Origin of the sequence: Streptomyces sp. NPDC018029 (assembly GCF_044327655.1) — a bacterium.
Lineage (GTDB): Bacteria > Actinomycetota > Actinomycetes > Streptomycetales > Streptomycetaceae > Streptomyces.
This window is the reverse complement of sequence record NZ_JBIRFV010000015.1, coordinates 112,274-168,973: the sequence shown is the minus strand read 5'-3', so window position 1 is coordinate 168,973 and position 56,700 is coordinate 112,274. Positions and strand designations below refer to the sequence as shown.

Genomic DNA, 56,700 nt, shown 5'->3' with positions numbered 1-56,700 from the left:
CTCTCCGTAGTGGTGTCCCGGCCTTCACGCGCGTGGCGCTCGGCGCCGCGGGAGGCGCACTGGCTCGGTGCCCTGCGCTCGCCCGGGCTCCTCGCGCTCCTCGGCGCGTTCCTGTTCATCGGCATGGCGCTCGGCTCCATCACCGTCGCCGGTGTCTCGTACGCGGACGTGCACGGCGGCGACGCGGTGTACGGCTGGATGATGGCGGCGCTCGGGCTCGGCGCGCTCGTCGGCGGTTCGGTGTACGGGGCGCGGCAGTGGGCCGGTGTGCCGGAGCGGAGGCTGAGTGTCCTGGTGGCGCTGTTGGCGGTCTGCTATTGGCCGTTGGTGCTGACGCCCGGGGCGGTGGCGATGACGGCGCTGACGGCGCTCGCCGGGGTGTTCCTCGCGCCGGCGCTCGCGTGTGCGTTCATCATCGTGGACCGGCATGCTCCGCGGGGCACGGTGACGGAGGCGTTCTCCTGGCTGGTGACGACGTTCACGGTCGGGGCGTCGTTGGGGACGGCCGCGGCGGGGCCGGTGGTGGAGTGGGGTGGTACGGCGTGGGGTTTCGCGGTGCCGGGGCTCGCCGGTGTGGCGGCGCTGATGGTTCTGCTGGCCACGGCGCGGGTACTGGTACCGGCCGTGGAATCCGGGGTTGTTGCGGGTTCATCGGAAAATGATCGAAACGGTGCTGCCGAACCCGGTTTCAGTGCCGGGCATCAGGCGTAATGTTCAGTCATGGACCGCCGCATTTTCGGGCTGGAGAACGAGTACGGCGTCACATGCACGTTCAGGGGACAGCGCCGCCTGTCCCCTGACGAGGTGGCGCGCTACCTCTTCCGCCGTGTTGTGTCATGGGGCCGCAGCAGCAACGTCTTTCTGCGGAACGGCGCCCGTCTGTATCTCGACGTGGGGTCACATCCGGAATACGCGACACCCGAATGTGACAACGTGACCGAGCTGGTCACCCACGACAAAGCGGGCGAGCGCATTCTGGAAGGCCTGCTCGTCGACGCCGAGCGCCGCCTGCACGAGGAGGGAATCGCGGGCGACGTCTACCTTTTCAAGAACAACACCGATTCGGCGGGAAACTCCTACGGCTGCCACGAGAACTATCTGGTGGCCCGTCACGGGGAGTTCTCCCGGCTCGCGGACATCCTCATCCCGTTCCTCGTCACCCGGCAGCTGCTGTGCGGCGCGGGCAAGGTGCTGCAGACTCCGCGCGGTGCCGTGTACTGCGTCAGTCAGCGGGCCGAGCACATTTGGGAAGGGGTGTCCTCCGCGACCACCCGGTCCCGGCCGATCATCAACACCCGCGACGAACCGCACGCGGACGCCGAGCGCTACCGCAGGCTCCACGTCATCGTCGGTGACTCGAACATGTCCGAGACGACCATGCTCCTCAAGGTCGGCGCCACCGACCTCGTGCTGCGCATGATCGAGGCGGGCACGGTGATGCGGGACCTCACCCTGGAGAACCCGATCAGGGCGATCCGTGAGGTCAGTCACGACATCACGGGGCGCCGCAAGGTGCGCCTGGCCAGTGGCCGTGAGGCCTCGGCTCTCGAAGTGCAGCGTGAGTACTACGAGAAGGCGGTGGACTTCGTCGACCGCCGCGGCATCCGCACCGGCACCGTCGAGCAGGTCCTGGAGCTGTGGGGCCGCACGCTGGACGCGATCGAGAGCGAGGACCTCGACCGCATCGGCACCGAGATCGACTGGGTCATGAAGTACAAGCTCATCGAGCGGTACCGCGCGAAGAACAACATGACCATGTCGCACCCGAGGGTCGCGCAGATAGACCTCGCGTACCACGACATCCACCGTCGTCGAGGGCTGTACTACCTCCTGGAGAAGAAGGGGCAAGCCGCCCGCATCTGCAACGACTTGAAGATCTTCGAGGGCAAGTCGGTGCCGCCGCAGACCACTCGCGCGCGGCTGCGCGGTGATTTCATCCGACGAGCCCAGGAGCAGCGCCGTGACTTCACGGTCGACTGGGTCCACCTCAAGCTCAACGACCAGGCACAGCGCACCGTGTTGTGCAAGGACCCCTTCCGGTCCGTGGACGACCGGGTGGAGAAGCTCATCGCCGGCATGTGAACTCCGGATCGCGAGGGACCCGAGGGAATCGAGTGACGTTGCGGGAACGCAACACGGGCGCCGTACGTTCCTCGTACGGCGCCCTTCTCACGCCGTAGAGTTGCGCGCACGCCAACCCACAAGATCGACCGATACGAGGCCCCCACCGTGCGCCGACGCTCACTTCTCCTTGCCGTCCCGGCCGGCCTGCTCACGCTGGCAGGTTGTGGTGACGACAAGGCCGACAAGGCCAAGTCCAAGCCCACCGACAGTCCGACGAACGCCACGTCGGCCCCGCCGACCGCGAAGATCGTGGACGGGCCGCTGCCCGAGATCACGAAGGGCGACAAGTTCGGCGAGAAGCCGACCGTCGCCAAGGGCAAGGGCCAGCCGTCCTCGGACCTCGCCGTCAAGACCCTGATCGAGGGCAAGGGCAAGAAGGTGGCCAAGGGCGACTATCTGCAGGCCAACTACCTCGGCCAGATCTGGGCGACGGCCAAGGTCTTCGACAACTCGTACGACCGCGGCAATCCCACGGTCTTCCCGATCGGCGTCGGCCAGGTCATCCCGGGCTGGGACCAGGCGCTCGTCGGCAAGAAGCTCGACAGCCGCGTGGAGATCGCCATCCCGCCGAAGATGGGGTACGGCAAGGAGGGCAACAAGCAGGCGGGCATCAAGGGCTCGGACACCCTGGTGTTCGTCGTCGACCTCGTCGGCACCTTCAACTCCAAGAGCTCGGTGGAGGGCAAGGAGGTCGCGCAGTCCAACAAGGACCTGCCCAAGGTCGGCACGAACACCGACGGCAAGGCCCCCTCGATCGACGTCCCGAAGACCGACGCCCCCAAGAAGCTCGTCGCTTCGTACGTCCTGGAGGGCGACGGCGACAAGGTCAAGGAGACCGACAGCCTCCTGTGCCAGTACAAGGGTGTGCTCTGGGCCGACGGCAAGGAGTTCGACTCCTCGTACAAGAGCGGTCAGCTCGCCCAGTTCCAGCTGGCGCAGGTCGTCAAGGGCTGGGCGCAGGGCCTGACGGGCAAGAAGGTCGGCAGCCGCGTCCTCATCGTGATCCCGCCGGAGCTGGGGTACGGCGACCAGCCGCCGCAGGGCAGCTCGATCAAGAAGGACTCCACGCTGGTCTTCTGCGTGGACATCCTCGCGAAGGCCTGAGCCCTCGGGGATGTAAGACTGTCCGAGCTGACCTTTCGTATCAAGCAGGAGCATTTTCGTGAGCATTGACAAGCCCGAGGTCGACTTCCCTGTCGGCGAGCCGCCGGCCGATCTGCAGATCAAGGACATCTGGGAGGGTGACGGGCCGGTCGCCAAGGCGGGCGACTTCGTCAAGGTCCACTACGTGGGCGTGGCCTTCAGCACGGGCGAGGAGTTCGACGCGAGCTGGAACCGCGGCAACCCGCTGGAGTTCCAGCTGGGCGCCGGCCAGGTCATCTCCGGCTGGGACCAGGGCGTGCAGGGCATGAAGGTCGGCGGCCGGCGCGAGCTGACCATCCCGGCCCACCTGGCGTACGGCGACCGCGGTGCCGGCGGCGGCCGCATCGCCCCGGGCGAGACGCTGATCTTCGTCTGCGACCTGGTCTCCGTCTGAGGACGTCCTTGACCTGATCCTTTCGCCGAGGGTCCATGCCTGTCCGGCATGGGCCCTCGGCTTTTGCCCCGACACCCCGGGGCGGTACGGTCATCGGTCGGAAGCACAATCTGAACAGCCGAGAAAGGGCGTCGATGGCCATTGCCAAGGCCGAGCGGCTGATGAATCTTGCGCTGTGCCTGCTCGGGACCCGGCGGCCGCTCAGCAAGCGCGAGCTTCGGGACTCCATCGAGGCGTACGTCGAGGCCTCAGGGGCGGGAGGCCGGGCGGCCGGATCCGACGACTCCTTCAACCGGATGTTCGAGCGCGACAAGGACGATCTGCGCGAGCTGGGCCTGGTCATCGAGACCGTGGAGAACCTCGAGGGCGAGGTCGGCTACCTCGCACGCCGCGACAGCAACCGCCTGCCGCCCATCACTCTCGACGCCGAGGAGGCCGCGGCCCTCGGCCTGGCCGCCAAGGTCTGGCAGCAGGCCAGGCTCGCCGGCGCCGCCAGCGGTGCCCTGCAGAAGCTGCGCGCCGCGGGCCTGCCCGAGGGCGTGGACCCGTACGGTGCGCACAGCGCCCTGGAGCCCAGGATCCCCGCGCACGAGGCGGCCTTCGAGCCGCTGATGCTCGCCTGCCGGGACCGCCGTCCCGTCGTCTTCGACTACCGCAAGGCCACCGCCGCCCGCCCCGAGCAGCGGCACGTGGAGCCCTGGGCGCTGGAGTGCTGGCGCGGCCACTGGTACCTCGCGGGCTGGGACCGCGACCGGGGTGCCGAGCGGGTCTTCCGGCTCTCCCGGATCACCGGAAAGGTGCGCGCCCGCGCGGGGAAGTACACGGCGGACGTCCCGGACGTCGTCACGGTCCGTGAGACTGTCGCAAGCTGGGCGGGGGAGACCGCCGACCGCACCGCTCTGATCCGGCTGCGCACGGACGCCGGCTACCCGCTGCGGGCCAAGGCCGTCGCCGTGCGGGAACTGGGCGACGGCTGGGCGGAGTTGGAGATTCCGTACGGCCACGGGCTGGATGCCTGGCTGGTGGAGTTCGGGCCCGACGTGGTGGTCCTGGAGCCCGCCGAGCTGCGGGCCGACGTCGTGGACCGGCTGCGCGCCGTGGCCAAGGGCTGAGGGGAACGGAAGACCAATGGCCTCGAACGCCATCGACCAGACGCGGCGGATGCTGTCGCTGGTGACCTATCTGCGCGAGCGCCCCGGCGCCCACGTCGGCGACGTCGCCCGCGCCTTCGGCATCACCACCGACGAGCTGATCTCCGACCTCGACGTGCTGCCGATGTGCGGGACCAGCTTCCGCGGCGGCGACCTCCTCGACATCGACACCGACGGCGACCGCATCTGGTGGCACAACCCCGACGACGTCGCGGCCCCGCTGCGGCTCGCCGCCGACGAGGCGACCGCCCTGCTCGTCGCCGCCCGCGCCGTGGCCACGCTGCCCGGCCTGCGCGAGAGCGACCGCCTCGCGCTGCTGCGCGCCACCGCGAAGCTGGAGACCGCGGCGGGCGAGGCGGCGGGCGCCAGCTCGCGCCTCTCGGTGACCTTCGAGTCCGAGGGCGGCGTCTTCGCCGACGTCGACCGGGCCATCTCCGAGCGCCGCAGGCTCTGGATCCGCTACTACTCACCCGCCCGCGACGAGGTCACCGAGCGCGAGATCGACCCGATCCGCCTGGTGAGCGTCGGCCACACCTATGTGGAGGCGTGGTGCAGGCGCTCCGAGGCGCGGCGCACCTTCCGCCTCGACCGCGTCGCCGAGATCAAGATCCTCGACGAGCCGTCCGCGCCGCCCGAGGTGGAGCTGCGCGACCTCTCCGAAGGCCTCGTGCAGCCCGCCGCCGAGGACCCGGAGGTCGTCGTCGAGGTGGGACCCGGCGGTCGCTGGGTCGCCGAGTACTACCCGCACGACAGCGCCGAGGAGCTGCCCGACGGCGGTCTGCGGATCACGCTGCGCACCCCCGAGCCCGCCTCGCTGCGCCGGCTCGCGCTGCGGCTCGGCAGGGACGGCCGGATCGTCTCCCCGGCGCAGCTCGCGGAGAGCGCACGGCAGGCGGCACGGGAAGCCCTCGAGGCGTACGACAGGGATGTCGAGACGTACGACAAGGGCGTCGAGACGTACGAGAGGGACGTCGCGGCGTACGAGAGGGACCACGACAGTCAGGAGCAAGGGCGTTGAGCACACCGACGATGTCCGGGCTGCCCGGGGTGCCGGCGCAGCCGCGGCCCGCCCCCGTCTTCTTCACGGCCGCCTGCCCGGACTGCCGCGCACGCTTCGAGCTCTCCGCCGGGGCGCTGCGGCTCGCGATCGGCGCCAGCCGCCGCACCACCTTCTACTCCTTCACCTGCCCCGAGTGCGGGGCCGCGGTGCGCAAGCCCGCGGGGGAGCGCATCGTCGAACTCCTCACCCGCGGCGGGGTGCGGACGCTGCGTCTGCACTCGACCGTCTAGGCTCGGCGCATGTTCTGGGCGATGCTCGCGATCGCGGCGGGCTTCTTGGGCCTCGCCGTCCTCGGCGTACTGGCGGTCAGGGTCTTCGTGGAGGCGCAGCGCCTCGCGCGTCAGGTGACCGAGACCACAGGGAAGATCAACCGGGCCGCGGAGGACCTGGAGAAGGCCGCGGCCCGTGTGGCCGATGCGGGACGAGGGGTTCTTTAGGGTTCGCGACCTGTCAACTCCCCGAGAGGGGCGGGTACGCTGCGGACACGGCCCGGGATCGAGGCGGGGGCCGCACTCGGAGTATGCGCGGGGATTGCCGAGCGTTTACCCCGGGGGGTTACGATCGCTGTCAGCGCGGGAGATCGGATGTATGTCCGGTCTGCCGGGCAACCAGACTCCTGTCGCCTCGGTGAAGAAGGTATACAGCTATGGGTAGGCTCGGCCCCACCGAGATCATTCTCATCCTCGTCATCATCGTCCTGCTGTTCGGAGCCAAGAAGCTGCCCGACATGGCGCGCTCCCTCGGCAAGTCGGCCCGCATCCTCAAGAGCGAGGCCAAGGCCATGAAGTCCGAGGGCAAGGACGACACCGCCGCCCCGGCCGACCCGCCGAGCGACCCCGCCCTCCAGAAGCGCACGATCCAGGCTGCCCCCGGCGACGTGACCAGCTCGCGCCCGGTCACCGAGCCGACCGACCGCACGACGCAGCGCTGATCCAAGGCCGGCGACGACGGCCGGCCTGCCGCACGAGATGAGGACGTGGGTTGCTCAAGTCTGCCCGCAAGAAGGAGAAGGACCCCGAGGGGCGGATGTCCCTCGCGGAGCACCTGCGCGAGCTCCGCAACCGGCTCGCGAAGGGGCTCCTCGCCATCACGGTCGTATCGATCGTGGCGGCTTTCTACAGCCAGGACCTGATGGAGTTCCTGGCTGATCCGGTGCCGCGCTGCAAGCCGGGCATGGACCCGACGGGCGGCCACTGCGCGAAGGTGACGTTCAACGACCTGCTGTCGCCCTTCACCACCACGGTGAAGGTCAGCCTCATGGTCGGCATCATCGTGTCGAGCCCGGTCTGGCTGTACCAGCTGTGGGCGTTCGTCGCGCCCGGCCTGCACAAGCACGAGCGGAAGTACACCTACTGGTTCGTCTCCGCCGCCGTGCCGCTCTTCTTCGGGGGCGCCTGGCTGGCGTACACGATCATGCCGGTCAGCATGCGGGTCCTGATCAGCATCACGCCCGACCAGGCCGAGAACCTCCTCGCGATGGACAAGATCCTCGACTTCACCGTCAGGATGGTCCTCGTCTTCGGCATCTCCTTCGAGCTGCCGCTGCTCCTGGTGATGCTCAACATGACGGGGATGGTGACCGGCCGCCGCATGCTCACGTGGTGGCGCGGCGTGGTCATGGGCGTCTTCATCTTCGGCGCCGTGGCGACCCCGACCACCGACCCCGTCGGCATGATCGCGCTCGCGGGACCGATCGTCGTCCTCTACTTCATGGCCGTCGGCATCTCGTTCCTGAACGACGCGCGCCGCCGTCGCAACGACCCGGACGCCGAGCTCGACGACGACGAGGCCTCCGACATCGACCTCACGCCAGAGGCCGTCGGCGAGGTCGAATCGGTGCGGTCGCCGCAGGCGCTGCCGGAGCAGGCGGGCACCGGCCGGGCCGATCATCGTGTGAACGGTTTCGACGACGTGACCTGACCTTGTAGGGTCCGGCCGTGACCAGCGAGATCACCCTCTTCGTCAATCCCACCGCGGGCCGCGGCCGGGGCGCCCACGCGGCGCAGCCGGCCGCTTCCGCGTTGCGGGCCCGCGGCTTCTCCGTGCGAACGGTCATCGGTGAGGACGCCCCCGACGCGCTGCGGCGGGCCCGCGAGGCGGTCGACGGCGGCACGGGGGCGCTGATAGCCGTCGGCGGCGACGGCATGGCGAGCCTCGCGCTCCAAGCCGTCGCCGGGACGCGCACCCCGCTCGGGGTGATCGCGGTCGGGACCGGCAACGACTTCGCGCGGGCCCTCGGCCTCCCGGTGCGCGACCCCGCCGCCGCGGGGGAGACCGTGGCCGAGGCGCTCAAGGGGGCGCGCACCCGCGACGTCGACCTGGGCAGGGCCGGCGGGACCTGGTTCGGGACGGTGCTCGCCTCGGGCTTCGACTCGCGCGTCAACGACCGGGGCAACCGGATGCGGTGGCCCACGGGGCGCTTCAAGTACGACCTCGCGATGGTCGCCGAGCTGGCCGCCCTCAAGCCGATCCCGTACCGCGTCACCCTGGACGGCGGGGACGTCCACGAGGTGGAGGCCACGCTGGTCGCGGTCGGCAACGGACCGTCGTACGGCGGCGGCATGCGGATCTGCGCCGGCGCCGACATGGGCGACGGTCTCTTCGACGTCACGGTGGTGGGGGCCTGCAGCCGTACGACGCTGCTCAAGGTCTTCCCGCGGGTCTACAAGGGCACGCACCTCGACCATCCGAAGGTCACCGTGCACCGCGCGGCCAGGGTCGAGCTCGCCGCGCCCGGTGTCACCGGTTACGCGGACGGGGAGCCGCTGGGCGCGCTGCCGCTGACCGCGGAGTGCGTGCCGGGGGCGGTGCGGGTCCTGGCCCCGTGAGCCGACGATAATGATCGTCCGTTGTCAGTGGTGGCCGGTAGTCTCGAAAGCACGATGACAGAGGACCTCTCACCGGCCGAGCGGTATGCGGCGGCGCGCAAGCGCGCTGCCGAGCAGGCCACCGCGCTCGCGTCCTTCCGCGAGATGTACGAATTCGGCCTCGACCCCTTCCAGATCGAGGCCTGCCAGGCGCTGGAGGCGGGCAAGGGCGTGCTCGTGGCCGCCCCCACGGGCTCGGGCAAGACGATCGTCGGCGAGTTCGCCGTGCACCTCGCGCTCCGCCAGGGCAAGAAGTGCTTCTACACCACGCCCATCAAGGCGCTCTCCAACCAGAAGTACGCCGACCTCTCCAAGAGATACGGCGCGGACAAGGTCGGCCTGCTCACCGGCGACAACAGCGTCAACAGCGACGCCCCGGTGGTCGTCATGACCACCGAAGTCCTGCGGAACATGCTGTATTCGGGCTCGCAGTCGCTGCTGAACCTCGGCTATGTGGTCATGGACGAGGTGCACTACCTCTCGGACCGCTTCCGTGGCGCCGTCTGGGAGGAAGTGATCATCCACCTCCAGGAGTCGGTGACGCTGGTCTCCCTGTCGGCCACCGTGTCGAACGCGGAGGAGTTCGGCGACTGGCTCGACACCGTCCGCGGCGACACCGAAGTGATCGTCTCCGAGCACCGGCCCGTGCCGCTCTTCCAGCACGTGCTGGCCGGGCGCCGGATGTACGACCTCTTCGAGGAGGGCGAGGGCCACAAGAAGGCGGTCAATCCGGACCTCACACGCATGGCGCGCATGGAGGCCAGCCGCTCGTACAACCCGCGCGACCGCCGCAAGGGCAAGATGATCCGCGAGGCCGACCGCGAGCGGGAGCGCCGCCAGCGGTCGCGGATCTGGACGCCGGGCCGCCCCGAGGTCATCGAGCGGCTCGACGCCGAGGGCCTGCTGCCCGCGATCACGTTCATCTTCAGCCGCGCGGCCTGCGAGGCCGCGGTGCAGCAGTGTCTGTACGCGGGCCTCCGGCTGAACGACGACGAGGCGCGGATGACGGTCCGCGAGATCGTCGAGGAGCGCACGGCCTCCATTCCGAACGAGGACCTCCACGTCCTCGGCTACTACGAATGGCTGGAGGGGCTGGAGCGCGGCATCGCGGCGCACCACGCGGGCATGCTGCCCACCTTCAAGGAGGTCGTCGAGGAGCTGTTCGTGCGCGGCCTCGTCAAGGCCGTCTTCGCCACCGAGACCCTCGCGCTCGGCATCAACATGCCCGCGCGCAGCGTGGTCCTGGAGAAGCTCGTCAAGTGGAACGGCGAGCAGCACGCCGACATCACCCCGGGCGAGTACACACAGCTGACCGGTCGTGCCGGGCGCCGCGGCATCGACGTGGAGGGCCACGCGGTGGTGCTCTGGCAGCGCGCCATGAGCCCCGAGCACCTGGCGGGCCTCGCGGGCACCCGCACGTATCCGCTCCGCTCCAGCTTCAAGCCGTCGTACAACATGGCGGTGAACCTGGTCGAGCAGTTCGGGCGGCACCGCTCGCGCGAGCTCCTGGAGACGTCCTTCGCGCAGTTCCAGGCCGACAAGTCGGTCGTCGGGATCTCCCGTCAGGTGCAGAAGAACGAAGAGGGCCTGGAGGGCTACAAAGCCTCCATGACCTGCCACCTGGGCGACTTCGAGGAGTACGCGCGGCTGCGCCGCCAGCTGAAGGACCGCGAGACGGAGCTCGCCAAGCAGGGCGCCGCCCAGCGCAGGGCCGCTGCCGCCGCCGCGCTGGAGAAGCTGAAGCCGGGGGACGTCATCCACGTCCCCACGGGGAAGTACGCGGGCCTCGCGCTCGTCCTCGACCCGGGCCTGCCCGCCGGGCGGGCCAACGGCCACCGCGGCTTCGACCACGTGGACGGGCCGCGCCCGCTGGTGCTCACCGCCGAGCGGCAGGTCAAGCGGCTCGCGTCGATGGACTTCCCGGTGCCCGTCGAGGCCCTGGAGCGCATGCGCATCCCCAAGTCGTTCAACGCCCGCTCGCCGCAGTCCCGCCGCGACCTGGCGTCCGCGCTGCGCACCAAGGCCGGGCACATCGTCCCCGACCGGCACCGCAAGGGGCGCGCGGCGGCCGCGGACGACCAGGAGATCGCACGGCTGCGCACCGAGCTGCGCGCCCACCCCTGCCACGGCTGCGACGAGCGCGAGGACCACGCCCGCTGGGCCGAGCGGTACCACCGCCTCAAGCGCGACACCGCGCAGCTGGAGCGCCGCATCGAGGGGCGGACGAACACCATCGCCCGCACCTTCGACCGCATCGTCGCGCTCCTCACCGAGCTCGACTACCTCCGCGGTGACGAGGTCACCGAGCACGGCAAGCGGCTCGCCCGGTTGTACGGCGAGCTGGACCTGCTGGCCAGCGAATGCCTGCGCGCCCGCGTGTGGGAGGGGCTGAACCCGGCGGAACTGGCCGCGTGCGTCTCGGCGTTGGTGTACGAGTCGCGGGTCGGTGACGACGCGCTCGCGCCCAAGCTGCCGTCCGGGGCGGCGAAGGCGGCGCTGGGCGAGATGGTGCGGATCTGGGGCCGCCTGGACGGTCTTGAGGAGGAGTTCAAGATCAGTCAGGCCGAGGGTGTGGGGCAGCGCGAGCCCGACCTCGGTTTCGCCTGGGCGGCGTACATGTGGGCGAACGACAAGGGCCTCGACGAGGTGCTGCGCGAGGCCGAGATGCCGGCCGGTGACTTCGTGCGCTGGTGCAAGCAGGTCATCGACGTCCTCGGCCAGATCTCCGCGGCGGCGCCGCGCGAGGGCAGCACGGTCGCGAGGAACGCCCGCAAGGCCGTCGACCAGCTCCTGCGCGGTGTCGTGGCGTACAGCTCGGTGGGCTGAGACAGCGGCATCGGCTGAACACGGGCGCGTTCCTCGACCGACCGGTCGTCGGACGCGCCCGTTCCGTATGCCCTTCCGACGTTACTCCATGTGTTCGAAGGGTTGCGAGGCGTGCAAAAGGGGAGAGTGTATGCCCCTCGGCGAGCCCTTTGCAGGGGGTTGCCGAATATGACTCGGCGATGATTTCGGCGGACTAAGCTCGCCCGGAGCGCGGCGAGTTGAAACGAGTTGCGATACATTCGCGCGCTTGTTCCCAAATCTTCCGTTAGTTCGTTTCGTCATCCCCGAAAACATGTTCCGTCATCGTCCGAAGACGTCATATCCCCCAAGACGAGTGTTCAGAGGGCATACATGGTGAGTGTTCAATCGCCTCCCGGTGGCCGAGAAGTCCCTTACGCGCGCGTGTTGTTGTTGCCCGCCATGCTGATGGCGGCGGCGACCGGAGCCGCCGTCGCCTCGGTGGCGGCGCCGGCCAGGCCCGCCGTCGGCTGGTGCGGCGCCGTCGCGACCCTCATGGTCGTCGCGGTCGGCGCCGAGGCGGTACGCCGCGGCCGGACCGTCCGGAGGCAGCGCACGCAGTACGCACAGCGACTCGCCAACCTCGAACGGCGCATCGCATCCCACGACGACGAGACCGTCCGCCTCGGCCGGGAGATCCTGCCCGACGCCGTCTGGCGGCTCCGGCAGGGCGAAGCGCCCGCGGAAGTGATCCGCAACGTCGTCGACAAGAGCGAGGCCTACCGCGAACTCCCCGACTCGCAGCGGGACTTGCTCCGCTCCGTCCTCGACACCCTGGACCACGAGGAAGCGATGCGCGAGTCCGCGCAGCGCGCCTTCGTGAACATCGCCCGGCGCGTCCAGTCGATCGTCCACCAGCAGGCCGCCGAACTGCGCGAGATGGAGGAGTTCCACGGCCGCAACCCCGAGGTCTTCGACGACCTCCTGCGCATCGACCACGGCACCGCCCTGATCGGCCGGCTCGCCGACTCCATCGCGGTGCTCGGCGGTGCCCGCCCCGGCCGCCAGTGGCCCAAGCCCGTACCGCTGTTCAGCGTGCTGCGCGGCGCGATGTCCCGGATCCTCGACTACCCGCGCGTCGAACTGCACTCCATCGCCGACGTCGCCATCCACGGCACGTCCGTCGAGCCCCTCATCCACGCCTGTGCCGAACTCCTCGACAACGCCACCCGGTACTCGCCCCCGCAGACCAAGGTGCACGTCACCGCCGTCGAGGTGCAGACCGGCATCGCCGTCGAGATCGAGGACGGCGGCGTCAGCCTCAGCGAAGAGGCGCGGGCCCGGGCCGAGCGCATGCTGGCCCAGGCACAGGCCGGCATCGACCTCAACGACCTCGGTGAGACGCCCCGCCTCGGCATGGCCGTCGTCGGCCGCCTCTCGCAGATGTACAACCTCCAGGTCTCCCTGCGGCAGTCCGCGTACGGCGGGGTCCGCGCGGTGCTCATCGTGCCGCGCGAGATGATGACCACCGGGCCCGCGCCCGGCCTCGCCCACGGCATCGGCGCCTCCGCCGTGCCGCGCGTGGACAACGCCGGACGGACCATCGAGGAGCCCGCCCGCAACATCCGCCGCAAGAAGCCGCGCGTCGTCACCGCGGGCCCGCCGCTGCGCTCCCCGCTCACCGCGACCGCGACCGTGGAGGACGACGTCCCCGAGGTCACCGAGTGGACCTCCGGCGGCCTGCCGCAGCGCCGCAGCCGCGTCAAGATCTCCCTCAAGGAGCGGTACGCCCAGGAGGCCGAGGCCCAGCGGATCGCCGAGGCCCACGCCGCCGCCACCGCGCCGCCCCCGCCCGCGCCCAAGCGGGACGAGCCCGAACCGGGCCTGTGGATCGAGGCGTTCATGAAGGGCGTCAAGGGAGAGAACCAGCAGGACGGCTCCGACCCGGTGCCCCCGCAGAACAACCACGGCAGCGCCGACGAGAGGGACTGGCAGTGATCCAGCAACGCGCCAACTTCGACTGGATGCTGAAGGAACTCGCCGACGGGGTGCCGCAGACCCGGCAGATCGTGGTGCTCTCCGCCGACGGCCTGCGCATCGCGCGCTACGGCGGCGACCCCGACGCGGCCGACCGCATCGCCGCGGCCTGCGCGGGGCTGCAGTCCCTCGCCGCCGCCGTCGCCACCGAGATCCCGCACAGCGACGGCGGCATGAAGATGGTCATCATCGAGATCAACGGCGGCTACTTCTACCTGATGGCAGCGGGCGCGGGCGCCTACCTCGCCGTGCTCGCCGACGAGACCGTCGACGCGGGCCTCATCGGCACCCGCATGCGCGACCTCGTCGTCCGCATCGGGGCACACCTGACGAGTCCGCCCAGGCGTGACGGGCAGGCCGTATGACTCCTCCGCAAGACTCCTCCCACGGCTCGGAGCGGGGCGCGGACCCGCCGGACCACGGCACGCCCCCGCAGCGGGAGCGCCGCGGCCCCGAGAACCCGGAGCGGCTGTACATCCTCACCGGCGAGGACTCCGAGCGGGCCCCGCTCGACCTCGTCACCCTGATCGTCGCGCAGGGCGAGGCGTCGCCCATGGCCCAGCCGGAGCACTCCGCGATCCTGCGGCTGTGCGCGACCCCGCTGTCCGTCGCCGAGCTCTCGGCCTACATGGCGCTGCCGTTCAGCGTCGTGACCGTCGTCCTGACGGAGTTACTGGCGACCGACCTCGTCCAGGCGCGCGCTCCCATCGTCCGCTCCGCGCTCCCCGACCGATCCCTCCTCGAAGCGGTGATGCATGGACTTCAGAAACTCTGAGACCACCGACACGATCTCCGGCCCGCGCAGCGAGGACGTCCTGCCGCACACCGCCACGGCCGCCGTGAAGGTCGTGATCGTGGGCGGCTTCGGGGTCGGCAAGACGACGATGGTCGGCTCGGTCAGCGAGATCCGCCCGCTGACCACCGAGGAGACCATGACCCAGGCGGGCATCGGGGTTGACGACAACTACGGCTCCGAGTCCAAGACGGCCACCACCGTGGCGATGGACTTCGGGCGCATCAGCATCTCCGAGGAGCTCGTCCTCTACCTCTTCGGCACCCCCGGCCAGGAACGCTTCTGGTTCCTGTGGAACGGCCTCTTCGAAGGCGCGCTCGGCGCGGTCGTGCTCATCGACACCCGCCGCCTCGAAGTCAGCTTCGACGTGATCGGCCGTCTGGAGGAGCGCGGCGTGCCGTTCGTCGTGGCCGTCAACGACTTCCCGGACGCGCCCGTCCACCCGGTCGAGACGCTCCGCAGGGCGCTCGACCTGGAACCGGCCGTGCCGATCATGGCGTGCGACGCCCGCCGCAGGGAGTCGAGCCGGGACGTCCTGATGACCCTGATGCGCTATCTCCACTCCCTGACGGTGACCCGCGTCTGACCGCGCCCGCACCCCGTATCCAGCAACCCGGAACCCTTCAGCGAAACCCGGAGCGACGACCGTGACGACTCCTGCCTCCCCCTCCTGGCCCGGCACCGACGACCCGACCGCCGGGCCGCCCGTCGGCTGTCCCGCCCACGGCCTCGGCCCCGGCGGCCTGCGCAGGCTGTACGGCCCCGAGGCGGACGCCGACCTCGCGGGCCTGTACGAGAAGCTGCGCGCCGAGCACGGCGCGGTGGCGCCCGTGCTGATCCACAACGACGTGCCGATGTGGGCGGTGCTCGGCCACAGCGAGAACCTCCACATGGTGCGGACCCCCTCGCAGTACACGCGTGACTCGCGCCGCTGGCGAGCGGTGCAGGACGGCTCGGCGGGGCTCGACCACCCGCTCGCGCCCGTCTTCACCTGGCAGCCGATGTGCAGCTTCGTCGAGGGCGACGAGCACCAGCGGCTGCGCGGCGCGGTCACCGGCGCCATGTCGGGCATCGACCACCGCGGCATCCGCCGCTACATCAACCGCTACACCAACCACCTCCTCAACGACTTCTGCCAGGACGGCCGCGCCGACCTCGTCAGCCGGTTCGCCGAGCACCTGCCGATGATGGTGATGTGCCACGTCCTCGGCATGCCCGAGGAGTACAACGAGCGCATGGTGCAGTCCGCCCGCGACATGATCAAGGGCACCGACACCGCCATCGCCAGCAACGCGTACGTGATGGAGGTCCTGATGGGGCTCGTGGCGCGGCGCCGCGCCAACCCCGAGGAGGACTTCACCAGCAACCTCATCGCGCATCCCGCGCAGCTCACCGACGACGAGGTCGGCGCCCACCTGCGCCTGGTGCTCATCGCCGCGTACGAGGCCACCGCCAACCTCATCGCGAACGTCCTGCGGATGGTCCTCACCGACCCGCGCTTCCGCGCCCAGCTCAGCGGCGGCCAGATGACGGTCCCCGAGGCGGTCGAGCAGTCCCTGTGGGACGAGCCGCCGTTCAGCGCGATGATCGGTTACTTCGCCAAGCAGGACACCCAGCTCGGCGGGCAGCGGATCCGGGCGGGTGACGGCCTGATCATGGGCATCGCGCCGGGCAACGTCGATCCGGTCGTACGGCCCGATCTCGCCGCCAACATGCAGGGCAACCGCTCGCACCTCGCGTTCGGCGGCGGGCCGCACGAATGCCCGGGCCAGGACATCGGCCGCGCCATCGCGGACACGGGTGTCGACGCGCTCCTGATGCGGCTGCCGGACGTCGAACTGGACATCGACGAGAGCGAGTTGCGGTGGACGTCGACGATCATGTCCCGGCATCTGGTGGAGCTGCCGGTCAAGTTCGCGCCGCGGCCCCCGCAGGACGTGACCGCCCGCCCCTCGGCGCAGGTGCCGACGCCGCGCAGGGACTGGCAGGTGTCGTCCCCGCCGCCGCGCAGGCCGGAGACCGCCGCCCCGGTCGCACAGTCGGCGGCCGCCGCCCAGGCCGCGAGCCCCGAAGCCGCCCGGCCCAAGGGCGCCTGGCAGCGCTTCCTCACCTGGTGGCGCGGCTACTGACGGCTGCTACCGCGCCCAGGTGTCGTACGCGGCCCAGGAGCCCAGTGTCCGCCCGCTGACGAAGCGGTGCGCGACGCCCGTGACCGGATCCGTGAACTCCAGGACGCGCGCCAGGAGTTGCAGGGGCCGCCGGAAGTCGTCCGGCGGCACGGGTCCGGCCACCACGGGATAGACCGGGTCGCCGAGGATCGGCAGGCCCAACGCGTTCATGTGGACGCGGAGTTGGTGGGTGCGGCCGGTGTGCGGGGTGAGGCGGTAGCGGCCGAGACCGGCGCGGTGCTCGACGAGCTCGATCCGGCTCTCGCTGTTCGGCGGCGCGCCCGCCACCTCGTACGCCGCGATGATCCCGCGCTCCTTGACGATGTGGCTGCGTACGGTCCGCGGGAGCGGCACGTCCGGGTCGTACGGGGCCACGGCCTCGTACTCCTTCTGCACGCGGCGCTCGCTGAACAGCGTCTGGTACGCGCCGCGTTCCTCGGGCCGCACGGTGAACAGGAGCAGTCCGGCGGTCAGCCGGTCCAGGCGGTGCGCGGCGCCGAGCGTCGGGATGCCGAGTTCCTTGCGCAGCCGGGCGAGGGCGGTCTGGGTGACGTGGCTGCCGCGCGGCATCGTCGCGAGGAAGTGCGGCTTGTCGACGACGACGATGTGCTCGTCGCGGTGGACGACGTCGAGGGCGAACGGCACGGGGACCTCCGGGCGGAGGTCCCGGTGGAACCAGACGAAGGCTCCCGGCGCGTAGGGCGCGTCGGCGGGCACCGGTGTGCCGTCCGCGCCGACGATCCTGCCGTCCCGCAGCATCGCGTCGACGACACCCGGCCCGGCCGCGAGCCGCTCCACCAGGTGGTCGCGCACGGTGGGCCACGCTCCGTCGGCCGGCAGTCTGACCCGGGTGGGGTCGACGCCGTCGCGCTGGGGGAGCGGGGCGGGCGGGATGCGGGGCTTGCGTGTCATCAGGGGGTCAGCGTACGGGGCGGCGCACCGGGGGAGGACGGCGCAGGTCACGGGGCGGGCGGTGGTGACGGGGTGCGTTCGTGGGGCTGTGGGGGCGGATGGTGTGCGGGGCGCGCGGGTGCGGGACCCGGGGGCTCATGTGCGCCCCGGAAATCCACTGCCGCCACCTGGGCCCCGCTGGCACGATGCGCCCATGCCTTTCAAGATCTCCGACATCGTCGCGGCCGGCACGCTCGCCCGCCGTCCGCAGCCGACGCTTCCCGTCGCGGGGGGCGGCCTGGTCGTCCGTCCCTGGGAGACGGAGGACGCGCCCGCCGTGTACGAGGCGTTCCAGGACCCGGTGATGCAGCGCTGGCACGCGCGCGTGGCCGACTCCGAGAGCGAGGTGCGGGGTTGGATAGAGGGCTGGCGCAGGGCCTGGGCGGACGAGCGCGACGCGTACTGGGCGGTCGCCGACGCCGACACCGGCGAGGTCGTCGGCCGGGTCGCCCTGCGGTGCATCGTCCTCGGCGACGGCCAGGCGGAGGTCGCGTACTGGACGATGCCGTCGGCACGCGGCCGCGGCGTCGCCCCCCGCGCCGTCGCCACGCTCACGGACTGGGCCTTCGACGAAGTGGGCCTGCACCGCCTGGAGCTGACCCATTCGACGGCCAACGAGGCGTCCTGCCGCGTGGCCCTGAAGACGGGCTTCACACCGGAGGGCACGAAGCGGAGTGCGCTGCTCCACGAGGACGGCTGGCACGACATGCATCTGCACGCCCGTATCAGGGATGACGGGCCCGTCGCCTTGGTGTGACGTGGGTCAGGCTTGGTGTGACGCGGGTCAGGCCGCCCGCTCCTGCTCCGCCTCCACCTGGGCGTTCCACTCGCGCTTGGAGGCCTGCCAGCCGTCTTCGTTGTGGCCGAGGCGCCAGTAGCCGGAGATGGAGAGTCGCTCACGCGGCACCTCGCGTTCCACGCGGAGGTAGCGGCGCAGCTCCTTCACGAAGCCTGCCTCGCCGTGGACGAAGGCGTGGAGGTCGCCGTCGGGGAACTCCAGTGCGCGGACGGCCTCGACCAGGAGCCGGCCGACCGGGCGGTCGCCGCGGTGCAGCCAGACGATCTCCGCGTCCGTCGCGATCTTCTGCTCCTCCGCGGGGCCCTCGACCTCGATGAAGATGCGGGCGACGGCTCCCGGGGGCAGCGCCTCGGCCGCGGCGGCGATGGCGGGCAGGGCGCTCTCGTCGCCGGCGAGGAGGTGCCAGTCGGCGGCCGCGTCAGGGGCGTACCCGCCGCCGGGGCCGAGGAAGCGGACCGTGGCGCCCGGCTCGACGTCGCGCGCCCACGGTCCCGCGAGGCCCTCGTCGCCGTGGATGACGAAGTCGAGGGCCAGCTCGCGGGTCTCGGCGTCCCACCAGCGCACCGTGTACGTCCGCGTCACCGGCCACTGCTCGCGCGGGAACTCCTCGCGGATGCGCTGCATGTCGAAGGGTTCCGGGTAGGTGACGCCTTCGGCGTCGAAGAGCAGCTTCACGTAGTGGTCGGTGCACTCGCCCGCCGTGAACTCGGCGAGGCCCTCGCCGCCGAGGACCACGCGCTGCATGTGCGGGGACAGCCGTTCCGTGCGCACGACCTGTGCGACGTGGGCCTTCGGTGCTTTGCGTGCCGGACGTTCTGCCATGGCGACGGCCTCCCCTGATCCACAATACTTAGGTTTACCTAAGCTAACACCTCAGGTGTGCAGGGTGGAGAGAAGCCGCGTCAGCGAGCCGCCGAGGCCCCAGCGGGCCGCCAGCTCGTCCAGGGCGGCGGGGTCGCGCGGTTCACGGGGGAGCGCGAGGTCCACCTCCGGCAGGGGGACGTCGTGTGCCACCCGCACGACCTTCGGCGCGACCGCCACATATGCGCGGGACTCGTCGAGCCGCTTGCGCTGCGACGGCGTGAGCTTCGACTTCGGGTCGTCGACGGCGGCCATGATCCCGGCCAGGTCGCCGAACGCGTCCAGGAGCTTGGCCGCCGTCTTCTCGCCGATGCCGGGCACGCCGGGCAGCCCGTCGCTCGGGTCGCCGCGCAGCAGCGCCAGGTCCACATAGCCGGGACCGTCCACGCCGTACTTCTCGCGGAGCCACGCCTCGTCCGTCGTCTGGAGGGTGCCGACGCCCTTCAGGGGATAGAGGACGCGGATGCCGCGCTCGTCGTCCACCAGCTGATAGAGGTCGCGGTCGCCGGTGACGATGTCCACGGGGCCGGTGGCGCGGGCCGCGAAGGTGCCGATCACGTCGTCCGCCTCGTACGCCTCGACGCCGACGCGGGCGATGCCGAGCGCGTCGAGGACGGCCTCGATGACCGGCACCTGCGGGGCGAGGGTGTCGGGGGTCTCCTCGGCGTCCGGGCCCTGCGGGACCTCCTCGGCGACGCGGTGCGCCTTGTACGAGGGGATGAGCTCGACGCGCCAGTGCGGGCGCCAGTCCGCGTCCATGCACGCGACCAGGTCGTCCGGCCGGTGGTCCTGGACGAGGCGGGTGATGAAGTCGAGCAGTCCGCGCACGGCGTTGACCGGGGTGCCGTCCGGCGCCTTCACGGACTCCGGGACGCCGAAATAGGCCCGGAAGTAGAGGGACGCCGTGTCGAGGAGCATGAGCCGTCGAGTTCGCTGAGTCACATCGCGCATCATGCCGCACGGCACCGACAGCGCGACCGCGCAGCGTACGGAGCCCCCGGCCGCGCCGTCGCGACGAGACGGCCGCGTTGCGCATCGCGCCCTGCCGTGCCGAGAACGCAACGGATGTGAACTGGATCACTCCTTGGTTTGCTTCGCGTAAGTGGGGGCAGGGGCGCACCCGGAGCGAACCCGGTCGCGTATTCAACTTTTCGATCGGTAAGCGGGCAGATGTCGCATCGCTCCACGGCCCGCCGGCGGGGGAGGCGGGCCGTCTTGGTTCAACCCGAGAGGTGTATGTGTCCAGGCTGCAGGCCGAGCACTTGTACAAAGTGTTCGGCAGACGACCCGATGACGCGGTGGAGAAAATCCGCCACGGAGCCGACCGAGAGGAGCTGCGCGCCGACGGCACCACCGCTGCCGTGATCGACGCCTCCTTCGAGGTCGAGCCGGGCCAGATCTTCGTCGTCATGGGTCTCTCGGGATCCGGCAAGTCCACGTTGCTGCGCATGCTCAACGGACTGTCGGAGCCGACGGCCGGTCACGTCCGCTTCGACGGTCAGGACCTGACCGAACTGAGCGCCCGCCAGATGCGGGAGGTGCGCTCCAAGAAGATCAGCATGGTCTTCCAGCACTTCGCGCTCTTCCCGCACCGCAGCGTTCTGGAGAACGCCGGCTACGGCCTCGAGGTGCAGGGCGTCCCGCGCGCCGAGCGCGAGAAGCGCGCCACCGAGGCGCTGGAGCTCGCGGGCCTCAAGGGCTGGGAGAAGTCCTGGCCCGACGAGCTGTCCGGCGGCATGCAGCAGCGCGTGGGCCTCGCCCGCGCGCTCGCCACCGACGCCGACCTGCTCCTCATGGACGAGTCGTTCAGCGCGCTCGACCCGCTGATCCGCCGCGACATGCAGGACCAGCTCCTGGTGCTCCAGAAGCGGCTGAAGAAGACCATCGTCTTCATCACCCACGACCTCAACGAGGCCATGCGCCTGGGCGACCAGATCGCCGTCATGCGCGACGGCCGCATCGTCCAGATCGGCACCGCCGAGGACATCCTCGTCACCCCGGCCAACGACTACGTCGCCGCGTTCACGCAGGACGTCGACCGTTCCCGCGTGCTCACGGCGGGCGCGATCATGGCCGACCCCGACGAGGACTTCGTGATGGCCGACGCCCCGGCGACGGTCACCGAGGACACCCCGATCATCGAACTCTTCACGCCCTGCTCCACCAGCGGTGTGGCGGTCGCCGTGACCGACGCCGACGGCAAGCTCGTCGGCGTCGTGCCGCGGGCACGGCTGCTGGCCGTACTCGGCGAGCCGATGGCCCCCGAGGACGAGCCGCAGGAGAGCAAGAAGGTGGTCAGCGGTGCCTAGGATTCCCTTCGGCGAGTGGGTCAACGACACCGTTGACTGGCTCCTCAGCCACATGTCCTGGCTGTTCGACTTCTTCAAGACCGTCTTCCAGGGCGCCTACGACGGCATAGCCGACGTGCTCCAGGCGCCCGAGCCGCTGCTGCTCGCGGGCATCTTCGCCGTCATCGCGTTCTGGCTGCGCGGCGTGGTCGCCGGTGTGCTGACCTTCGCCGGCTTCGCGTTCATCGTCTCGCTGGAGCTGTGGGACCACGCGATGATGACGCTGGCCCTGGTGCTCGTCTCGACGATCATCGCGCTCGTCATCTCGGTGCCCGTGGGCATCTGGGCGGCGCGCTCCAGCACGGTCAGCGGCATCGTCCGCCCGGTCCTCGACTTCATGCAGACGCTGCCGGCGATGATCTACCTCATCCCCGCCATCCTCTTCTTCGGGATGGGCGCCCCCGCGGGCATCGTCGCCACCCTGATCTTCGCCCTGGCCCCCGGCGTCCGCATGACGGAGCTGGGCATCCGCCAGGTCGACAAGGAACTGGTCGAGGCCGCCGACGCGTTCGGCACCACCCCGCGCAACATCCTGCTGCGCGTCCAGCTGCCCCTCGCCCTGCCCACGATCATGGCCGGCGTCAACCAGGTCATCATGCTGGGCCTGTCCATGGCCGCCATCGCGGGCATGGTCGGCACGGAGGGCCTCGGCGCAGACGTCAACGAATCCATCGGCCAGCTCAACGTGGGCCTCGGCTCCGAGGCGGGCATCGCCATCGTCATCCTGGCGATCTACCTGGACCGGATGACCGGCGCCCTCGGCACCCAGGTCTCCCCGCTGGGCCGGCGCGCCGTCGCGAAGCTGCGGGCCGCGCAGGGCCTGAACATCTGGACCTACCGTCCGCAGGCCGCCGTCGCGGTCGTCGGCGTGGTCGTCCTCGCCCTCATCGCGGGCGGCATGGGCATCTTCGGCGGCTCGAAGTCCGAGGACACCGCCACGGACGCGAAGAACGTCGGCCAGGGCAAGAAGCTCAACATCGGCTACATCCCCTGGGACGAGGGCGTCGCCTCCACCTTCCTCTGGAAGGAGATCCTGGAGCAGCGCGGCTTCAAGCCGCAGACCAAGCAGCTGGAGGCGGGCCCGCTCTACACCTCCCTGGCGCAGGGCAGCATCGACTTCCAGACCGACGCGTGGCTGCCGACGACGCACGCCGCGTACTGGAAGAAGTACGGCGGCAAGCTGGAGGACATGGGCTCGTGGTTCGGCCCGACCTCGCTGGAGCTCTCCGTGCCCTCGTACGTGAAGGGCGTCGACTCGCTCGAGGACCTCAAGGGCAAGAGCGGCAAGTTCAAGGGCAAGATCGTCGGCATCGAGCCGAGCGCCGGCATGATGGGGCTCCTCAAGGACAAGGTCCTCAAGGAGTACGGCCTCGACAAGGAGTACAAGGTCGTCGACGGCTCCACGCCGGCGATGCTGGCCGAGCTGAAGCGCGCGTACGCCAAGAAGGAACCGATCGTCACCACGCTCTGGTCGCCGCACTGGGCGTACAGCGACTTCGACCTGAAGAAGCTCAAGGACCCGAAGGGCGCCTGGGGCAAGGGCGACGGCGTGCACTCGCTGGCGCGCAAGGGCTTCTCCGACGAGAACCCGCTGGTCGCCAAGTGGCTCAAGGACTTCAAGATGAGCGAGAAGCAGCTCACGGGTCTTGAGGCGGAGATCAACAAGGCGGGCAAGGGCAAGCAGCAGGAAGCCGTCCGTGCCTGGCTGAAGAAGAACCCCGGCGTCGTCGACAAGCTCGCCCCGCTGCCGGACGACTCCACGCCCGCCGAGGCGAAGCGTCCGCTGAACGCCGCGTACTTCGCGTGGGACGAGAACATCGCCGTCACCAATCTGTGGAAGCGCGTCCTGGAGAAGCGCGGCTACAAGATGAAGCTGACGCCGGCCGACGTCGGCCCGGTCTACACCGCCCTCGCCCAGGGCGACCTCGACCTGGACCTCGACGCCTGGCTGCCCACGGCCCAGAAGCAGTACTGGGACAAGAACAAGGCGAACCTCAAGGACCTCGGCTCCTGGTACAGCCCGACGTCGCTGGAGATCGCCGTCCCGTCCTACGTCAAGGACGTGAAGTCGCTCGAGGACCTCAAGGGCAAGGGCGACAAGTTCAAGGGCAAGATCATCGGCATCGAGCCCGGCACGGGTGTGATGACGGCGCTCAAGGACAAGGTGCTCCCCGGCTACGGCCTCGACAAGGAGTACAAGATCGTCCCCGGGTCTACGCCGGCGATGCTCTCCGAGCTGAAGTCGGCCTACGCCAAGAAGGAGCCGGTGGCGGTCCTGCTCTGGTCGCCGCACTGGGCGTACAACGAGTACAAGCTCACCAAGCTGAAGGACCCCAAGGGCGGCTTCGGCAAGGGCGACACGATCCGCACGATCTCCAGCAAGAAGTTCCCCGAGCAGTACCCGCAGCTCACGAAGTGGCTCAAGGACTTCAAGATGAGCGAGCAGCAGCTGGCCAGCCTGGAGAACGAGATCAACAAGGCGGGCAAGGGCAATGAGCCCAAGGCCGTCGACGCCTGGCTGAAGAAGAACCCCGGATTCGAGCAGAAGATGACGGCAGCGAAGTAGAGCCGGCACCTTTCCTCTCCCCGAGGGAACCTTTCCTCTCCCGGAAGGGGTGGGCCTCGCCTTGTGGCGAAGCCCACCCCTTCCGACGTTCCCCGGGGGCCGCCCACTCCATAACCTCGACTGGGCCCATCCCGAACACATACCTGAACGTGAGATCCCACCCGTGAGACCCCGCCCGTGACCGCGAGGCAGCCCAGGACGGCGCTCTTCCTCGCCGCCGCCGCACTGGCCCTGGCCACCGCCCTGCTCGTCGCGCAGCTCGCCCGGGCCGACGCCGCCCCCGCCTCCGCGGGCACCGCGCGCCTCGCCGCGCTCGCCGAGGACGTGACCGCCGCCGACGGGCACCGCTACGACGCGCGGGACCACACCGGCCGCACCATGGACGCCGCGCAGATCGAGCAGGACCCGGCAGGCGGTTACCTCGCCGTCTACCACACGCTCCTCGCCGACGGCCGCTTCCACGCAGCCGTCGCCACCTCCACCGACCTGCGCCACTGGCAGCGCCGCCACGACTTCGGGCCCGGCACGCACCAGGCCTCGCTCGCGCACGACGGCCGCGGGGGCTACGTCCTCGCGTACGAGAAGGACCCGCGCAACCACATCGCCGTCCGGGCGTACGAGAACCGCACGGCGCTGCTCGACGGACGTGCCGACCGGGCCTTCGACGCGCCGCTGACCCTCTCGCGCTGCGCCGAGGGAACCCCGAGCGTCACCGCCGTGCGCGGCGCCACGATCCACCTCACCGGGCACTACCGGGCGGGCTGCGACACCGACCGCCAGCTGCGCGCCACCCTCACCGGCTTCCGGCACTGGCACGCCGAGCCCGACCGGCGCCTGGACCGTGCCGTGCGCGTCTGGGGCAACGGCGGCAACATCGGCGACCGGGCGCCCGTGAAGCTCGGCGGGCAGCGCGTGGTGCTCATAGAGGGGCAGGGGCGGCGCGGTGACTTCGGCAGCTGGGGCACATACGCCTACGACCCCCCGAGTGGCCGCGCGGACCGCCTGCACATCCGCACACACGGTGGCAGCCGCGCCTTCGCCAATCCGTCGGCGACCCTTCTCACCGATCCGCGGGGCCGTCCCGCCCTGCTCGTCAGCCTGTTCGTACCGGCTGAGGGTTCCGCGCCCGGCGAGGCCGGACAACTGCTCTACTGGCACCAGCTGTAGCTCCACCGGCAGAAGCTGCGGGGGTCGGTCCCGGCAACGGGGCGAAACCGTTTGGCGAACATGCGTAGGGTGCAGAAAACCCCTCAGGGTTGAGAGCGGCCCGATGCGCTGAAGGGAGCCGAGGCGATGGATGAGCACAAGGAGACCCTCCGGGTGGGCTCTGCCGTGCGGCGGCGCCGCCGCCAGCTGGAGCTCACCCTCGCCGTCGTCGCCGAGCGCAGCGGGCTCTCCGTGCCGTTCCTCAGCCAGATCGAGAACGAGCGGGCCCGCCCCAGCTCGCGGTCCCTGCAGCGGGTCGCCGACGCGCTGTGCACCACCGACGTGGAGCTGCTTGCCGCCGCCGACCCGGCCCGCACCGTCGAGGTGGTGCGCGCCGACGACGCCACGGACCTGGAGGGCTCCACCCCCGAGGCGCGCGTACGGGAACTGGCGCGCGGCCACCACCAGCTGCACGCCCTGGAGTTCATCGGGGACCACGACGAGGGCCGCGAGTTCCAGCACCGCAACGACGAGCTGATGTACGTCGTCGAGGGCGCCGTGGAGATGGAGGCCGAAGGCCGTGCCTACCGCCTCGGACGCGGCGACACCCTGTTCCTCACGGGCGGGGTGCGGCACCGCTGGCGGGCCACCGTGCCGGACACCCGGGTCCTGGTGATCGCCGTGGGGGACCACATCGAAGCGGTGGACGACAGGGGGCGCTGACGTGCCGCTCGCGCGTGGCCCGCTGCGGGTCGTCTCGCTGGTGCCCTCGCTGACCGAGGCGGTCGCGGTCACCGTGCCGGGGGCGCTGGTCGGGGCGACCGACTGGTGCAGTCATCCGGCGGACCTCGACGTGCGGCGGGTGGGCGGCACGAAGAACCCCGACGTGCCCCGCATCGTCGCCCTCGCGCCCGACCTGGTCATCGCCAACGAAGAGGAGAACCGCGCCCCCGACCTGGCGGCTCTGCGGGCGGCCGGCGTCGAGGTCCTCGTGACGGAGGTGCGGACGCTGGACCAGGCCTTCCGGGAGCTGACACGCGTCCTCGCGGCGTGCGGGGCGGAGCGCCGGCCGCGGTGGCTGGCGGACGCGGAAGCGGCGTGGCAGGGGTGGGCGGCCCCCTCGGCCCGCCGCCGCGGGGCGGTCCCGATCTGGCGGCGGCCGTGGATGGTCCTGGGCCGCGACACGTTCGCGGGAGACGTGCTCGCGCGCATGGGCGTCGACAACGCGTACGCCGGGCACGCCGAGCGGTACCCCCGCGTCCCGATCGAGGAACTGCGGGAGGCCGGTCTGGACTTGGTCGTGCTCCCCGACGAGCCGTACCGCTTCACGAGCGACGACGGCCCCGAGGCGTTCCCGCCGGACACACCGGTCGCCCTGGTCAGCGGCCGCCATCTGACCTGGTACGGGCCGTCGCTCGCGGAGGCGCCCGCGGTGCTCGACGCGGCGCTGCGGGCGGCGCGTCCGGCGGGGGAGTTCTAGCGCAGGGCGATGAGCCCGGCGTCCGTCGGCCGGAACCCGCAGGCGTCGAAGTAGAAACCGCGCAGGTGCTCGTCGAAGTCGACGTGGAGCCACTCGCACCGGGCCGCGCGGGCGCCACGCGCCGCGGCTGCCAGGAGTTCGGTGCCGACGCCGCTGCCCCGCCGGTCCTTGGCGACCATCGTGTCGAGGACGAAGGCGTGGACTCCGCCGTCCCAGGCGACGTTGACGAACCCGACGAGCCTGCCCTCCTCGTGGGCCGAGACCCAGCCGAGGCTGTGGCGGTGGACCTGGGCGTACCAGCCGATGGGCAGCGGGGCGTGCTCGAACGCCTCCGCGTGCAGGGCGTTGACGGCCGCGTCGGTGAACTCCCCGCGCCACTCGTAGGTGATCGTCATGTCGGCATCGTAGGGCGGGGGAGCGCCGTGCCCCGCGGGGCTGCTCAGCGCGGGGCCGTGAGCAGTCTTCCGCCCGCGACGCCCCGCAGGGTGTGTGTCAGGGCCACGGCCCACGCGGCCAGCAGGAAGAGGAAGAGGCCGGTCGCGAGCCAGGCGAACGCGGTGAGGCCGGTGTGTTGCGCGAGGCCCTCCGCGCCGGTCACGCAGGTGCCGATGGGAAAGGTGAACGCCCACCAGGTCATGGCGAAGCCCATGCCGCGGCGGCGGGCGCGCACCACCATGGCCGCGGCGAGCGCCAGCCACAGCAGGGCGAAGCCCAGCACGGGGACGCCGTAGAGGACGGCGAAGGCGAGGAAGCCGCGGTCGAGGGGCGCGGGGACGACGTCCGGGGCGAAGTCGGCGAACTTGTTCGCGGCGGTCGTGGACTGGCCCAGCGGGCCGAGCACCAGGAACAGGGTGGGGGTGAGCGCCAGGGGCAGCGGGCCCGCGGTCACCAGGCGGGCGAAGATTGCCGGCAGCATCACCAGGGTGGCGAGCAGGCTCAGGCCGAACATCGCGAAGCAGGCGTACAGCATCGTCTGCCGGTCCTGGCCCGCGGGCAGGTGGGGTATGAGCAGCGGTCCGACGGCCGCCGACACCATGGGCGCCACCACGGGCAGCAGCCACACCGGTGAGGCCTGGTCGGCGGCGATGCGGTGCCGGGTCACCATCAGGCAGGGGATGGCGACGGCCGCCGCGAGCCCGATGGCGGTGCCCGCGGTGAACAGCACGGTGTCGAGCGCGACGGCCGCGCCCGTGCCGATCCAGTCCTCGCCGACGAGCAGGGCGCCGGCGCCGACCGCGAGCAGGGCCATCGACAGACAGCCGTAGAAGGGGGCCACGGCCGGGTCGAGCAGGTGGGCCCGGGCCTGGTCGCGGTGGTGGATCCAGTGCGCGGCGCGGGCGGTGAGCAGCACGGCCAGCATCACGCACGACAGCGCCCACACGATCGTGCAGCCCGTGCGCAGCCCCGTGAACTGGTACGGCAGTGTCGCGCCCGCGTTGGCGATGATGGCGGTGCCCATGACGGAGGCGTACCAGTTCGGGCCGAGGTGCCGGACCGCGAGGGCGCGGGTGCCGGGGGCCGTGGGGGAGACGGCGACGGGGTGAGCGGTGGTGACCATGGGTCCACCGTCGTCCGCGGGAGACGGTGCGAGCAGGGAGCACTCTTCTATGGGGGCATAAGCTGGCTTTATGAGTACGTCCCCTGCGTCGCCCGAGCCCGCCGCCGCTGCCTCCGTCCCCGCCGCCTCTGCTCCGGCCCCCGCCCACACCCCCGAGGCGTCCCTCGCGCACCGCGTTCCCGACCTCGGTGCGCTCCAGCTGCTGCTCGCCGTGGCGCGGCTCGGCAGTCTCGGGCGGGCCGCCCGGGAGCTCGGCATCACCCAGCCCGCGGCGAGCAGCCGGGTGCGCGCGATGGAGCGGCAGCTGGGTGTCGCCCTCGTCGACCGGTCGCCGCGCGGCTCGCGCCTCACCGACGCGGGCGCCCTGGTCACCGACTGGGCGGGCCGCATCGTGGAGGCGGCGGAGGCCTTCGACGCGGGGGCGCAGGCGCTGCGCGTGCGGCGGGACTCGCGGCTCCGGGTGGCGGCCAGCATGACGATCGCCGAGTACCTGCTGCCGGGCTGGCTGATCGCCCTGCGGACACAGCGGCCCGACACTGCGGTGTCCCTGCTCGCGGGGAACTCCGCCGCCGTCGCCTCCCGGCTGCTGGCCGGCGAGGCGGACCTCGGCTTCGTCGAGGGGCTCACCGTGCCGGGCGGCCTCGACGAGGTCGTGATCGCGCACGACCGCCTGGTCGTCGTGACGGCGCCGGGACACCCGTGGGCGCGGCGCAGGAAGCCGCTCGCGGCGGCGGAGCTGGCGGCGACGCCGCTGATCCTGCGCGAGGAGGGTTCGGGCACCCGGCAGGTCCTCGACGCGGCGCTCGGCGGCCTCGCCCGCCCCCTGATCGAACTGTCGTCCACGACGGCGGTGAAGGCCGCGGCGGTGAGCGGTGCGGGTCCCTCGGTCCTGAGCGAGCTCGCGGTGGGCGAGGAGCTGGCGGCGCGGCGTCTGGTGGAGATCCCCCTGGCCGAGGTCCAGTTGCGCAGGGATCTGCGGGCGGTCTGGCCGACGGGGCATCGCCCGGCGGGGCCGGGGAGGGATCTGCTGGCGCTGACGCGGAGTGGGGCGGGGAGCGGAGGACGGCGGTCTTGAGCTGCGGGGCAGGACCTCGATCGACAGTGGGTGCAAACAAAGTGTTCACAACGAACCGTTGACTGCGATGTGTGTGTCGGCCCATGATGGGCGCATGTCGCATCCCGAACAGCCCGAGACCGTCGACCCGTTCACGCCGCCGCACCCCGAGCAGGCCCGCGCTCAGCGCGTGTACGCGTCGCTGATGCGCGTCGCGGAGCGGCACGCCGCCGACGACGTACAGCGCAGGCGCCAGGTCCACCCCGCCGTCCTCGGCCCGCACGAAGCCGTGCGGCTCGTCTCGTTCCTGCTCAGCGGCGCCGCGCAGCCCGTCGAGGGCGAGCCCGAGGTGGACCACGCCGACATCACCGCGGCCCTCACCCTCCTGCCGCTGGTCCGCGGCGAACTGGACGAGCTGGAGACCGGCCTCCTCCAGATGGCGCGGGGGCGCGGCATGACCTGGCCCGAGATCGCCTTCGGGCTCGGGCTCGGCACCCCGCAGGCCGCCCGGCAGCGGTATGAGCGGCTGGTGTCCCGGACGGCGGGCGAGGCGGAGTAGCTCCCGGCGGGCCCGGGCGGCCGGCGGAGTAACCTCCGGCGGGCCTGGGTGGCACCTGGCGGGCCCGGTGGAAGGGGTGGCATCGGCGGCCGGGAAATTCCCTGGCGGCCGAGCCGGGGCCCCGCCCACCATGGGTGGCATGAACCCCACCGCACCCCCGGCGACCGGCGTCCGCACCCCCTGGTGGCAGCTCCCCCCGCACGTGCGGGACGGGCTGGCGGACGCGCTCGGCGCGCCGGTGGTCGAGGCGGTGACGCAGCGCGGCGGGTTCTCGCCGGGCGCCGCCGCCCGGGTGCGGCTCGACGACGGACGGCGGGCGTTCGTGAAGGCCGTCAGCTCCGAGGCCAACCCGGGCAGCCCCGCGCTGCACCGCGCCGAGGCCAGGAACTCCGCCGCCCTGCCCGAGTCCGTGCCCGCGCCCCGGCTCCTCGCCTCCTACGACGACGGGACCTGGGTCGCGCTCGCCTTCGAGGACATCGACGGAAGGCAGCCCCATGTGCCGTGGCGCGCCGGGGAGTTCGGGCGCGTCCTGGAGGCGGTGGACGCCCTCTCGCGGGAGCTGACGCCCTCGCCCGTCGCCGCTCCCTCCGCCGGCGAAGCCGTGGCGGGCATGTTCCGGGGGTGGGAACGGCTCGTCGAGGAGGGCGCGGAGAGCGACGACAGGGTCGCCCCCTGGGCCCGCCGCCACCTGTCCGACCTGGCCGAACTCGCCGCGCCCGCGGCCGCGTCCGTCGCGGGCGACACCCTCGCCCACGCCGACCTGCGCGCCGACAACATGCTGTTCACGTCCGACGGCGGCCGCGTCGTCTTCGTCGACTGGCCGCACGCCGTGCGCGCGACGCCCTGGTTCGACCTGCTCGTCATGCTGCCGTGCGTGCGGGCGCAGGGCGGCCCCGACCCGGAGGAGGTGTTCACCGCCCAACGGGTGGGCCGGGACGCCGACCCGAAGGGGGTGACCGCGGCGCTCGCGGGCCTCGCCGGATACTTCGTACGCCACTCTCTGCGGCCCGACCCGCCCGGCCTGCCGACCCTGCGCGCCTTCCAGGCAGCCCAGGGCGCGGCGGCCCTTGAGTGGCTCAGGAAGCGGCTCGGACCAGCGCTGCCATGACGCGCGTGTCCTCGCCCGCCTCCGGGTGCCACTGCACGCCGAGCGCCCAGGCGGGGCCGGGGAGTTCGACGGCCTCGACGGTGCCGTCCTCGGCGTACGCGGAGATGACGAGATCCTTGCCGAGGCGGTCCACCGCCTGGTGGTGGTAGGTCGGCACGTCCGTGGACGCGTCCGGCACGATCGACTCGTACAGCGTGCCCGGGACCGGTTTCACCGTGTGCGTACTGAAGGTACCCGCCCGCTCCACGTGCCCGTCCAGGTGCTGGATCAGGGTCCCGCCGAGCGCCACGTTCATCAGCTGCATGCCGCGGCAGATGCCGAGCAGTGGCGTACGGGACGCCAACGCGGCCTCGATCAGGGCGAGTTCCCAGGCGTCCCGCTCCCGCGCGGGCGGCCCCGTGCGCTCCTCGCGCGCCGCGCCGTACCGCGCGGGCTCCACGTCAGGACCGCCCGCGACGACCACGCCGTCGAGCCGGGCGACGACGGAGCGCGCGTGCGCCGGGTCGTCCGGCGGCAGCATCGCGGTCATGCCGCCCGCCGCCCGCACGAGGCGCGGATAGCCGGCCGGCAGCACGGCCGCGGGCAGCTCCCAGACGCCCCAGCTCACCCTGGACTCCAGGTAGGTGCTGACCCCGATCAGCGGCCTGCCGCCGCTCACTGTGCTCTTCTCGCCGTTCTCGCGCACCGTTCTCCCGTATCTCTTCCGTACGTCTTTCCGCACGTCTTTTCCGTACGTTCTCTTCCGTACGTGCGATCAGTCGCGTTCCAACTCTGCCTCGGCCGCCGCGAGCGCCGCGAACTCTTCCTCCGGTGCGCGCGCCACCAGGTGCTTGCGGCTGTAGACGCCGAAGTAGGCGATGGCGACCACGTACACCGCGAGGGCGATGAGTGCCGCCGTCACGTCCACCAGGAACGTCGCGACCAGCGCGGCACACGCGAGGACCAGCGCGACGGACGACGTCAGGACGCCGCCGGGCGTGCGGTAGGGCCGTCGGAGCTCCGGCTCGCGGCGGCGCAGCACGATGTGGGAGAGCGACATCAGGGCGTACGAGATGGTCGCGCCGAAGACCGCGACGTTCAGCATGCGAGCGCCGTCACCGGTCGCCGCGGCGAGCCCGAAGCCGATCGCACCCGGCACGAGCAGGCCCAGGTAGGGGGCCTTGCGGCTGCTGGTCAGCGAGAGGAAGCGGGGGAGGTACCCGGCCCGGGAGAGCGCGAAGAGCTGGCGCGAGCCCGCGTAGATGAGGGAGAAGAAGGAGGCGATCAGGCCCGCGAGGCCCGCGTAGTTGATGACGCGGCTCAGGCCGGTCGCGTCGCCGTCCGGCTGCAGCGCCTCGACCAGGGGGTTGCCCGCGTCCTGGATCGCGTTCGCGCCGCGTGCCCCGGCTGAGGCGAAGAAGGTGAGCAGGGCGAGGGCGACGAGGATGGCCATCGACCAGCGGATCGCGCGTGGCAGCGTGCGCGCCGGGTCCTTGGTCTCCTCGGCGGCCAGCGGCACGCCCTCGACCCCGAGGAAGAACCACATGCCGAAGGGGAACGCCGCCCAGATGCCCAACAGACCCATGGGAAGCCACGAGTTGGAGCCGAAGGCGTCCGCCTCCACGGGAATGTCGTTCAGCTTCGACGCGTCGAAGTCCATGAAGGCGCCGACCGCGAAGACGAGCAGCGCCGCCACCGCGATGCCGGTGACGACGAAGCTGAAGCGCAGCGCCTCACCGACGCCCCACAGATGGATACCGATGAAGATGACGAAGCAGGCCAGATAGACGGGCCAGCCCGAGGTGAGGCCGAAGAGGCCCAGCGACTCCACGTAGTCACCGATGAAGATGGAGATCGCGGCCGGCGCCAGGATGTACTCGATCAGAATTGCCGTGCCGGTCAGGAAGCCGCCCCAGGGGCCGAGCGCGCGGCGTGCGAAGCCGTAGCCGCCGCCCGCGGTCGGCAGGACGGACGACAGTTCCGCCAGCGAGAAGACCATGCACGCGTACATCACGCCCATGAGCGCCATCGCGATCGCGAGGCCGCCGAAGCCGCCCTCCGCGAGGCCGAAGTTCCAGCCGGAGAAGTCGCCGGAGACGACATAGGCGACGCCGAGTCCGGTGAGCAGCAGCCAGCCCGCGCTGCCCCGGCGGAGCGTTCTGCGTTCCAGATAGTCGTCCGCCGGTTCGGGTGGGCTCGGCTTGCTGGACTCCACGGTCATGGCACGGCTCCCATGCGACGGCGCTGCGGCGGGTGACTCAGACGGGGGACTCAAAGGAACGGATCCATACCTTTGCCGTGCGGGGCACGAGAAAGCAAGCCCCTTGCGTTACGCGACGGTTAACCGCTCCTCACGCTCGTCACGTCAGGAAGCCCCGCAGCAGGGCCGCCGTTCCCGCGCAGTGTTCGCGCATCATCTCCCGCGCGCCGTCCGCGTCCCCGTCGAGCACCGCCTCGACGAGCGCGGTGTGCTGGCGCTGCGAGTGCTCCAGGTTCCGTACCAGCAGCGGGATGCAGTCCAGGAGGTCGTTGACGGTCGCGCGGACCGCCGCGTACTGCGCGGTGAGCGTCGGCGAGCCGCACAGCTCGGCGAGCGTGAGGTGGAGCAGCGTATCGAGCCTGCGGTACTCCGCGAGGGGCGCGTCGTGGGTCTGCGCGAGCGCCGTGCGCAGCCGGTCCGCCTGCTCGTCGGTGAGCCCGTGCGCCGCGCAGAGCCCGGCCGCGCCGACCTCCAGGACCTCGCGGAAGCGCAGCGCGTCCTCGACGTCCACGTCCTTGATGCGGCGGCGCAGCTCGTCCTCGCCCGGCGCCTCGGGGCGCGGCCGCACGAACGTGCCGCCGTACCGCCCGCGCCGCGACTCGACGAGTCCCTGGTCCTGCAGCACCTTCAGGACCTCGCGCAGCGTCACCCGGCTGATGCCGAGGCGGTCGGCCAGCTCCCGCTCCGACGGCAGCCGTTCGCCGCCGGGCACCAGGCCGAGGCGGACGACCTGGAGGACCTGTTCCAGGGCCTCCTCGAAGCCGTTGCCCGCCCGCACCGGACGCAGTACCGGTGTCAGCCGGTCGTCGTCCAGCGCCGCGGACGAGGTGCCCTCTTCCGTGTGCGACATGTCCGTACCCCCTTCCCAAGCAAAGGTTCTCGGCAATACCTTATGGCTCCCGGCTGACCCAAGGAGGCATTTCCCGTGGCAGACCGCACACCCCCGCTCGCCGTCGAGGAGCTGAAGGCCCTCGTCGCGAGCGGCGAGATCGACACGGTCGTCCTGGCCTTTCCCGATATGCAGGGGCGGCTCCAGGGCAAGCGGTTCGCCGCCCGCTTCTTCCTCGACGAGGTCCTCGAACACGGCACGGAGGGCTGCAACTACCTCCTCGCCGTCGACGCGGAGATGAACACCGTCGACGGCTATGCGATGTCGTCCTGGGACCGCGGCTACGGCGACTTCGCCATGCACCCCGACCTCTCCACCCTGCGCCGCGTCCCCTGGAACGAGGGCACCGCGATGCTTGTCGCGGACCTCGCCTGGAGCGACTCCTCGCCCGTCGTGGCCGCGCCCCGCCAGATCCTCCGCCGCCAGCTGGAGCGGCTCGCGGAGCTCGGCTACACCGCCCACGTCGGCACGGAGCTCGAATTCATCGTCTTCAAGGACACCTACGAGCAGGCGTGGGACGCCGGATACAAGGACCTCACGCCGGCCAACCAGTACAACATCGACTACTCGGTCCTCGGCACCGGCCGCATCGAGCCGCTCCTTCGCCGCATCCGCAACGACATGGCGGCCGCAGGACTCGTCGTCGAATCGGCCAAGGGCGAGTGCAACCCGGGCCAGCACGAGATCGTGTTCAAGTACGACGAGGCCCTCGTCACCTGCGACCAGCACGCCATCTACAAGACCGGCGCCAAGGAGATCGCGGCCCAGGAAGGTGTCTCCCTCACCTTCATGGCCAAGTTCAACGAGCGCGAGGGCAACTCCTGTCACATCCACCTCTCGCTCCAGGACGCCGACGGCAACAACGTCATGGCGGGCTCTCCCGACGACCCGGGAGGCATGTCGCCCGTCATGCGGCACTTCCTCGCGGGCCAGCTCGCGGCGCTCCGCGACTTCTCCCTCCTCTACGCGCCCAACATCAACTCCTACAAGCGGTTCCAGCCCGGCACCTTCGCGCCGACCGCCGCCGCCTGGGGACACGACAACCGCACCTGCGCGCTGCGCGTGGTCGGCCACGGCCGCTCGATGCGCTTCGAGAACCGCCTGCCCGGCGGCGACGTGAACCCGCACCTCGCGGTCGCCGGACTGATCGCCGCCGGTCTGTACGGCATGGAGCAGAAGCTCGAACTGCCGGACGAGTGCACCGGAAACGCCTACACCGGCGACTACGAACACGTCCCCACCACCCTGCGCGAGGCCGCCGAGCTCTGGGAGAACAGCCCCATCGCCAAGGCCGCCTTCGGCGACGAGGTGGTCGCGCACTACCGCAACATGGCGCGGGTCGAGCTGCAGGCCTTCGACTCCGCGGTGACCGACTGGGAGCTCCGCCGCTCCTTCGAACGCATGTGAGGCAGCCTTGCTCGACGTATCGAAACCCGACGCATCGAAATCCGACGCATCGAAACCCGATGTATCGACACTCGACGTACTGAACCCGGCGACGGAAGAGGTCGTCGCGACCGTCCCCGCCGCCACCGCGCAGGACGTCGACGCCGCCGTCACCCGCGCCGCGCGCGCCCAGGAACAGTGGGCCGCGGCCGCCCCCGCCGACCGGGCCAGGCTGCTCCGCCGCTTCGCCGCCCAGGTCGACGACCACCTCGAAGAGCTGGCCCGCCTGGAGGTCCGCGAAGCCGGTCACGTCATCGGCAACGCCCGCTGGGAGGCCGGCAACGTCCGCGACCTCCTCGACTTCTCCGCCGGGGGAGCCGAGCGGCTGAGCGGCCGGCAGATCCCCGTGCCCGGCGGCCTGAACGTCACCGTCCTCGAACCCCTCGGCGTCGTCGGCGTCATCGCCCCCTGGAACTTCCCGATGCCGATCGCCGCGTGGGGCACGGCGCCCGCCCTCGCGGCAGGCAACGCGGTGATCCTCAAACCGGCCGAGACGACCCCGCTCACCGCGCTCCGCCTCGCCGAACTCGCCCTGGCGGCCGGCCTGCCCGAAGGGCTCTTCCAGGTCCTGCCCGGCACCGGCGCGGAAGCGGGCAACGCGCTGGTCGAGCACCCCGGCGTCGCCAAGATCGTCTTCACCGGCTCCACCCGCGTCGGCAAGCAGATCATGGCCACCTGCGCCGACCGGGTGAAGCGGCTGACCCTGGAACTCGGCGGCAAGAGCCCGAACATCGTCTTCGCCGACGCCGACGTGGAAGCGGCGGCCCTCGCCACCCCCATGTCGTACCTGGACAACTCCGGTCAGGACTGCTGCGCCCGCACCCGCGTCCTCGTGCAGCGTTCGGTGTACGACCGCTTCCTGGACGTCGTGGCCCCCGCCGTCGAGTCCATCGTCGTGAGCGACCCGTCCGACGAGAAGACCCAGATGGGCCCGCTGATCTCCCGGACCCAGCTGGACCGGGTCCGCTCCTACGTCACCCCGGGCGACGGCATCCACGGCACGGCGCCCGAGGGGCCCGGCTTCTGGTTCCCGCCGACGCTGCTCACCGACGTCGACCCGGACGCGCCGGTGGCCACGGAGGAGGTCTTCGGGCCCGTCGCCGTCGTCATCCCCTTCGACGACGAGGCCGACGCGATCCGGCTCGCCAACGCCACCGACTACGGCCTGTCCGGCTCCATCTGGACGCGGGACGTCGGCCGGGCCCTGCGCGTCTCGGCGGCCGTCCGGGCAGGCAACCTGTCCGTCAACTCGCACTCCAGCGTGCGCTATTGGACCCCCTTCGGCGGTTACAAACAGTCCGGGCTCGGCCGCGAGCTCGGCCCGGACGCCCTGCACGCCTTCACGGAAACCAAGAACGTCTTCATCAGCACGGAGGCCTGACCCATGTCGAACACGTCAGAGAACATCTGCCGCCGCCTCGTCGGCCGCACCGCCGTCATCACCGGCGCCGGCAGCGGCATCGGTCTCGCCACCGTCCGCCGCCTCGCCGCCGAGGGCGCCCACGTCGTCTGCGGCGACATCGACGAGAGCGCGGGCAAGCAGGCCGCCGACGAGGTCGGCGGGACCTTCGTGAAGGTCGACGTCACCGACGCCGAGCAGGTCGAGGCGCTCTTCAAGACCGCCTACGACACGTACGGCTCCGTCGACATCGCCTTCAACAACGCGGGCATCTCGCCGCCCGACGACGACTCCATCCTGGACACCGGCCTCGAAGCCTGGAAGCGCGTCCAGGAGGTCAACCTCACCTCCGTCTACCTCTGCTGCAAGGCCGCCATCCCCTACATGCGGCGCCAGGGCAAGGGCTCGATCATCAACACCGCGTCGTTCGTGGCCCGGATGGGCGCGGCGACCTCGCAGATCTCGTACACCGCCTCCAAGGGCGGCGTCCTCGCCATGTCGCGCGAGCTGGGCGTGCAGTTCGCCCGCGAGGGCATCCGCGTCAACGCGCTCTGCCCGGGGCCGGTGAACACCCCGCTCCTCCAGGAACTCTTCGCCAAGGACCCCGAGCGCGCCGCGCGCCGCCTCGTGCACATCCCGGTGGGCCGCTTCGCCGAGGCCGAGGAGATGGCGGCCGCGGTGGCGTTCCTCGCCAGCGACGACGCCTCGTTCGTGAACGCCACCGACTTCCTCGTCGACGGCGGCCTCACCGGGGCCTACGTCACACCCCTGTAGCCGCACCTCGCAGTTCATACTCCGGCCACCACACCGTCAGCCGGGCGTCGCACGACGCCCGGCTGACCTGCGTAGACACGGGAGTGTGTACATGAACTTCAAGCGCCGCTGCACCGCCGCGGCCGCCGTGCTCGCCGTCGCGGGAACCGGCCTCATCGGCGTCCAGGCCACCGCGGAGGCAACCCAGGACGCCCCGCCGAAGAGGGCCGCGAAGTGCCCCACCCTCAGCGTCTCCGAGGGGTGGTACGGCGACAACAAGGCCAGACTCCAGCGCATGGTGGACAAGTACGGCAGCTGCGGCGACGGGCACGGCACCAAGCCGGTCGCCACCTTCGACTGGGACAACACCGTCATCAAGAACGACATCGGCGACGCCACCATGTACTGGCTGCTGCGCCACGGCAAGATACGCACGCCGAAGGACGGCGACTGGCACACCACCAGCCGCTACCTGACCCGCCCGGCCGTTGGGGCCCTGGCGAAGGCCTGCCCCGCCACCGGCACCACCCTGCCCACCCACCGGAACACCGCCTGCGCCGACGAGATCCTCTCCGTCTACGGCGAGGGCACCACCACCTCCGGCAAGGCGGCCTTCGCCGGCTTCGACCACCGCAGGATGGAACCGCAGTACGCCTGGCTCGCCCAGCTCACCCGTGGCTGGACCACCCGCCAGGTCAAGCGGTTCGCGGCCGCCGCGCGCGCGGAGAACCTCGCCGCGCCCATCGGCACCGAGCAGCGGGTCGGCACCGGCAAGGTCACCGGCTGGGTCCGCTACTACGATCAGCAGCGCGACCTGATCCGCACGCTCAAGAAGGCCGGGTTCGACGTCTACGTCGTCTCCGCGTCGCCCGAACCGGTCGCCGAGGTGTGGGGCAGGGGCGTGGGCATCGACGCACGGCACACCCTCGGCATCCGCAACGTCACCGCCCACGGCAAGCACACCGCCCACCTCAAGGGGTGCGGCACCGTGCGCGACGGCGACGACTCGATGATCACGTACATCGACGGCAAGCGCTGCTGGATCAACAAGGAGATCCTCGGCGTGCGCGGCGCCGCCGCCGAGAAGGTCCAACCGGCCGCGAAGCGCCAGGTGTTCGCGGCGGGCGACTCCGACACGGACGTCTCCTTCCTGCGCGACGCCACCGGCCTGCGGCTCGTCCTGAACCGCAACAAGAACGAAGTCATGTGCCGCGCCTACGACAACGGCGACGGCCGCTGGCTGGTCAACCCCATGTTCATCGAGCCCAAGGGCGCGCAGGCCGACCCCTACCCCTGCGCCTCCACCGGCTACACCGAACGGGACGGCGGCGAGGGCCCGGTGCGCCGTACGGACGGCTCCGTCATCCCCGATCAGCGGGACACGGTGCACGGGGCGTCTCCGGCATCGTCAGCCACACAGGACTGATGTACGGTCCACTCACATGCGTAACAGAAACATTTTGGCGCTGACCCTGGCCGCGGCCGCCACCCTGGCGGCCGTGCCGGCAGCTCTCCCCGTGGCCGCCGCCACGGCCGCGAACTCCCGTACCGCAGCCGCGGATTGCCCCCAGCTGTCGAAGAAGCTGACCTGGTACGGCAACAACCGCGCCAAGCTCCAGCGCACCATCGACGAGCGCGGCACCTGCGCGAACCCGGACCTCGGCCACGGCGGGAACAAGCGCCCGGTCGCCGCGTTCGACTGGGACAACACCATCACGAAGAACGACGTCACCGACGCGACCATCGCCTGGTCCCTGCGGCACGACAAGATCCTGCGCCCCAAGAGCTGGAAGTCCACCAGCAAGTGGATGACCGACGAGGCCGACCGCGCGCTCACCGAGGCGTGCGGCACGAAGGTCCCCGTCGGTAAGCCGCTGCCCACCTCCAGGGACAAGGACTGCGCCGACGAGATCTTCGAGGTCCGCGAGGACGGGCTGACGATGAGCGGCGCCGCGGCCTTCGCCGGGAAGTGGGACCACCGCCACACCGTCCCGCAGTATGCCTGGGTGCCGCAGCTCTTCGCCGGGCACACCGTCCGCGAGCTGGAGTCGTACGCCGCGAAGGCCCGCAAGGAGGCGCTCGCCGCCCCCGTCGGCGCCACGCAGACCGTCGGCACGCACAAGATCCCCGGCTACGTCCGCTACTACGACCAGCAGCGCGACCTGATCCGCACGCTCAAGAAGGCCGGCTTCGACGTCTACATCGTCTCGGCGGGCTCGGAACCGGTGACGGAGGTCTGGTCGAAGAGCGTCGGCATCGACCGGAAGCACACCGTCGCCATCCGCTCCGTCCTGGACCGCAAGGGCCGCATCACCACCTGGAACCAGGGCTGCGGCGGCGTCCCCGTCAACAAGGGCGAGGCCATCCCGTACATCGACGGCAAGCGCTGCTGGGTCAACCAGGAGATCTTCGGCATCAAGGGCAAGAAGGCCTGGGCGAAGCAGGACTTCAGGCACCGCATCGCGCTCGGTGGCGGTGACGCCGACACCGACGTGACGTTCGTCGGCGACGCGACGGGCGCGCACCTGGTGCTGAACCGCAACAAGAGTGAGTTCATGTGCCGCGCGTACGACAACGCGGACGGCCGCTGGGTCGTGAACCCCATGTTCATCGAGCCGATGCGGCAGAAGCAGGACCTCTACCCGTGCGCGACGGCCGCGTACAACGAGCACGACGGGGACAAGGGTCCCGTCCGGCGCCCGGACGGCAGCGTGGTCGCCGACCAGCGGGACTCGGTGTACTGACCCTTGGTGCACCGGTCCTCGGTGTACTGATCTTCGCGGCACGTCTTAGAGTGCCGGAATGAGCATGCCCACGCCGCCCGGCTGGTACCCGGACCCGCACCAGCCCACCGTCGAGCGCTGGTGGGACGGTGCCGCCTGGACCGAGCACCGGCGGACGCCCGAGCCGCCCCAAGTGGCCCCGGCGCAGCAGGGGTTCGGGCCGCCGCAGGACGCGACATCGGTCATGCCGGTGGCGTCCCGGGGCGGCGGCCGGGCGAAGGTCGTCGCGCTGGGCGTCGCCGGGGCCGTCCTCGTCGCGGCGATCGTCACGGGCGCCGTCGCCCTCACCAAGGACGACGGCGACCCGCAGGGCGGCACCCCGGCGCCGAGCGCCACCGCCGAGAGCAGCCCGACGCCCACCGGGTCGGAGGAGGAGTCGGCGTCCCCGAAGCCCGACCCCGACCCGGACACCCTCGTCGACGACCTCAACGGCATCACGCTCCCGGTGCCCGACGGCTGGGAGAAGGACGACGACTCCTTCGGCGGCGGCGCGACCATCCAGACCCCCGACATCGTCGACTGCCCGGGCGACTCCGGCCTCTGCCGCGAGGGCACCGTCACGTCGAGCACCGTGACCGGCACGGACGAGACGGACCCCAAGGCCCTCGCCCTCGGCGACATCAAGGACGCGGCGGACGCCGCCTATGACAAGGACAAGCTGGACAACAAGCCGTACGGCGGCATCACCGGCCACGAGAAGGTCAAGGAAGGCCAGGTGGCCGTCGCGGGCCGCAGCGGCTACTTCGTGCGGTGGCGCGTGCACACGGCGAAGGGCGACGGCGGATACGTCCAGTCGCTCGCCTTCGCGTCGAGCGTCGGCTCGGAGTCGATGGTCATGGTGCGGTTCAGCGTCGGCGCGGGCGAGGACGCCCCGCCCGTCTCCGTCATGGACGAGATCACCGACGGCATCCGCTCGGTCGAGGACAGCGCGACGGGCGGCGGGGTGGGAGACGACGTCGGGGCGACGCCGTGAGGACCCGGGCGGGGGTTCAGAGGAACGTACGTCCCTCGCCGCGGTACGTCGGGACGCTTCCCGTCACCTTGTCGCCCTCGACCAGGTGCAGGGTCTCGAACCGCTCGCACAGCTCCCCGGCCTTGGCGTGCCGGAACCACACCTTGTCGCCGATCAGCAGATCGTCCGCCGCCGGTCCGTGCAGCGGCGTCTGCACCTCACCCGCGCCCTCCTGCGGGTCGTACCGCAGCCCCTCCGGGAGATACGGCACCGGCGAACGGTCCGGGCCCGCGACGCCCGACGCCGGATAGCCGCCGCCGAGCACCGTCACCGTCCCCGCGCCGGGCCGCCGCACCACGGGCTGCGCGAACAGCGCGGCGGGACGCCCGCTGAACGACGTGTAGTTGTCGAAGAGCCGCGGCACGAAGAGCCCCGACCCCGCGGCGATCTCGGTGACCGCGCGCTCGGCCGCGGTGTGCTGGACGCTGCCGGTGCCGCCGCCGTTCACGAACTCCAGGTCCGGCGCGATCGCCCGGACGGCGGCGATGGTCTCTCCCCGGCGGGCGGCCAGCTCCTTGCGGGCCGCGGCCTGCATCGTCCGGATCGCCCGGGACCGCGCCGGGTGCCCCGCCACGGCGTCACCCACGCCGGCGACATGACCCTCGTACGCCATGACACCCACGAGCCGGAACCCCGGCCGCCGGACGATGGCGCGGGCCAGGGCGGCGACCTGCACGGGGGAGTGCAGCGGGGAACGCAGCGCGCCGATCCGCACCTTGCCGCCGAGCACCTTCAAGGAGGTGTCCAGCTCCAGACAGACCCGCACCTCTTCGGTGCCGCCGTTCCGCGCCTCGTCGATCAGCCGCAGCTGGGCCGGGTCGTCGACCATCACGGTCACCGAGGCCGCCAGCTTCGGATCGGCGGTCAGCTCCGCGAAACCGGCCCGGTCCGCGGAGGGGTACGCGAGCAGCACGTCGTCGAAGCCGGAGCGGGCCAGCCACAGCGACTCCGCGAGCGTGAACGACATGATCCCGGCGAAGCCGTCGCGGGCCAGCACCCGCTCGAGCAGGGCGCGACAGCGCACGGACTTGCTGGCGACCCGGATCGGTTTCCCCGCGGCCCGGCGTACGAGGTCGTCGGCGTTGGCGTCGAAAGCGGCCAGGTCGACGAGGGCGAGGGGGGCGTCGAGGTGTGCGGTGGCGCGGTCGTAGCGGGCGCGGTCGGCGGCTCGGTCTGCGGCACGGGCTGTCATGGCCGAAGCCTGCCAGACGCGATTACCAGAGGGTAGGGGGATGATCCGGGCAGATCGCCCGGGGGCGCGGACTGAGTTCCCGTACGCCGTGGGTCTGCCCGTAGAGTGACGCGCACGGAGCCTGGCCGAGCGGTGCGTACGGAGCCTCGCCGACCTCGCGCTCCGGCCGGCCGAGCGCGAGGAAACGGGGGAGCATGAGCACGGAGGCGCCTCACAGCCCCATCCCCCCGCGCCCCACCACCCCACCCCACCCTCCCTCCCCACCACGCCCCACGGCCCCACCCTCCACCTCGGCTTCGACCTCCGCGGCCCCAGCGCCCGCGGGTCCGGCCTCCGCGGCCCCAGCGTCCGCGGGTTCGGCCTCCGCGGCCCCAGCGTCCGCGGGTTCGGCCTCCGCAGCCCCAGCGTCCGCGGGTCCGGCCTCCGCAGCCCCAGCGTCCGCGGGTCCGGCCCCCGCGGCCCCAGCGTCCGCGGGTTCGGCCCCCGCGGCCCCAGCGTCCGCAGACTCGGCCTCGACGGCTCCGGCTTCTGTGGGTTCGGCCCCGACGGCCCCGGTTTCCGTGGGCTCGGCCTCCGTGAACCCGGCCCCGACGGCCCCGGCCTCTGTGGGCTCGGCCCCCACGGCCTCGGCCTCTCTAGGCTCGGCCTCCGTGGCTCCGGTCCCGACGGCCCCGGCTTCCGTGGCGTCGGCCCCCACGCTTCCGGCGCCCACGGTCTCCGTCGCCCCGCCCGATGAGGCGGTGGAGCCGGCGGTCGAGCCGCCGCCCGTGCCGTCCGCCCGCTTCCCGGACGTCCGGCCGCCGGTCGACCAGGACTGGGTGCTTGACCGCCCGCGCCCCACCCCGGTCTCCCACGACGAGGACCTGGTCGAGGACCCGGACCAGGCAGCCCGTATCCAGGACCTGCTGGCCCCCTTCGAAGAGGTCCGCCCCCGGCGCCCCACCCCCACCACCCCACCACGCTTGCCGGACTACGCGCCGACGGTCGCGGGGGAGCGGCACACGGCCGCCCCGTCCGCCGATGAGGACGCAGCCCGCACGCGCCGCGAGGTGTCCGGCAAGTCGGCGCCCCCGCTCCCGCCGCAGCTCCCGGCCCGTGCCCCCGACGCCCCCTCGGCCGACGACGGCACCCACATACAAGGCGATACGCTGCCGCCCCCGCCGTCTTCGGCGCGTCTGCCCGACGCCCCGCCGTTGGTCCTCGGGAAGGCGCGCACGGACGCCGCCCCTGGCGTCAGCGTGCCCCGCACGCAAGGCGGTGCCGCCGGCGAGACGGCGCCGCCCCCGCCGTCCTCGGCGCGTCTGCCCGACGTGCCGCCGGTGGTTGGGGAGGCGCGTACGCGCGCGGCCCTCGACGAGGGGGTTGGCCCAGCCGTCGGGGGCGGCGTGCCCCGCACGCAAGGTGACGCCTCCGGCGAGACGGTGCTGTCCTCGGCTCGTCTGGCCGACGAGTCGCCGGTAGTTGTGGGAAAGGTAGGCACGGCGGACGCTGACGTTGATGAGGCGTTCGGGGCGGGCGGCAGGGGCGGTGCGGTCCGTACGCGGCGTGATGGTTTTGGTGGGGAGATGGAGCCGCGCTCCTCGGCGTCCCCGGGCCGGGCGGCTCAGGAGCCGTCCGGCGGAGGAGGGGCCGAGGGGCGGCCCTTCGTGTTTTTGGCGCGGCCCGCGATGGGTGACGACCGCGCCACCCGGCCGCGGACCGTCGGCGCCTGGGCGCGCCCCCGCGCTGCCGCCGCCGCGGCCTGTGCCGTGCTCGGGCTCGGGCTCATCGGGGGTGCGGTGACCGGGAGCTGGCTGACCGGGGAGTCCGCTGCGGGCGGTGCCGCCCGGAGCGCGTACACGGTCACCGGGGCCCTGTGGCACAGCGTCCCCGTCGACCGGCTCTTTCCGCCGGAGCTGAAGGGCGAAGGCGCCGGGCCCGGCGGCGCCGACCGCGACTGGACCCGCATAGCCGTCGCCCCGGACAGCGGCTGCCAGGGCGCCTTCGACCCGCTGCTGAAGAAGGCGCTCGACCCGGTCGGCTGTCTGCGGCTGCTCCGGGCCACGTACACGGACGCCACCCACAGCCATGTCACCACCGTGGGCCTGCTGTTCACCAAGGCGGACGCCGACGCGATGCAGACACTGCGGAACCGTTTCACGGAAGAGGGCCTGGACCGGCGGACCGACCTCATGCCCCGGCCGTACGCCGCCAAGGGCACCGCCGCCGAGGGCTTCGGGGACGCCCAGCGGGCGGCCTGGACCGTGTCCGTGCTCCCGGACGCCCCCGTCGTCGCGTACGCCGTCTCCGGATTCGCCGACGGCCGCGCCGTCACCGACCCCCAGCCCGCCACCGAGGCCATGGGCAGCAACACCACGTCGGCGCCCGCCCAGGCGGGCCTCGGCCACGAGGCGAAGGGCATCGCCGACCGGGTCGAGCGGGGCCTCCGCAAGACCATCGCGGCCGCGGAGAAGACGGCATGAGGGCCCGTAGGGCGGTTGTCGCCGCCACGGCCGCCGCCGCGCTGGCACTCGCCCCGACCGCCACCGCGTACGCCGACGACGGCATCCGCGCCCAGCAGTGGGCCCTCGACGCGATGCACACCAGCCGGGCCTGGCAGATCAGCAAGGGCAACGGCATCACCGTCGCCGTCCTGGACACCGGCATAGACGCCGAGCACCCGGACCTCGCGGGCAGCGTCCTGGAAGGCAAGGACATGGTCGGCTTCGGCGCCCGCCGCGGCGACCGCCCCTGGGCCCGACACGGCACCGCCATGGCCGGCATCATCGCGGGCCACGGGCACGGCACGGGCGGCCGCGACGGCGTGCTCGGCATCGCGCCGGAGGCGAAGATCCTGCCGGTCCGCGTGATCCTGGAGGACGGCGACCCGGCCCGCAAGAAGGCCCGCAACACCCGCGGCAACGCCCTCGCCGAAGGCATCCGCTGGGCCGCCGACCACGGCGCGGACGTCATCAACCTCTCCCTCGGCGACGACTCCAAGTCCGCCCACCCCGAACCGGCCGAGGACGCCGCCGTGCAGTACGCCCTGAAGAAGGGAGTCGCCGTCGTCGCCTCCGCGGGCAACGGCGGCGAGCGCGGCGACCACATCTCCTACCCGGCCGCCTACCCCGGCGTGATCGCCGCGACCGCCGTCGACGAGAACGGCGCCCGCGCCTCCTTCTCCACCCGCCGCTGGTACGCCACCGTCGCCGCCCCCGGCGACGACATCGTCATCGCCGACCCGGACCGCAAGTACTACGAGGGCTGGGGCACCAGCGCCGCCTCCGCCTTCGTCTCGGGTGCCGTCGCCCTGATCCGCGCCGCATACCCCGGGCTCCAGCCCGCGCAGATCAAGGAGCTCCTGGAGGACACGGCCCGCGACGCCCCGTCCGGCGGCCGTGACGACTCCCGCGGCTTCGGCCTGATCGACCCCGCCGCCGCGCTCACCAGGGCCGGCCGGCTCAAGCCCGAGGAGCCGCGCACGGCGGCGTACGGCACGAAGTACTTCGGCCGGGGCCCGGACGAGACGCGGGGCGACGACGGCCCCGCGGGATGGGTCGGCCCGGTCGCCGGCGGCCTCGGTGTCGGCCTGCTCGCGCTGGCGGTCCACCTGTGGCGGACCAGGTCCGGGGCGCCGCGGCGGGACTGAGCCCACTCTGTAGGGTCGACACGTGGCGAACATGGCGAATATGGCGAACAAGAACATTCCCGATCCGGGCTTCTCCGACGACGACGGCACGGCCGACCCCCGGCTGGCCGCGGCGCTCGCCGCCTGGTCCGCGGACCGCACGGCCCACGGCCCGGTCCTCGAAGCCCTCGCGGGGGCCCGGCTCCTCGTACCCGTCGTCGCCGTGCTCGGCGAGGTCGAGGAGGACGAGAACGGTCTGCGCAGGGAGAAGACCAGCGACATGGCCGTCCCCACCCTCAAGGCGGGCGACCGCAAGGCGCTGCCCGCCTTCACCTCCATCGAGGCCCTCGCCCTGTGGGACCCGGCCGCCCGCCCCGTCGCCGTCCCGCTGCACCAGGCGCTGCAGGCCGCCGCCCACGAGCAGGCCGACACCATCGTCCTCGACCTCGCGGGCCCCGTCCCCTATGAGCTGGGCCGCTCCGCCCTGCTCGCCCTCGCCGAGGGGCGCGCGAGCGCCGACCCGCTCGCCGACCCGGCCGTCACCGAGGCGGTCCGCGCCGCCGTCGCCGCCGAGCCCGTCGTGCTCCGCGCCCACCTCGGCCCCGGCCGCGCGGACGGCACCCTCGCCCTCGTCCTCGACCCGGCCGCGGACCCGGCCGACGCCGCCCAGCGCGTGGCCCGGCGGATCGCCGCCGACGAAACACTGAGGGCCCGCCTGGTGCGCGGTCTCGACCTGGCACTCCTGCCGGCCGAGGCGACGCCACCGGGCGAGCCCCTCTACGTACGTACGGTCTGAAAGCACCGACGGTCGACGGTCGACGGGTCAGCCGTGGACCGGGCGACGCATCAGCCGTAGATCGCACCCGTGTACTTCTCGCCCGGCCCCTGGCCCGGCTCGTCCTTCACCAGCGACGCCTCGCGGAACGCCAGCTGCAGTGACTTCAGCCCGTCGCGCAGCGGCGCCGCGTGGAACGAGCTGATCTCCGTGGCGCTCGCGTCGAGGAGGCCGGCCAGCGAGTGGATCAGCTTGCGGGCCTCGTCCAGGTCCTTGTGGCCCTCGCCACCCTCGGCCAGACCGAGGTTGACGGCGGCGGCGCTCATCAGGTGGACCGCCACGGTGGTGATCACCTCGACCGCGGGGACGTCCGCGATGTCACGGGTCAGGGTGTCGAAGTCGGGGGAGTCACCGGAGGGGGACTCGGGGGCGGGGGTCGCGTCGCTCATGCTCACATCTTCCTGAGGGCCGAAACGGTGTAAGCCTAGTTGATGGCGGTGCCCGGGCCTTCGGCCCGACGGAGCCCCGGCACGGCGGTCACGACGGACGACTTCTTCGATCAAATACGTCGCCGCTCGGGCGCCCCGGCCGGCGGCCCGGGACCGCTGGGGGCGTGTACTTCCCGAAGTGCTGGTATTCTGGACAGCGACCGGTTGGCTCCGCAGTGAGTCAACCCGCAAGTGGAGGCTCCGAATCTCCCACCTGGCCGCCCTGAGGGCGGCGGGTCACCGGTCAGACGGTTTCCATCGTTCCGTACGGACGATGGAATTGTCAGACGCGCCCCGCGGTACACCGTGGTGGTGCTCCGGTTTGTGAGGAGCCCCGCCTGTGTTCCGGTCGGGGCATTTTTTGTGCGCCGAATCGGTTAGGTCCAACGAAAACAGACGTTACGTGGCTGTCCGCCAGACGGCCGCGTGGTGCTACCGAGGAGGATCCATCAGCGCCGAGCCCCGCATCAACGACCGGATTCGCGTTCCCGAGGTGCGACTTGTCGGTCCCAGCGGCGAGCAGGTCGGGATTGTTCCGCTTGCCAAGGCCCTGGAGCTTGCACAGGAGTACGACCTCGACCTGGTCGAGGTGGCCGCGACCGCGCGTCCGCCGGTCTGCAAGCTCATGGACTACGGGAAGTTCAAATACGAGTCGGCCATGAAGGCCCGTGAGGCGCGCAAGAACCAGGCGCACACGGTCATCAAGGAGATGAAGCTCCGGCCGAAGATCGACCCGCACGACTACGACACCAAAAAGGGTCACGTCGTCCGGTTCCTCAAGCAGGGCGACAAGGTCAAGATCACGATCATGTTCCGTGGTCGCGAGCAGTCCCGCCCCGAGCTGGGTTTCCGACTGCTGCAGCGCCTCGCTTCGGACGTCGAGGACCTTGGGTTCATCGAGTCGAACCCGAAGCAGGACGGCCGAAACATGATCATGGTTCTCGGTCCGCACAAGAAGAAGACCGAGGCGATGGCCGAGGCCCGTGAGGCCCAGGCGGCTCGCAAGGCGGACGCGAAGGCCAATCCGGGCCGCTCGCAGAACTCCGCCGAGGGGGAGGAGCTCGACGAGGCTCCCGCCGAGGCCCCGGCCGAGGCCAACGCCGAGGCCTGATCCCCGGACGCGAGTCCAGGGGATGCCAATCGATACATATGGCTCCCGGATGCCCGGTTTCGCGACCGGGCATCGGAGTGCCACTGACGAGGAGAGAACGGCGCTATGCCGAAGAACAAGACTCACAGCGGTGCCAAGAAGCGTTTCCGGGTCACCGGCTCGGGCAAGGTGCTCCGGCAGCGTGCCAACCGCCGCCACTACCTCGAGCACAAGTCCTCGACCCTGACCCGCCGCCTCGCCGGCACCGTCGAGCTGTCGTCGGCGGACTCCGCCAAGGTCAAGAAGCTCCTCGGTATGTGACGGCGCGCCCCGCACCCGGGGCGCAGCCGACCGACCATCGGGACCAAGCCGTTCTCGGGTCACACACGTGACCCAGCTACAAGGAGTTAACAAGTGGCACGCGTCAAGCGGGCAGTCAACGCCCACAAGAAGCGTCGGGCGATCCTCGAGCAGGCCAGCGGTTACCGCGGCCAGCGGTCGCGCCTGTACCGCAAGGCCAAGGAGCAGGTCACCCACTCCCTGGTCTACAACTACAACGACCGCAAGAAGCGCAAGGGCGACTTCCGTCGGCTGTGGATCCAGCGCATCAACGCCGCTGCCCGCGCCAACGGCATCACCTACAACCGCTTCATCCAGGGTCTGAACGCCGCCAACATCGAGGTGGACCGCAAGATCCTCGCGGAGCTGGCCGTCAACGACGAGAACGCGTTCGCCGCGCTCGTCGAGGTCGCGCAGAAGGCGCTGCCGTCGGACGTCAACGCGCCCAAGGCGGCGTGACGCTTCGCTGAGCTGAGCGTGATCTCGGACCCGTAAGCCGAACGGCTTGCGGGTCCGAGTGCGTCCGGGTACTCGTCTGCCCTCGTCTGTCGTCGGCCGTCCGCGGGCCTCTTGTGGCTGGTCGCGCAGTTCCCCGCGCCCCTGACGGGACGCCCCTCACGGGGCGCCCGCATCTTTCCCTGAAGGTGAGTTCATGACCGCCGCCCCCGAATCGATCTCCCCCAAGTCGCCCCGCGTCAGTGCCGCGCGGCGGCTGGCCAAGCGGAACTTCCGGGGGAAGGAGCGGCTGTTCCTCGCCGAGGGGCCGCAGGCCGTGCGGGAGGCCGCCGGGCACGAGCGGACGCTCGTCGAACTGTTCGCCACCATTGAGGCCGCCGAGCGGTACGCCGACATCGTGGGGGAGGCGCGCGCCGCCGGGGCCCGCGTGCACCTCGCCGACGAGGACGTCATCGCCGACATCTCGACGACGGTCACCCCGCAGGGCCTCGTCGGGGTCTGCCGGTTCCTCGACGTGCCCTTCGAGGAGATCCTCGCCGCCCGCCCCCGGCTCGTCGCCGTCCTCGCGCACGTCCGGGACCCCGGGAACGCCGGGACCGTGCTGCGCTGCGCGGACGCCGCGGGCGCCGACGCCGTGATCCTCACGGACGGCTCCGTGGACCTCTACAACCCCAAGGCGGTGCGCGCGTCCGTCGGCTCGCACTTCCATCTGCCCGTCGCCGTCGGCGTACCCGTCGAACAGGCCGTACGAGGACTGAAGGACGCGGGCGTGCGGATCCTCGCCGCCGACGGGGCCGGCGAGGACGACCTCGACACGGAGCTCGACAAGGGCACCATGGGCACCCCCACCGCCTGGGTCTTCGGCAACGAGGCCTGGGGACTGCCGGAGGAGACCCGCGCACTCGCCGACGCGGTGGTGCGTGTTCCGATCCACGGCAGAGCCGAGAGCCTCAACCTCGCGACGGCAGCGGCCGTGTGCCTCTATGCCTCAGCCCGTGCACAGCGCGCCGCTGGAGGGTGCCGCTCCGTCACATCGAGCTAGTAGTGTGACGGGCTCGGGGCCCCGACAGGTCCGAGAGGTGGGGTACGGGGAATGAGTGTGGGCACGAGCAGAGCACCGGGGGTACAGGACCTCGTCCGTGCTCGCGCGGACCACGGCGGTCCCGGTGACCTCGGCGGCCTCGGACTCGACCCCGACGAGCTGCCCGACGGGCTCGTCGTCGCGGACGAGACGGGCCGTGTCATCTGCTTCAACGCGGCGGCGGTGCGGATCACCGCTCTCCCCGCGGCCGACGCCCTCGGCACGCCCCTGGACCACGCGCTCCCCTTAGAAGACCTCGAAGGCCGCCGCTGGTGGCAGCTGACCGATCCCTACGGCGGCCTCGCCATCCGCGTCGGCCAGCCCGAGCGCAACCTCCTCCTGCCCGGCGGCCGCGAGGTCCTCGTCTCCGCCCGTTACGTCCGCACCACCCGCACCGGCCCCGTACGCCGTGTCGTCGTCTCCCTCCGCGACACCGAGGCCCGCCGTCGCACCGAGCGCAGCCACGCCGAGCTGATCGCCACGGTCGCCCACGAGCTCCGCTCCCCGCTCACCTCCGTCAAGGGCTTCACGGCGACGCTGCTCGCCAAGTGGGAGCGGTTCACCGACGACCAGAAGAAACTGATGCTGGAGACCGTCGACGCCGACGCCAACCGCGTCACCCGGCTGATCGCCGAGCTCCTCGACATCTCCCGCATCGACTCCGGCCGCCTCGAGCTGCGCCGCCAGCCCGTCGACATCGGGGTGGCCGTCGGTCGGCACGTCCAGGCGCACGTCGCCGCGGGCCAGGACGCGGACCGCTTCCTCGTCCGGGTCCAGCGGCCTCTGCCCGACTGCTGGGCGGACCCCGACAAGGTCGACCAGGTGCTCAGCAACCTGCTGGAAAATGCGGTGCGGCACGGCGAGGGAACCGTCACCATCGAGGTGGCGCCCTCCTCCTCGCCTCGCGAGCGGGGCGGCGCCGAGACGGCCGTGACCGTGAGCGACGAAGGTCCCGGCATTCCGGAGGAGTCGATGGGCCGCGTCTTCACCCGCTTCTGGCGGGGCAGCAAGCGCGGCGGGACGGGACTGGGGCTGTACATCGTGAAGGGCATCGTGGAGGCGCACGGCGGGACGATCACCGTCGGCCGCGCGACCGGCGGCGGCGCCCAGTTCCGATTTACGTTGCCCGTGGGGGCCCCGGCGTATCTCCAGTGACTCACATGAGTCAGTGAGGGCGCCCTGAGCAGCCCGCGGGCGCATTCGTTCACCGCACCCCCGTTAGACTCGGTCGTTGGCACTTTGTGTCCCCACACCTGGGACAGCTTGTCTCCGAGTCGTTGACGGGGACCCATCCGCCAGCCAACCGGAAGCACGGGAAGAGATGTCGGCACCGAACAAGTCGTACGACCCTGTTGAGGTCGAGGCACTGAAACCTGAAGAGATCGAGCGCATGCGGGACGAGGCGCTCGCCGCCTTCGCGGCCGCAGACTCCCTCGACGCGCTCCAGGAGGCCAAGGTCGCGCACACCGGCGGCACCTCGCCGCTGGCGCTCGCCAACCGCGAGATCGGCGCGCTGCCCCCGCAGGCCAAGGCCGAGGCGGGCAAGCGCGTCGGCATGGCGCGCGGCGCCGTGAGCAAGGCCCTGGCCGCCCGCCAGGCCGAGCTCGAGGCCGAGCGCGACGCCCGCGTCCTGGTCGAGGAGGCGGTGGACGTCACGCTGCCGTACGACCGCACGCCCGCCGGCGCCCGGCACCCGCTGACCACGATGATGGAGCGCGTCGCCGACGTCTTCGTCTCGATGGGCTACGAGGTCGCCGAGGGCCCCGAGGTCGAGGCGGAGTGGTTCAACTTCGACGCGCTCAACTTCACGCCCGACCACCCGGCCCGGCAGATGCAGGACACGTTCTTCGTGCAGGGCCCCGAGGGCAGGACGGGTGACGAGTCCGGTGTCGTCCTGCGGACGCACACCTCGCCCGTGCAGGCCCGCGCGCTCCTCGAGCGCCGCGAGCCGCCGGTCTACATCGTCTGCCCCGGCCGCGTGTACCGCACGGACGAGCTCGACGCGACGCACACCCCGGTCTTCCACCAGATCGAGCTGCTCGCCGTCGACGAGGGCCTCACCATGGCCGACCTCAAGGGCACCCTGGACCACATGGTCCAGGCGCTCTTCGGCCCGGACATGAAGACCCGCCTGCGGCCGAACTACTTCCCGTTCACCGAGCCGTCCGCCGAGATGGACATGGTCTGCTACGTGTGCCGCGGCGAGTCCGTCGGCAACCCCGACCGCCCCTGCCGCACCTGCGGCAGCGAGGGCTGGATCGAGCTCGGCGGCTGCGGCATGGTCAACCCGAAGGTCCTCACGGCCTGCGGCGTCGACCCCAAGAAGTACAGCGGATTCGCCTTCGGGTTCGGCATCGAACGGATGCTGATGTTCCGCCACAACGTCGAAGACATGCGAGACATGGTCGAGGGTGACATCCGGTTCACCCGGCCGTTCGGGATGGAGATCTGATGCGGGTCCCGCTTTCCTGGCTGCGGGAGTACGTCGACCTCCCCGCCACCGAGACCGGCCGTGACGTGCAGGCCAAGCTGATCGCCGTCGGCCTGGAGGTCGAGACCGTCGAGCAGCTCGGCGCAGGCCTCAAGGGCCCGCTCGTCGTGGGCAAGGTCCTCACCATCGAGGAGCTGGAGGGCTTCAAGAAGCCCATCCGCTTCTGCACCGTCGACGTCGGCATGGCCAACGGCACGGGTGAGCCGCAGGAGATCGTCTGCGGCGCCCGGAACTTCGCCGTCGGCGACAAGGTCGTCGTGGTCCTGCCCGGCGCCGTCCTGCCCGGCGACTTCGCCATCGCCGCCCGCAAGACGTACGGCAGGACGTCGCACGGCATGATCTGCTCCGGCGACGAGCTCGGCATGGGCGACGACGGCAGCGGCGGCATCATCGTCCTGCCGCCCGAGCACGAGGCCGGCACCGACGCCATCGAGCTCCTGGAGCTCGTCGACGAGGTCCTGGACATCGCCGTCACGCCCGACCGCGGGTACGCGCTCTCGATGCGCGGCGTCGCCCGCGAGACCGCCATCGCCTACGGCCTGCCGCTGCGCGACCCGGCGCTCCTCGACGTGCCCGCGCCGAACTCCTTCGGCTACCCCGTCAAGATCAGCGACCCGCTCGGCTGCGACCGCTTCACCGCGCGCACCGTCACGGGCCTGCGGCCCGAGGCCCGCTCCCCGATCTGGCTGCAGCGCCGCCTGCAGAAGGTCGGCATGCGCCCGATCTCGCTCGCCGTCGACATCGCCAACTACGTGATGATGGAGCTCGGCCAGCCCCTGCACACGTACGACCGCTCCCGCATCCAGGGCGCGATCGGCGTGCGCCGGGCCGAGCAGGGCGAGAAGTTCACCACGCTCGACGGCGTCAAGCGCGTCCTCGACGCCGGTGACCTGGTCATCACCGACGACCGCGGCCCCATCGGCCTCGCGGGCGTCATGGGCGGCGCCAACACCGAGATCGCCGACCACGACGAAGCCGCCGGCACCACCGACGTCGTCATCGAGGCCGCGCACTTCGACGCGATCTCCGTCGCCCGCACCGCGCGCCGCCACAAGCTGTCCTCCGAGGCGTCCAAGCGTTACGAGCGCGGCGTCGACCCGCAGGCCGCGGCCGCCGCCGCGCAGCGCACCGTCGACCTGCTCGTGCTGCTCGCGGGCGGCACCGCAGAGGCCGGCGTCACGGAGGTCATCGCCCCCACCGCGCCGCGCACGATCACCATGCCGGCCGACCACCCCGACAAGGTCGCCGGTGTCACCTACGGCCGCGAGACCGTCGTACGCCGCCTCCAGGAGGTCGGCTGCGACGTGTACGGCCAGGACGACCTGACCGTCACCGTCCCGTCGTGGCGCCCCGACCTCGCCGAGCCGAACGACCTCGCCGAAGAGGTCATCCGCCTCGAGGGGTACGAGAACCTGCCCTCGACCCTGCCGAAGCCCCCCGCGGGCCGCGGCCTGACCGAGCGGCAGCGGCTGCACCGCCGCGTCGGCCGTGCGCTGGCCGGCGCCGGTTACGTCGAGTCGCTGAGCTACCCCTTCATCGGAGAGGGCGTCTTCGACCAGCTGAGCCTGGACGCGGACGACCCGAACCGCCGCGTGGTCAAGCTCGTCAACCCGCTCTCCGACGAGGAGCCCGCGCTCCGCACGACGCTGCTGCCGGGTCTCCTCTCGGCCCTGCGCCGCAACGACGGACGCGGCTCGCACGACCTGGCCCTCTTCGAGACCGGCCTGGTCTTCCACCCCCAGGACGAGCTGAAGGTCGCGGTGCGGCTGCCGGTAGACCGGCGGCCCACCGACGAGGAGATCGCGTCCCTCACCGACGCGCTGCCCGTCCAGCCCCGGCACGCCGCCGTCGTCCTCGCGGGCGCCCGCGAGCAGGCCGGCTGGTGGGGCAAGGGCCGCCCGGCCGACTGGGCCGACGCCGTCGAGGCGGCGCGGACCGTCGCCCGTGAGGCCGGCGTCGAGCTGATCGTCGACAAGGGTCAGTACGGACCGTGGCACCCGGGCCGCTGCGCCGAGCTGAAGGTCGTCGTCGACGGCGAGATCGTCTCCGTCGGACACGCCGGTGAGCTGCACCCGCGCGTCGTCAAGGCGCTCGGCGTGCCCGCGCGCACCTGCGCGATGGAGCTCGACCTCGACGCCCTGGAGCAGGCTCGCGAAGGGGCGCTGAACGCGCCGCGGATCTCCACCTTCCCGGTGGCCACGCAGGACGTCGCGCTCGTCGTCGACAAGGAGGTGCCGGCCGCCGTGGTCGAGTACTTCCTGCGCGGCGGGGCCGGTGAACTCCTGGAGTCCATCCGGCTGTTCGACGTCTTCGAGGGCGAGCAGCTCGGCGAGGGCAAGAAGTCCCTCGCGTACGCGCTGCGCTTCCGGGCCGCCGACCGCACGCTGACCGTCGACGAGGCCTCCGCGGCCCGCGACGCGGCCGTCGCGCTGGCGGCCGAGCGGACGGGCGCGGTGCTGCGCGGAGCGTAGTCACTGCTCGTAGCCGCCACCAGGCGCACAAGAGGCGCAAAGAGGGGCTTACCCGGACCACCGGGTAAGCCCCTCACTCATTTGGGTGACATGTGGCGTCACTTGGCCCGATCGGATCACACGGTAGACAGAATCGATCCGGTCGTAAGGGCCGGTCTGCGCGCGGAACAGGGCCAAGGGGGGCCACCGGCATGATCCGTATCAAGACCAGAGCCCCCTGCCGGGCGGAGCGGCAGGGCGCCCGGCGGGTGCTCACGCTGGGCCTGCCCACGGTGTGGGGCGCCGTCGCCATCACGTACAAACTGGCCTGCCCGCTCGCCACGCAGGACAGCATGGGGGCGCGGATCGTCAGCAGTGCCGTCTTCTTCGCCGTCGGCACCGGGCTCATCCTCCACGTCCGGCGGGCGCTGCTGCGGGAGTTGCGGCAGGTCCGCGAGGTCGCGGGCGCCGCACAGAACGTACTCCTCAGACCCCTGCCGCCGCGCGTCGAAGGGCTCACGCTCGCCGCCGGACGGCTCTCCGCGTCCCGGGGCGCCTCCGTCGGCGGCGATCTGTACGAGGTGGCGGCCACCGACCACGGCGTCCGTGTCGTGATGGGAGACGTGCGCGGCCACGGCCTCGCCGCCATGGGGACCGTCGCCGCGGTGCTCGGCAGCTTCCGGGAAGCCGCCCACGACGAGCCCGAACTGCCTCTGGTCCTGCGCCGGTTGGAGCGGGCACTCGCACGGCACCTGCACGAGCGCTCGCGGGCCGGAGGCGCCGCGAGCGGCACCCCGGCGCCGGACAGCGCGCTGGCCGAGGAGTTCGTCACCGTACTGCTTCTGGAGATCGCCAAGGATGGCGGAATCTCCGCGCTCAACTGCGGCCACCCCTGGCCGCACCTGCTCAGCGGCACCGCGCGGCACCTGACGGACAGTGTGCCGCTGCCGCCGCTCGGCTCCTTCCCGCTCCCGGCCGACCTGCCGGTGCTCAACTGCGGACGGCTCCTGCCCGGCGAGCTGCTCGTCCTGCACACGGACGGCATGGAGGACGCGCGCGACGCGGCGGGGACGTTCTTCCCGCTGCGGGCCGTCCTCGCCGAGGCGGCCCGCGTCCCGCCGGTCTCCCCGCAGGGCCTCATCCGCAGGGTCTACGCCGAACTCCTCCGCCATTCCGAGGGATTGCCGTCCGACGACACGGCGCTGCTCGTGCTGCGCAACGACCGGAAGAGGGTCCCGTTGCAGCAGCCGGAGGAGGAG

Annotated in this window: 53 protein-coding genes (2 of these 53 only partly in view); 43 read left to right on the top strand and 10 right to left on the bottom strand. The window is 71.6% G+C overall.

Translation table 11 applies throughout. The features are described 5' to 3' along the window. The 17 genes from ACH4D5_RS35605 to ACH4D5_RS35525 all read left to right on the top strand — a co-directional run. On the top strand, positions 1-711 hold the 3' portion of the coding sequence (locus ACH4D5_RS35605) for an MFS transporter (RefSeq protein WP_398311222.1). It extends 549 nt beyond the left edge of the window; the window shows 711 of its 1,260 coding nt (coding positions 550-1,260); its start codon lies beyond the left edge, outside the window; the stop codon is at positions 709-711. 9 nt (positions 712-720) lie between these two features. Then, entirely contained in the window at positions 721-2,082 is a 1,362-nt protein-coding gene (gene pafA / locus ACH4D5_RS35600; protein WP_055567245.1) for a Pup--protein ligase, read from the top strand. Positions 2,083-2,229: 147 nt separating this feature from the next. Then, positions 2,230-3,228, top strand: coding sequence for an FKBP-type peptidyl-prolyl cis-trans isomerase (locus tag ACH4D5_RS35595; protein WP_398311219.1), 999 nt, complete (start codon positions 2,230-2,232; stop codon positions 3,226-3,228). Positions 3,229-3,286: 58 nt separating this feature from the next. Further along, a complete protein-coding gene (locus ACH4D5_RS35590) occupies positions 3,287-3,661 on the top strand; it encodes an FKBP-type peptidyl-prolyl cis-trans isomerase (protein WP_398311216.1) in 375 nt (124 codons plus the stop codon). A 134-nt stretch (positions 3,662-3,795) separates the two neighbouring features. Continuing rightward, the gene (locus ACH4D5_RS35585; RefSeq protein WP_398311213.1) at positions 3,796-4,773 is read left to right on the top strand and encodes a helix-turn-helix transcriptional regulator; all 978 of its coding nucleotides are present in this window, start codon (positions 3,796-3,798) and stop codon (positions 4,771-4,773) included. A 16-nt stretch (positions 4,774-4,789) separates the two neighbouring features. Next, positions 4,790-5,830 (top strand): helix-turn-helix transcriptional regulator, encoded by a 1,041-nt coding sequence (locus ACH4D5_RS35580; RefSeq protein WP_398311210.1) that lies wholly within the window; start codon positions 4,790-4,792, stop codon positions 5,828-5,830. A gap of 11 nt (positions 5,831-5,841) precedes the next feature. Further along, a complete protein-coding gene (locus ACH4D5_RS35575; RefSeq protein WP_362993733.1) occupies positions 5,842-6,102 on the top strand; it encodes a hypothetical protein in 261 nt (86 codons plus the stop codon). Between the two features lie 9 nt (positions 6,103-6,111). Continuing rightward, positions 6,112-6,309 carry a hypothetical protein gene (locus tag ACH4D5_RS35570; RefSeq protein ID WP_398311207.1) on the top strand — a complete coding sequence of 66 codons (198 nt, stop codon included), beginning with the start codon at positions 6,112-6,114 and terminating at the stop codon, positions 6,307-6,309. Positions 6,310-6,518: 209 nt separating this feature from the next. Beyond that, on the top strand, positions 6,519-6,803 hold the full coding sequence (gene tatA / locus ACH4D5_RS35565; protein ID WP_398311204.1) for a Sec-independent protein translocase subunit TatA: 285 nt from the start codon (positions 6,519-6,521) through the stop codon (positions 6,801-6,803). Between the two features lie 95 nt (positions 6,804-6,898). Beyond that, complete coding sequence (tatC, locus tag ACH4D5_RS35560; protein WP_398311289.1) at positions 6,899-7,792, top strand: twin-arginine translocase subunit TatC; 894 nt, start codon at positions 6,899-6,901, stop codon at positions 7,790-7,792. Positions 7,793-7,809: 17 nt separating this feature from the next. Further along, on the top strand, positions 7,810-8,700 hold the full coding sequence (locus ACH4D5_RS35555) for a diacylglycerol kinase (RefSeq protein WP_398311201.1): 891 nt from the start codon (positions 7,810-7,812) through the stop codon (positions 8,698-8,700). 54 nt (positions 8,701-8,754) lie between these two features. Further along, on the top strand, positions 8,755-11,565 hold the full coding sequence (locus tag ACH4D5_RS35550) for a DEAD/DEAH box helicase (RefSeq protein WP_398311198.1): 2,811 nt from the start codon (positions 8,755-8,757) through the stop codon (positions 11,563-11,565). Between the two features lie 351 nt (positions 11,566-11,916). Next, a complete protein-coding gene (locus ACH4D5_RS35545; RefSeq protein ID WP_398311195.1) occupies positions 11,917-13,521 on the top strand; it encodes an ATP-binding protein in 1,605 nt (534 codons plus the stop codon). Continuing rightward, positions 13,518-13,925 carry a roadblock/LC7 domain-containing protein gene (locus ACH4D5_RS35540; RefSeq protein WP_055556816.1) on the top strand — a complete coding sequence of 136 codons (408 nt, stop codon included), beginning with the start codon at positions 13,518-13,520 and terminating at the stop codon, positions 13,923-13,925. The genes ACH4D5_RS35545 and ACH4D5_RS35540 overlap by 4 nt, the downstream gene beginning before the upstream one ends. Next, complete coding sequence (locus ACH4D5_RS35535) at positions 13,922-14,335, top strand: DUF742 domain-containing protein (RefSeq protein WP_398311191.1); 414 nt, start codon at positions 13,922-13,924, stop codon at positions 14,333-14,335. The genes ACH4D5_RS35540 and ACH4D5_RS35535 overlap by 4 nt, the downstream gene beginning before the upstream one ends. Beyond that, positions 14,316-14,939 (top strand): GTP-binding protein, encoded by a 624-nt coding sequence (locus ACH4D5_RS35530; protein WP_398311188.1) that lies wholly within the window; start codon positions 14,316-14,318, stop codon positions 14,937-14,939. Before ACH4D5_RS35535 ends, ACH4D5_RS35530 begins: the two co-directional genes overlap by 20 nt. Before the next feature lie 61 nt (positions 14,940-15,000). Continuing rightward, positions 15,001-16,482: a cytochrome P450 gene (locus ACH4D5_RS35525; RefSeq protein ID WP_398311185.1), complete on the top strand. Its 1,482-nt coding sequence runs from the start codon at positions 15,001-15,003 to the stop codon at positions 16,480-16,482. 6 nt (positions 16,483-16,488) lie between these two features. Here ACH4D5_RS35525 and ACH4D5_RS35520 read toward each other — a convergent pair whose 3' ends face one another. Further along, positions 16,489-17,433 (bottom strand): RluA family pseudouridine synthase, encoded by a 945-nt coding sequence (locus tag ACH4D5_RS35520; protein WP_398311182.1) that lies wholly within the window; start codon positions 17,431-17,433, stop codon positions 16,489-16,491. A gap of 193 nt (positions 17,434-17,626) precedes the next feature. Here ACH4D5_RS35520 and ACH4D5_RS35515 point away from each other — a divergent pair, with 193 nt between their 5' ends. Next, positions 17,627-18,229 (top strand): GNAT family N-acetyltransferase, encoded by a 603-nt coding sequence (locus tag ACH4D5_RS35515; RefSeq protein WP_398311179.1) that lies wholly within the window; start codon positions 17,627-17,629, stop codon positions 18,227-18,229. A gap of 27 nt (positions 18,230-18,256) precedes the next feature. On the opposite strand, the gene ACH4D5_RS35510 is transcribed toward ACH4D5_RS35515, so the two are convergent. Beyond that, a complete protein-coding gene (locus ACH4D5_RS35510; protein ID WP_398311176.1) occupies positions 18,257-19,093 on the bottom strand; it encodes a siderophore-interacting protein in 837 nt (278 codons plus the stop codon). A 51-nt stretch (positions 19,094-19,144) separates the two neighbouring features. After that, positions 19,145-20,083 carry a 5'-3' exonuclease H3TH domain-containing protein gene (locus ACH4D5_RS35505; protein ID WP_398311287.1) on the bottom strand — a complete coding sequence of 313 codons (939 nt, stop codon included), beginning with the start codon at positions 20,081-20,083 and terminating at the stop codon, positions 19,145-19,147. A 287-nt stretch (positions 20,084-20,370) separates the two neighbouring features. On the opposite strand from ACH4D5_RS35505, the gene ACH4D5_RS35500 reads away from it, so the two are divergent. From ACH4D5_RS35500 to ACH4D5_RS35480, 5 genes are all read left to right on the top strand, one after another. Next, on the top strand, positions 20,371-21,441 hold the full coding sequence (locus ACH4D5_RS35500; RefSeq protein ID WP_398311173.1) for a glycine betaine/L-proline ABC transporter ATP-binding protein: 1,071 nt from the start codon (positions 20,371-20,373) through the stop codon (positions 21,439-21,441). Further along, the gene (locus tag ACH4D5_RS35495; protein ID WP_398311170.1) at positions 21,434-24,046 is read left to right on the top strand and encodes an ABC transporter permease/substrate binding protein; all 2,613 of its coding nucleotides are present in this window, start codon (positions 21,434-21,436) and stop codon (positions 24,044-24,046) included. The genes ACH4D5_RS35500 and ACH4D5_RS35495 overlap by 8 nt, the downstream gene beginning before the upstream one ends. Before the next feature lie 177 nt (positions 24,047-24,223). Beyond that, positions 24,224-25,213 carry a hypothetical protein gene (locus tag ACH4D5_RS35490; protein WP_398311167.1) on the top strand — a complete coding sequence of 330 codons (990 nt, stop codon included), beginning with the start codon at positions 24,224-24,226 and terminating at the stop codon, positions 25,211-25,213. Positions 25,214-25,339: 126 nt separating this feature from the next. After that, positions 25,340-25,915, top strand: coding sequence for a cupin domain-containing protein (locus tag ACH4D5_RS35485; RefSeq protein ID WP_362993648.1), 576 nt, complete (start codon positions 25,340-25,342; stop codon positions 25,913-25,915). A gap of 1 nt (position 25,916) precedes the next feature. Further along, positions 25,917-26,672: a helical backbone metal receptor gene (locus ACH4D5_RS35480; RefSeq protein ID WP_398311163.1), complete on the top strand. Its 756-nt coding sequence runs from the start codon at positions 25,917-25,919 to the stop codon at positions 26,670-26,672. On the opposite strand, the gene ACH4D5_RS35475 is transcribed toward ACH4D5_RS35480, so the two are convergent. Both ACH4D5_RS35475 and ACH4D5_RS35470 read right to left on the bottom strand, forming a co-directional pair. Next, complete coding sequence (locus ACH4D5_RS35475) at positions 26,669-27,067, bottom strand: GNAT family N-acetyltransferase (RefSeq protein ID WP_398311160.1); 399 nt, start codon at positions 27,065-27,067, stop codon at positions 26,669-26,671. The two genes, ACH4D5_RS35480 and ACH4D5_RS35475, sit on opposite strands and share 4 nt — an antisense overlap. 44 nt (positions 27,068-27,111) lie before the next feature. Then, on the bottom strand, positions 27,112-28,230 hold the full coding sequence (locus ACH4D5_RS35470) for a TDT family transporter (RefSeq protein ID WP_398311157.1): 1,119 nt from the start codon (positions 28,228-28,230) through the stop codon (positions 27,112-27,114). 70 nt (positions 28,231-28,300) lie between these two features. Here ACH4D5_RS35470 and ACH4D5_RS35465 point away from each other — a divergent pair, with 70 nt between their 5' ends. From ACH4D5_RS35465 to ACH4D5_RS35455, 3 genes are all read left to right on the top strand, one after another. Next, positions 28,301-29,305 carry a LysR family transcriptional regulator gene (locus tag ACH4D5_RS35465; RefSeq protein WP_398311154.1) on the top strand — a complete coding sequence of 335 codons (1,005 nt, stop codon included), beginning with the start codon at positions 28,301-28,303 and terminating at the stop codon, positions 29,303-29,305. Positions 29,306-29,399: 94 nt separating this feature from the next. Then, positions 29,400-29,843: a DNA-binding protein gene (locus tag ACH4D5_RS35460; protein ID WP_398311151.1), complete on the top strand. Its 444-nt coding sequence runs from the start codon at positions 29,400-29,402 to the stop codon at positions 29,841-29,843. Between the two features lie 139 nt (positions 29,844-29,982). Then, positions 29,983-30,951, top strand: coding sequence for a phosphotransferase family protein (locus ACH4D5_RS35455; protein ID WP_398311148.1), 969 nt, complete (start codon positions 29,983-29,985; stop codon positions 30,949-30,951). Here ACH4D5_RS35455 and ACH4D5_RS35450 read toward each other — a convergent pair. The 3 genes from ACH4D5_RS35450 to ACH4D5_RS35440 form a co-directional block, all read right to left on the bottom strand. After that, a complete protein-coding gene (locus ACH4D5_RS35450) occupies positions 30,920-31,636 on the bottom strand; it encodes a gamma-glutamyl-gamma-aminobutyrate hydrolase family protein (protein WP_398311146.1) in 717 nt (238 codons plus the stop codon). The two genes, ACH4D5_RS35455 and ACH4D5_RS35450, sit on opposite strands and share 32 nt — an antisense overlap. A gap of 69 nt (positions 31,637-31,705) precedes the next feature. Beyond that, positions 31,706-33,151: an ethanolamine permease gene (eat, locus tag ACH4D5_RS35445; protein ID WP_398311143.1), complete on the bottom strand. Its 1,446-nt coding sequence runs from the start codon at positions 33,149-33,151 to the stop codon at positions 31,706-31,708. A gap of 139 nt (positions 33,152-33,290) precedes the next feature. After that, positions 33,291-34,040, bottom strand: coding sequence for a FadR/GntR family transcriptional regulator (locus ACH4D5_RS35440; protein ID WP_398311140.1), 750 nt, complete (start codon positions 34,038-34,040; stop codon positions 33,291-33,293). Positions 34,041-34,115: 75 nt separating this feature from the next. Here ACH4D5_RS35440 and ACH4D5_RS35435 point away from each other — a divergent pair, with 75 nt between their 5' ends. From ACH4D5_RS35435 to ACH4D5_RS35410, 6 genes are all read left to right on the top strand, one after another. Then, positions 34,116-35,486 carry a glutamine synthetase family protein gene (locus ACH4D5_RS35435; protein WP_398311138.1) on the top strand — a complete coding sequence of 457 codons (1,371 nt, stop codon included), beginning with the start codon at positions 34,116-34,118 and terminating at the stop codon, positions 35,484-35,486. Positions 35,487-35,565: 79 nt separating this feature from the next. Then, positions 35,566-36,906, top strand: a complete 1,341-nt coding sequence (locus tag ACH4D5_RS35430; protein WP_398311284.1) for an aldehyde dehydrogenase family protein — start codon at positions 35,566-35,568, stop codon at positions 36,904-36,906. Between the two features lie 3 nt (positions 36,907-36,909). After that, positions 36,910-37,698, top strand: coding sequence for a 3-oxoacyl-ACP reductase (locus ACH4D5_RS35425; RefSeq protein ID WP_398311135.1), 789 nt, complete (start codon positions 36,910-36,912; stop codon positions 37,696-37,698). Positions 37,699-37,789: 91 nt separating this feature from the next. Next, positions 37,790-39,103 carry a haloacid dehalogenase-like hydrolase gene (locus tag ACH4D5_RS35420; protein ID WP_398311132.1) on the top strand — a complete coding sequence of 438 codons (1,314 nt, stop codon included), beginning with the start codon at positions 37,790-37,792 and terminating at the stop codon, positions 39,101-39,103. 16 nt (positions 39,104-39,119) lie between these two features. Beyond that, a complete protein-coding gene (locus ACH4D5_RS35415) occupies positions 39,120-40,421 on the top strand; it encodes a haloacid dehalogenase-like hydrolase (protein ID WP_398311129.1) in 1,302 nt (433 codons plus the stop codon). 58 nt (positions 40,422-40,479) lie between these two features. Then, entirely contained in the window at positions 40,480-41,433 is a 954-nt protein-coding gene (locus ACH4D5_RS35410; protein WP_398311126.1) for a DUF2510 domain-containing protein, read from the top strand. A 16-nt stretch (positions 41,434-41,449) separates the two neighbouring features. On the opposite strand, the gene ACH4D5_RS35405 is transcribed toward ACH4D5_RS35410, so the two are convergent. Next, complete coding sequence (locus ACH4D5_RS35405; RefSeq protein WP_398311123.1) at positions 41,450-42,664, bottom strand: amino acid deaminase/aldolase; 1,215 nt, start codon at positions 42,662-42,664, stop codon at positions 41,450-41,452. Between the two features lie 650 nt (positions 42,665-43,314). Between ACH4D5_RS35405 and ACH4D5_RS35400 the strand changes: the two genes are divergently transcribed. The 3 genes from ACH4D5_RS35400 to ACH4D5_RS35390 are packed head-to-tail and all read left to right on the top strand — an operon-like array spanning position 43,315 to position 47,067. Further along, positions 43,315-45,126, top strand: a complete 1,812-nt coding sequence (locus tag ACH4D5_RS35400; protein WP_398311120.1) for a hypothetical protein — start codon at positions 43,315-43,317, stop codon at positions 45,124-45,126. Continuing rightward, the gene (gene mycP, locus ACH4D5_RS35395; protein ID WP_398311117.1) at positions 45,123-46,292 is read left to right on the top strand and encodes a type VII secretion-associated serine protease mycosin; all 1,170 of its coding nucleotides are present in this window, start codon (positions 45,123-45,125) and stop codon (positions 46,290-46,292) included. Before ACH4D5_RS35400 ends, mycP begins: the two co-directional genes overlap by 4 nt. A 40-nt stretch (positions 46,293-46,332) precedes the next feature. Then, positions 46,333-47,067 (top strand): SseB family protein, encoded by a 735-nt coding sequence (locus tag ACH4D5_RS35390; RefSeq protein WP_398311114.1) that lies wholly within the window; start codon positions 46,333-46,335, stop codon positions 47,065-47,067. Positions 47,068-47,117: 50 nt separating this feature from the next. On the opposite strand, the gene ACH4D5_RS35385 is transcribed toward ACH4D5_RS35390, so the two are convergent. Next, positions 47,118-47,495, bottom strand: a complete 378-nt coding sequence (locus tag ACH4D5_RS35385) for a DUF1844 domain-containing protein (protein ID WP_398311111.1) — start codon at positions 47,493-47,495, stop codon at positions 47,118-47,120. A gap of 442 nt (positions 47,496-47,937) precedes the next feature. On the opposite strand from ACH4D5_RS35385, the gene infC reads away from it, so the two are divergent. The 8 genes from infC to ACH4D5_RS35345 all read left to right on the top strand — a co-directional run. Continuing rightward, the gene (gene infC, locus ACH4D5_RS35380; protein WP_398311108.1) at positions 47,938-48,645 is read left to right on the top strand and encodes a translation initiation factor IF-3; all 708 of its coding nucleotides are present in this window, start codon (positions 47,938-47,940) and stop codon (positions 48,643-48,645) included. A 105-nt stretch (positions 48,646-48,750) separates the two neighbouring features. Beyond that, a complete protein-coding gene (rpmI, locus tag ACH4D5_RS35375) occupies positions 48,751-48,945 on the top strand; it encodes a 50S ribosomal protein L35 (RefSeq protein ID WP_362993571.1) in 195 nt (64 codons plus the stop codon). A 93-nt stretch (positions 48,946-49,038) separates the two neighbouring features. Then, positions 49,039-49,422 (top strand): 50S ribosomal protein L20, encoded by a 384-nt coding sequence (gene rplT / locus ACH4D5_RS35370; RefSeq protein WP_362993569.1) that lies wholly within the window; start codon positions 49,039-49,041, stop codon positions 49,420-49,422. A gap of 193 nt (positions 49,423-49,615) precedes the next feature. Then, positions 49,616-50,461 (top strand): TrmH family RNA methyltransferase, encoded by an 846-nt coding sequence (locus ACH4D5_RS35365; protein ID WP_398311104.1) that lies wholly within the window; start codon positions 49,616-49,618, stop codon positions 50,459-50,461. A 51-nt stretch (positions 50,462-50,512) separates the two neighbouring features. Next, positions 50,513-51,655, top strand: a complete 1,143-nt coding sequence (locus tag ACH4D5_RS35360) for an ATP-binding protein (RefSeq protein ID WP_398311101.1) — start codon at positions 50,513-50,515, stop codon at positions 51,653-51,655. Between the two features lie 166 nt (positions 51,656-51,821). Then, positions 51,822-52,952 carry a phenylalanine--tRNA ligase subunit alpha gene (gene pheS / locus ACH4D5_RS35355; protein WP_398311098.1) on the top strand — a complete coding sequence of 377 codons (1,131 nt, stop codon included), beginning with the start codon at positions 51,822-51,824 and terminating at the stop codon, positions 52,950-52,952. Then, the gene (gene pheT / locus ACH4D5_RS35350; protein ID WP_398311095.1) at positions 52,952-55,462 is read left to right on the top strand and encodes a phenylalanine--tRNA ligase subunit beta; all 2,511 of its coding nucleotides are present in this window, start codon (positions 52,952-52,954) and stop codon (positions 55,460-55,462) included. The genes pheS and pheT overlap by 1 nt, the downstream gene beginning before the upstream one ends. 191 nt (positions 55,463-55,653) lie before the next feature. Beyond that, positions 55,654-56,700 carry the 5' portion of a PP2C family protein-serine/threonine phosphatase gene (locus ACH4D5_RS35345; protein ID WP_398311092.1) on the top strand. 60 nt of this gene lie beyond the right edge of the window, so the window shows 1,047 of its 1,107 coding nt (coding positions 1-1,047); the start codon lies at positions 55,654-55,656; its stop codon lies beyond the right edge, outside the window.

Bases quoted from the DNA above. Each gene is read 5' to 3' on its own strand.
- ACH4D5_RS35510 (WP_398311176.1), bottom strand. From the start codon at position 19,093: ATGGCAGAACGTCCGGCACGCAAAGCACCGAAGGCCCACGTCGCACAG.
- ACH4D5_RS35570 (WP_398311207.1), top strand. From the start codon at position 6,112: ATGTTCTGGGCGATGCTCGCGATCGCGGCGGGCTTCTTGGGCCTCGCC.
- pheS (WP_398311098.1), top strand. From the start codon at position 51,822: ATGTCGGCACCGAACAAGTCGTACGACCCTGTTGAGGTCGAGGCACTG.
- ACH4D5_RS35405 (WP_398311123.1), bottom strand. From the start codon at position 42,664: ATGACAGCCCGTGCCGCAGACCGAGCCGCCGACCGCGCCCGCTACGAC.
- pheT (WP_398311095.1), top strand. From the start codon at position 52,952: ATGCGGGTCCCGCTTTCCTGGCTGCGGGAGTACGTCGACCTCCCCGCC.
- tatC (WP_398311289.1), top strand. From the start codon at position 6,899: ATGTCCCTCGCGGAGCACCTGCGCGAGCTCCGCAACCGGCTCGCGAAG.
- ACH4D5_RS35465 (WP_398311154.1), top strand. From the start codon at position 28,301: ATGAGTACGTCCCCTGCGTCGCCCGAGCCCGCCGCCGCTGCCTCCGTC.
- ACH4D5_RS35390 (WP_398311114.1), top strand. From the start codon at position 46,333: ATGGCGAACAAGAACATTCCCGATCCGGGCTTCTCCGACGACGACGGC.
- ACH4D5_RS35460 (WP_398311151.1), top strand. From the start codon at position 29,400: ATGTCGCATCCCGAACAGCCCGAGACCGTCGACCCGTTCACGCCGCCG.
- eat (WP_398311143.1), bottom strand. From the start codon at position 33,151: ATGACCGTGGAGTCCAGCAAGCCGAGCCCACCCGAACCGGCGGACGAC.
- ACH4D5_RS35410 (WP_398311126.1), top strand. From the start codon at position 40,480: ATGAGCATGCCCACGCCGCCCGGCTGGTACCCGGACCCGCACCAGCCC.
- ACH4D5_RS35535 (WP_398311191.1), top strand. From the start codon at position 13,922: ATGACTCCTCCGCAAGACTCCTCCCACGGCTCGGAGCGGGGCGCGGAC.
- rpmI (WP_362993571.1), top strand. From the start codon at position 48,751: ATGCCGAAGAACAAGACTCACAGCGGTGCCAAGAAGCGTTTCCGGGTC.
- ACH4D5_RS35470 (WP_398311157.1), bottom strand. From the start codon at position 28,230: ATGGTCACCACCGCTCACCCCGTCGCCGTCTCCCCCACGGCCCCCGGC.
- tatA (WP_398311204.1), top strand. From the start codon at position 6,519: ATGGGTAGGCTCGGCCCCACCGAGATCATTCTCATCCTCGTCATCATC.
- ACH4D5_RS35415 (WP_398311129.1), top strand. From the start codon at position 39,120: ATGCGTAACAGAAACATTTTGGCGCTGACCCTGGCCGCGGCCGCCACC.
- ACH4D5_RS35550 (WP_398311198.1), top strand. From the start codon at position 8,755: ATGACAGAGGACCTCTCACCGGCCGAGCGGTATGCGGCGGCGCGCAAG.
- ACH4D5_RS35545 (WP_398311195.1), top strand. From the start codon at position 11,917: ATGGTGAGTGTTCAATCGCCTCCCGGTGGCCGAGAAGTCCCTTACGCG.
- ACH4D5_RS35575 (WP_362993733.1), top strand. From the start codon at position 5,842: ATGTCCGGGCTGCCCGGGGTGCCGGCGCAGCCGCGGCCCGCCCCCGTC.
- ACH4D5_RS35475 (WP_398311160.1), bottom strand. From the start codon at position 27,067: ATGACGATCACCTACGAGTGGCGCGGGGAGTTCACCGACGCGGCCGTC.
- ACH4D5_RS35365 (WP_398311104.1), top strand. From the start codon at position 49,616: ATGACCGCCGCCCCCGAATCGATCTCCCCCAAGTCGCCCCGCGTCAGT.
- ACH4D5_RS35520 (WP_398311182.1), bottom strand. From the start codon at position 17,433: ATGACACGCAAGCCCCGCATCCCGCCCGCCCCGCTCCCCCAGCGCGAC.
- ACH4D5_RS35505 (WP_398311287.1), bottom strand. From the start codon at position 20,083: ATGCGCGATGTGACTCAGCGAACTCGACGGCTCATGCTCCTCGACACG.
- ACH4D5_RS35485 (WP_362993648.1), top strand. From the start codon at position 25,340: ATGGATGAGCACAAGGAGACCCTCCGGGTGGGCTCTGCCGTGCGGCGG.
- ACH4D5_RS35360 (WP_398311101.1), top strand. From the start codon at position 50,513: ATGAGTGTGGGCACGAGCAGAGCACCGGGGGTACAGGACCTCGTCCGT.
- ACH4D5_RS35385 (WP_398311111.1), bottom strand. From the start codon at position 47,495: ATGAGCGACGCGACCCCCGCCCCCGAGTCCCCCTCCGGTGACTCCCCC.
- ACH4D5_RS35455 (WP_398311148.1), top strand. From the start codon at position 29,983: ATGAACCCCACCGCACCCCCGGCGACCGGCGTCCGCACCCCCTGGTGG.
- pafA (WP_055567245.1), top strand. From the start codon at position 721: ATGGACCGCCGCATTTTCGGGCTGGAGAACGAGTACGGCGTCACATGC.
- ACH4D5_RS35420 (WP_398311132.1), top strand. From the start codon at position 37,790: ATGAACTTCAAGCGCCGCTGCACCGCCGCGGCCGCCGTGCTCGCCGTC.
- ACH4D5_RS35425 (WP_398311135.1), top strand. From the start codon at position 36,910: ATGTCGAACACGTCAGAGAACATCTGCCGCCGCCTCGTCGGCCGCACC.
- ACH4D5_RS35585 (WP_398311213.1), top strand. From the start codon at position 3,796: ATGGCCATTGCCAAGGCCGAGCGGCTGATGAATCTTGCGCTGTGCCTG.
- mycP (WP_398311117.1), top strand. From the start codon at position 45,123: ATGAGGGCCCGTAGGGCGGTTGTCGCCGCCACGGCCGCCGCCGCGCTG.
- ACH4D5_RS35440 (WP_398311140.1), bottom strand. From the start codon at position 34,040: ATGTCGCACACGGAAGAGGGCACCTCGTCCGCGGCGCTGGACGACGAC.
- ACH4D5_RS35515 (WP_398311179.1), top strand. From the start codon at position 17,627: ATGCCTTTCAAGATCTCCGACATCGTCGCGGCCGGCACGCTCGCCCGC.
- ACH4D5_RS35580 (WP_398311210.1), top strand. From the start codon at position 4,790: ATGGCCTCGAACGCCATCGACCAGACGCGGCGGATGCTGTCGCTGGTG.
- ACH4D5_RS35530 (WP_398311188.1), top strand. From the start codon at position 14,316: ATGGACTTCAGAAACTCTGAGACCACCGACACGATCTCCGGCCCGCGC.